General features: G+C 66.2%; 56 protein-coding genes and 2 riboswitches (1 of these 58 running past the window's edge). Of the genes, 27 read left to right on the top strand and 29 right to left on the bottom strand.

Annotated features, from left to right (window positions below; translation table 11 throughout):
- Positions 1–308, bottom strand: the 5' portion of a protein-coding gene (locus RMCB_RS04500) for an ROK family protein (protein WP_407662107.1). The gene continues 820 nt to the left of window position 1, outside the view; only the first 308 of its 1,128 coding nucleotides appear in the window; the start codon lies at positions 306–308; its stop codon lies off the left edge, out of view.
- On the opposite strand from RMCB_RS04500, the gene RMCB_RS36800 reads away from it, so the two are divergent.
- The 7 genes from RMCB_RS36800 to RMCB_RS04470 all read left to right on the top strand — a co-directional run bounded on the left by RMCB_RS36800 (position 250) and on the right by RMCB_RS04470 (position 7,408).
- Positions 250–372 (top strand): hypothetical protein, encoded by a 123-nt coding sequence (locus tag RMCB_RS36800; protein ID WP_264028870.1) that lies wholly within the window; start codon positions 250–252, stop codon positions 370–372. The two genes, RMCB_RS04500 and RMCB_RS36800, sit on opposite strands and share 59 nt — an antisense overlap.
- A 267-nt stretch (positions 373–639) precedes the next feature.
- Complete coding sequence (locus tag RMCB_RS04495) at positions 640–2,121, top strand: sugar ABC transporter ATP-binding protein (RefSeq protein WP_062827818.1); 1,482 nt, start codon at positions 640–642, stop codon at positions 2,119–2,121.
- Positions 2,118–3,185 (top strand): ABC transporter permease, encoded by a 1,068-nt coding sequence (locus tag RMCB_RS04490; protein WP_062827817.1) that lies wholly within the window; start codon positions 2,118–2,120, stop codon positions 3,183–3,185. The genes RMCB_RS04495 and RMCB_RS04490 overlap by 4 nt, the downstream gene beginning before the upstream one ends.
- 132 nt (positions 3,186–3,317) lie before the next feature.
- Positions 3,318–4,367: a substrate-binding domain-containing protein gene (locus tag RMCB_RS04485; RefSeq protein WP_165606249.1), complete on the top strand. Its 1,050-nt coding sequence runs from the start codon at positions 3,318–3,320 to the stop codon at positions 4,365–4,367.
- Positions 4,368–4,448: 81 nt separating this feature from the next.
- Positions 4,449–5,315, top strand: a complete 867-nt coding sequence (locus RMCB_RS04480; protein ID WP_029370062.1) for a sugar phosphate isomerase/epimerase family protein — start codon at positions 4,449–4,451, stop codon at positions 5,313–5,315.
- 11 nt (positions 5,316–5,326) lie between these two features.
- The gene (locus RMCB_RS04475) at positions 5,327–6,529 is read left to right on the top strand and encodes a Gfo/Idh/MocA family protein (RefSeq protein WP_063979578.1); all 1,203 of its coding nucleotides are present in this window, start codon (positions 5,327–5,329) and stop codon (positions 6,527–6,529) included.
- A gap of 60 nt (positions 6,530–6,589) precedes the next feature.
- On the top strand, positions 6,590–7,408 hold the full coding sequence (locus RMCB_RS04470) for a mycofactocin-coupled SDR family oxidoreductase (protein WP_062827815.1): 819 nt from the start codon (positions 6,590–6,592) through the stop codon (positions 7,406–7,408).
- Between the two features lie 21 nt (positions 7,409–7,429).
- Here RMCB_RS04470 and RMCB_RS04465 read toward each other — a convergent pair whose 3' ends face one another.
- Positions 7,430–9,211 (bottom strand): MFS transporter, encoded by a 1,782-nt coding sequence (locus tag RMCB_RS04465; protein ID WP_062827814.1) that lies wholly within the window; start codon positions 9,209–9,211, stop codon positions 7,430–7,432.
- Positions 9,212–9,489: 278 nt separating this feature from the next.
- Positions 9,490–9,598, top strand: a riboswitch (TPP riboswitch).
- Between RMCB_RS04465 and thiC the strand changes: the two genes are divergently transcribed.
- The 8 genes from thiC to RMCB_RS04425 all read left to right on the top strand — a co-directional run bounded on the left by thiC (position 9,592) and on the right by RMCB_RS04425 (position 17,645).
- The gene (gene thiC, locus RMCB_RS04460) at positions 9,592–11,208 is read left to right on the top strand and encodes a phosphomethylpyrimidine synthase ThiC (protein WP_062827813.1); all 1,617 of its coding nucleotides are present in this window, start codon (positions 9,592–9,594) and stop codon (positions 11,206–11,208) included. It overlaps the preceding riboswitch by 7 nt.
- Before the next feature lie 56 nt (positions 11,209–11,264).
- Positions 11,265–12,047 (top strand): bifunctional hydroxymethylpyrimidine kinase/phosphomethylpyrimidine kinase, encoded by a 783-nt coding sequence (thiD, locus tag RMCB_RS04455; protein ID WP_201028236.1) that lies wholly within the window; start codon positions 11,265–11,267, stop codon positions 12,045–12,047.
- On the top strand, positions 12,044–12,685 hold the full coding sequence (locus RMCB_RS04450) for an alpha/beta hydrolase family protein (RefSeq protein ID WP_062827811.1): 642 nt from the start codon (positions 12,044–12,046) through the stop codon (positions 12,683–12,685). The genes thiD and RMCB_RS04450 overlap by 4 nt, the downstream gene beginning before the upstream one ends.
- Complete coding sequence (locus tag RMCB_RS04445; protein ID WP_062827810.1) at positions 12,682–13,209, top strand: septum formation family protein; 528 nt, start codon at positions 12,682–12,684, stop codon at positions 13,207–13,209. The genes RMCB_RS04450 and RMCB_RS04445 overlap by 4 nt, the downstream gene beginning before the upstream one ends.
- 45 nt (positions 13,210–13,254) lie before the next feature.
- A complete protein-coding gene (locus RMCB_RS04440) occupies positions 13,255–14,637 on the top strand; it encodes a cytochrome P450 (RefSeq protein ID WP_062827809.1) in 1,383 nt (460 codons plus the stop codon).
- Between the two features lie 260 nt (positions 14,638–14,897).
- Positions 14,898–15,830 carry a DUF5996 family protein gene (locus tag RMCB_RS04435; protein WP_062827808.1) on the top strand — a complete coding sequence of 311 codons (933 nt, stop codon included), beginning with the start codon at positions 14,898–14,900 and terminating at the stop codon, positions 15,828–15,830.
- 41 nt (positions 15,831–15,871) lie between these two features.
- Positions 15,872–17,356: a flavin-containing monooxygenase gene (locus RMCB_RS04430; RefSeq protein WP_062827807.1), complete on the top strand. Its 1,485-nt coding sequence runs from the start codon at positions 15,872–15,874 to the stop codon at positions 17,354–17,356.
- A 16-nt stretch (positions 17,357–17,372) separates the two neighbouring features.
- Positions 17,373–17,645: a DoxX-related protein gene (locus tag RMCB_RS04425; RefSeq protein WP_029370073.1), complete on the top strand. Its 273-nt coding sequence runs from the start codon at positions 17,373–17,375 to the stop codon at positions 17,643–17,645.
- Here RMCB_RS04425 and RMCB_RS04420 read toward each other — a convergent pair.
- The gene (locus RMCB_RS04420) at positions 17,612–18,859 is read right to left on the bottom strand and encodes a TetR/AcrR family transcriptional regulator (RefSeq protein WP_062827806.1); all 1,248 of its coding nucleotides are present in this window, start codon (positions 18,857–18,859) and stop codon (positions 17,612–17,614) included. The genes RMCB_RS04425 and RMCB_RS04420 overlap by 34 nt on opposite strands.
- 97 nt (positions 18,860–18,956) lie before the next feature.
- On the opposite strand from RMCB_RS04420, the gene RMCB_RS04415 reads away from it, so the two are divergent.
- Both RMCB_RS04415 and RMCB_RS04410 read left to right on the top strand, forming a co-directional pair.
- Entirely contained in the window at positions 18,957–19,181 is a 225-nt protein-coding gene (locus RMCB_RS04415) for a hypothetical protein (RefSeq protein ID WP_072278408.1), read from the top strand.
- Between the two features lie 11 nt (positions 19,182–19,192).
- On the top strand, positions 19,193–19,519 hold the full coding sequence (locus tag RMCB_RS04410) for a hypothetical protein (RefSeq protein WP_029370076.1): 327 nt from the start codon (positions 19,193–19,195) through the stop codon (positions 19,517–19,519).
- A gap of 76 nt (positions 19,520–19,595) precedes the next feature.
- Here RMCB_RS04410 and RMCB_RS04405 read toward each other — a convergent pair whose 3' ends face one another.
- Genes RMCB_RS04405 through RMCB_RS04390 form a run of 4 tightly spaced genes read right to left on the bottom strand, consistent with a single transcriptional unit; the run spans position 19,596 to position 23,431 of the window.
- A complete protein-coding gene (locus RMCB_RS04405) occupies positions 19,596–20,255 on the bottom strand; it encodes a GntR family transcriptional regulator (protein WP_062827926.1) in 660 nt (219 codons plus the stop codon).
- A gap of 43 nt (positions 20,256–20,298) precedes the next feature.
- Complete coding sequence (locus RMCB_RS04400; RefSeq protein WP_062827804.1) at positions 20,299–21,276, bottom strand: transketolase family protein; 978 nt, start codon at positions 21,274–21,276, stop codon at positions 20,299–20,301.
- Positions 21,273–22,100: a transketolase gene (locus RMCB_RS04395; protein WP_062827803.1), complete on the bottom strand. Its 828-nt coding sequence runs from the start codon at positions 22,098–22,100 to the stop codon at positions 21,273–21,275. Before RMCB_RS04395 ends, RMCB_RS04400 begins: the two co-directional genes overlap by 4 nt.
- Positions 22,100–23,431, bottom strand: coding sequence for an MFS transporter (locus RMCB_RS04390; protein WP_062827802.1), 1,332 nt, complete (start codon positions 23,429–23,431; stop codon positions 22,100–22,102). Before RMCB_RS04390 ends, RMCB_RS04395 begins: the two co-directional genes overlap by 1 nt.
- Before the next feature lie 220 nt (positions 23,432–23,651).
- Here RMCB_RS04390 and RMCB_RS04385 point away from each other — a divergent pair, with 220 nt between their 5' ends.
- From RMCB_RS04385 to RMCB_RS04375, 3 genes are all read left to right on the top strand, one after another.
- The gene (locus tag RMCB_RS04385; protein WP_062827801.1) at positions 23,652–24,485 is read left to right on the top strand and encodes a sugar phosphate isomerase/epimerase family protein; all 834 of its coding nucleotides are present in this window, start codon (positions 23,652–23,654) and stop codon (positions 24,483–24,485) included.
- 11 nt (positions 24,486–24,496) lie between these two features.
- A complete protein-coding gene (locus tag RMCB_RS04380) occupies positions 24,497–25,267 on the top strand; it encodes an SDR family NAD(P)-dependent oxidoreductase (protein ID WP_062827800.1) in 771 nt (256 codons plus the stop codon).
- Between the two features lie 91 nt (positions 25,268–25,358).
- The gene (locus RMCB_RS04375; RefSeq protein WP_062827799.1) at positions 25,359–26,657 is read left to right on the top strand and encodes a uracil-xanthine permease family protein; all 1,299 of its coding nucleotides are present in this window, start codon (positions 25,359–25,361) and stop codon (positions 26,655–26,657) included.
- Here RMCB_RS04375 and RMCB_RS04370 read toward each other — a convergent pair.
- The 12 genes from RMCB_RS04370 to thiO form a co-directional block, all read right to left on the bottom strand.
- Positions 26,613–27,629 carry an NAD(P)/FAD-dependent oxidoreductase gene (locus RMCB_RS04370; RefSeq protein WP_062827798.1) on the bottom strand — a complete coding sequence of 339 codons (1,017 nt, stop codon included), beginning with the start codon at positions 27,627–27,629 and terminating at the stop codon, positions 26,613–26,615. The genes RMCB_RS04375 and RMCB_RS04370 overlap by 45 nt on opposite strands.
- Positions 27,626–28,135 carry an isoprenylcysteine carboxyl methyltransferase family protein gene (locus RMCB_RS04365; RefSeq protein ID WP_062827797.1) on the bottom strand — a complete coding sequence of 170 codons (510 nt, stop codon included), beginning with the start codon at positions 28,133–28,135 and terminating at the stop codon, positions 27,626–27,628. The genes RMCB_RS04370 and RMCB_RS04365 overlap by 4 nt, the downstream gene beginning before the upstream one ends.
- Entirely contained in the window at positions 28,135–29,223 is a 1,089-nt protein-coding gene (locus tag RMCB_RS04360; protein ID WP_062827796.1) for a type III polyketide synthase, read from the bottom strand. The genes RMCB_RS04365 and RMCB_RS04360 overlap by 1 nt, the downstream gene beginning before the upstream one ends.
- Before the next feature lie 59 nt (positions 29,224–29,282).
- The gene (locus RMCB_RS04355; protein ID WP_062827795.1) at positions 29,283–30,722 is read right to left on the bottom strand and encodes a M28 family peptidase; all 1,440 of its coding nucleotides are present in this window, start codon (positions 30,720–30,722) and stop codon (positions 29,283–29,285) included.
- Positions 30,719–32,215 carry a M28 family metallopeptidase gene (locus tag RMCB_RS04350; RefSeq protein ID WP_062827794.1) on the bottom strand — a complete coding sequence of 499 codons (1,497 nt, stop codon included), beginning with the start codon at positions 32,213–32,215 and terminating at the stop codon, positions 30,719–30,721. The genes RMCB_RS04355 and RMCB_RS04350 overlap by 4 nt, the downstream gene beginning before the upstream one ends.
- A gap of 67 nt (positions 32,216–32,282) precedes the next feature.
- The gene (locus RMCB_RS04345; protein WP_062827793.1) at positions 32,283–32,786 is read right to left on the bottom strand and encodes a DUF1990 domain-containing protein; all 504 of its coding nucleotides are present in this window, start codon (positions 32,784–32,786) and stop codon (positions 32,283–32,285) included.
- Between the two features lies 1 nt (position 32,787).
- The gene (locus RMCB_RS04340) at positions 32,788–33,546 is read right to left on the bottom strand and encodes an ABC transporter permease (RefSeq protein WP_062827792.1); all 759 of its coding nucleotides are present in this window, start codon (positions 33,544–33,546) and stop codon (positions 32,788–32,790) included.
- Positions 33,543–34,445 carry an ABC transporter ATP-binding protein gene (locus RMCB_RS04335; RefSeq protein ID WP_062827791.1) on the bottom strand — a complete coding sequence of 301 codons (903 nt, stop codon included), beginning with the start codon at positions 34,443–34,445 and terminating at the stop codon, positions 33,543–33,545. Before RMCB_RS04335 ends, RMCB_RS04340 begins: the two co-directional genes overlap by 4 nt.
- Positions 34,446–34,565: 120 nt before the next feature.
- Complete coding sequence (locus tag RMCB_RS04330) at positions 34,566–35,405, bottom strand: type IV toxin-antitoxin system AbiEi family antitoxin (protein WP_062827790.1); 840 nt, start codon at positions 35,403–35,405, stop codon at positions 34,566–34,568.
- Between the two features lie 144 nt (positions 35,406–35,549).
- Positions 35,550–36,308, bottom strand: coding sequence for a thiazole synthase (gene thiG / locus RMCB_RS04325; RefSeq protein WP_029370462.1), 759 nt, complete (start codon positions 36,306–36,308; stop codon positions 35,550–35,552).
- A complete protein-coding gene (thiS, locus tag RMCB_RS04320; protein WP_081661473.1) occupies positions 36,301–36,501 on the bottom strand; it encodes a sulfur carrier protein ThiS in 201 nt (66 codons plus the stop codon). Before thiS ends, thiG begins: the two co-directional genes overlap by 8 nt.
- Positions 36,498–37,502 carry a glycine oxidase ThiO gene (gene thiO / locus RMCB_RS04315; protein ID WP_029370460.1) on the bottom strand — a complete coding sequence of 335 codons (1,005 nt, stop codon included), beginning with the start codon at positions 37,500–37,502 and terminating at the stop codon, positions 36,498–36,500. Before thiO ends, thiS begins: the two co-directional genes overlap by 4 nt.
- Positions 37,495–37,608: riboswitch (TPP riboswitch) on the bottom strand. Its footprint overlaps the gene before it by 8 nt.
- 35 nt (positions 37,609–37,643) lie before the next feature.
- Between thiO and thiE the strand changes: the two genes are divergently transcribed.
- Entirely contained in the window at positions 37,644–38,315 is a 672-nt protein-coding gene (gene thiE, locus RMCB_RS04310; protein ID WP_062827789.1) for a thiamine phosphate synthase, read from the top strand.
- On the opposite strand, the gene RMCB_RS04305 is transcribed toward thiE, so the two are convergent.
- Complete coding sequence (locus RMCB_RS04305) at positions 38,299–38,805, bottom strand: NUDIX hydrolase (RefSeq protein ID WP_062827788.1); 507 nt, start codon at positions 38,803–38,805, stop codon at positions 38,299–38,301. The genes thiE and RMCB_RS04305 overlap by 17 nt on opposite strands.
- 127 nt (positions 38,806–38,932) lie before the next feature.
- Between RMCB_RS04305 and glnX the strand changes: the two genes are divergently transcribed.
- From glnX to RMCB_RS04290, 3 genes are read left to right on the top strand one after another with little or no spacing between them, the layout of a single operon-like run.
- Positions 38,933–40,252, top strand: coding sequence for a protein kinase G-activating protein GlnX (gene glnX / locus RMCB_RS04300; protein WP_029370457.1), 1,320 nt, complete (start codon positions 38,933–38,935; stop codon positions 40,250–40,252).
- A 5-nt stretch (positions 40,253–40,257) separates the two neighbouring features.
- Entirely contained in the window at positions 40,258–41,217 is a 960-nt protein-coding gene (locus RMCB_RS04295) for a glutamate ABC transporter substrate-binding protein (RefSeq protein ID WP_062827787.1), read from the top strand.
- Positions 41,217–43,487, top strand: coding sequence for a serine/threonine-protein kinase PknG (locus RMCB_RS04290; RefSeq protein ID WP_029370455.1), 2,271 nt, complete (start codon positions 41,217–41,219; stop codon positions 43,485–43,487). The genes RMCB_RS04295 and RMCB_RS04290 overlap by 1 nt, the downstream gene beginning before the upstream one ends.
- Before the next feature lie 80 nt (positions 43,488–43,567).
- Here RMCB_RS04290 and RMCB_RS04285 read toward each other — a convergent pair whose 3' ends face one another.
- Genes RMCB_RS04285 through RMCB_RS04270 form a run of 4 tightly spaced genes read right to left on the bottom strand, consistent with a single transcriptional unit; the run spans position 43,568 to position 49,719 of the window.
- Positions 43,568–44,764, bottom strand: coding sequence for an acetate kinase (locus RMCB_RS04285; RefSeq protein ID WP_062827786.1), 1,197 nt, complete (start codon positions 44,762–44,764; stop codon positions 43,568–43,570).
- On the bottom strand, positions 44,761–46,863 hold the full coding sequence (pta, locus tag RMCB_RS04280) for a phosphate acetyltransferase (RefSeq protein ID WP_062827785.1): 2,103 nt from the start codon (positions 46,861–46,863) through the stop codon (positions 44,761–44,763). Before pta ends, RMCB_RS04285 begins: the two co-directional genes overlap by 4 nt.
- Before the next feature lie 19 nt (positions 46,864–46,882).
- Entirely contained in the window at positions 46,883–48,142 is a 1,260-nt protein-coding gene (locus tag RMCB_RS04275) for an aspartate aminotransferase family protein (protein ID WP_062827784.1), read from the bottom strand.
- A 23-nt stretch (positions 48,143–48,165) separates the two neighbouring features.
- The gene (locus tag RMCB_RS04270; RefSeq protein ID WP_062827783.1) at positions 48,166–49,719 is read right to left on the bottom strand and encodes an APC family permease; all 1,554 of its coding nucleotides are present in this window, start codon (positions 49,717–49,719) and stop codon (positions 48,166–48,168) included.
- Positions 49,720–49,940: 221 nt separating this feature from the next.
- On the opposite strand from RMCB_RS04270, the gene RMCB_RS04265 reads away from it, so the two are divergent.
- Positions 49,941–50,702: a GntR family transcriptional regulator gene (locus RMCB_RS04265; RefSeq protein ID WP_062827782.1), complete on the top strand. Its 762-nt coding sequence runs from the start codon at positions 49,941–49,943 to the stop codon at positions 50,700–50,702.
- Between the two features lie 200 nt (positions 50,703–50,902).
- Here the strand turns inward: RMCB_RS04265 and fgd are convergent, their stop codons facing one another.
- Complete coding sequence (fgd, locus tag RMCB_RS04260) at positions 50,903–51,913, bottom strand: glucose-6-phosphate dehydrogenase (coenzyme-F420) (protein ID WP_062827781.1); 1,011 nt, start codon at positions 51,911–51,913, stop codon at positions 50,903–50,905.
- Positions 51,914–51,947: 34 nt separating this feature from the next.
- Here fgd and RMCB_RS04255 point away from each other — a divergent pair, with 34 nt between their 5' ends.
- Positions 51,948–52,688, top strand: a complete 741-nt coding sequence (locus RMCB_RS04255) for an MBL fold metallo-hydrolase (protein ID WP_062827780.1) — start codon at positions 51,948–51,950, stop codon at positions 52,686–52,688.
- Positions 52,689–52,698: 10 nt separating this feature from the next.
- On the opposite strand, the gene RMCB_RS04250 is transcribed toward RMCB_RS04255, so the two are convergent.
- From RMCB_RS04250 to RMCB_RS04235, 4 genes are all read right to left on the bottom strand, one after another.
- Complete coding sequence (locus RMCB_RS04250; RefSeq protein ID WP_029370445.1) at positions 52,699–52,998, bottom strand: hypothetical protein; 300 nt, start codon at positions 52,996–52,998, stop codon at positions 52,699–52,701.
- Positions 52,999–53,009: 11 nt separating this feature from the next.
- Positions 53,010–54,107: an LLM class flavin-dependent oxidoreductase gene (locus tag RMCB_RS04245; RefSeq protein WP_062827779.1), complete on the bottom strand. Its 1,098-nt coding sequence runs from the start codon at positions 54,105–54,107 to the stop codon at positions 53,010–53,012.
- Positions 54,104–54,592 carry a GNAT family N-acetyltransferase gene (locus RMCB_RS04240; RefSeq protein WP_062827778.1) on the bottom strand — a complete coding sequence of 163 codons (489 nt, stop codon included), beginning with the start codon at positions 54,590–54,592 and terminating at the stop codon, positions 54,104–54,106. Before RMCB_RS04240 ends, RMCB_RS04245 begins: the two co-directional genes overlap by 4 nt.
- Before the next feature lie 165 nt (positions 54,593–54,757).
- Positions 54,758–55,594, bottom strand: coding sequence for a PRC and DUF2382 domain-containing protein (locus tag RMCB_RS04235; protein ID WP_062827777.1), 837 nt, complete (start codon positions 55,592–55,594; stop codon positions 54,758–54,760).
- A gap of 339 nt (positions 55,595–55,933) precedes the next feature.
- Between RMCB_RS04235 and RMCB_RS04230 the strand changes: the two genes are divergently transcribed.
- Positions 55,934–56,785 carry an SDR family oxidoreductase gene (locus RMCB_RS04230; protein WP_062827776.1) on the top strand — a complete coding sequence of 284 codons (852 nt, stop codon included), beginning with the start codon at positions 55,934–55,936 and terminating at the stop codon, positions 56,783–56,785.
- The last annotated feature ends 133 nt before the right edge of the window (positions 56,786–56,918 follow it).

The raw sequence follows: 56,918 nt of genomic DNA, 5'->3' as shown, positions 1-56,918 counted from the left end.
TCCATCAGCGCGACGAATTCCGCGGCAATCCGCGAGAGGAGTTCCTGTGGACCGACGCTCACAGGCATCGGGACGAGACAGCGGTCGACCTCGTTCTTGTCCAAAGTTGCTATGGCAAGCCATGTTTCGTCGACACCCACCACCGCGATGAGCACGACGCCGCGGCGTGCGCTGACGCGGAAGGTCTGGGCGGGCCGTCCCCGGGTGTGACTGCCTCCCATACCGGCATCATCGACCAAGCCTGCTTCCATGAGCACCTCAAGGTGGGTGTCGATGGTCGAACGGGCCAGGCCCGTCGACTTGACGATGTCGCGTCGGCTTGCCACACCGCAATCGGCGATCATGCGCGCGATCGTGCTCCGGGCAGCATGAGCGTCCGGCGCGAGCGTGCGGTCCGCCTTGAGAAGCTGCACTTCGGTCCAAAGAGAGCCCATAACGCCACACGATACGGGGTTTTGATGCCCGAATTATGTCGAGATCTTCATATAACTGGCATCTTTTACCGCCTATTGAGCCGTATCTAGACTCAGATCCGCGCGTTTGGGACGTAGAACACACCGGATCGCGCATCTAGACGGACTCAGCACGCATCTGTTCGACGCAAGGAACCGATGCCCCCAATCAGCGGGAGGTGAAACGATGGCACCCCGAATTCAGGTCCGGGCAGCTTCCAAAGAGTTCCTCGGCATACCAGCCCTGGAAGACGTCAGCTTTCACCTCGACGAGGGTGAAATCCTGGCGTTGGTCGGTGAAAACGGAGCCGGCAAGTCCACACTCATTCGTATTCTGTCCGGCGCACACCAGCCGAGCTCGGGCACTATCGAGATCGATGGACGTGTCGTCACCATCGACTCGCCCAAGACGGCCGAGCGCCTGGGTATTGCGACCGTCTACCAGGAGCTGAGCCTCTTTCCACAGCTCAGCGTCGCTGAGAATCTTCTGTTCTCGAGCTTCCCAGACCGTGCCAGGGTGCGCTGGCGCCACGTGCGGGAGGAGGCGGCGAAATTCCTCGCCGAGCTGGGCCTGGGCGTTCCCGTCGAGGCCACCGTGGCGAGCTTGAGTATCGCCGAGAAGCAGATGCTGGAAATCGCAAAAGCGCTCCATCGCAACGCCCGGATACTCATTCTCGATGAACCGACCGCAGTCCTGGGTGGATCCGATGTCGATCACCTGCTCGAACTGGTCCGCGGCCTGGCACGCAAGGGGGTGAGCGTCATCTTCGTGTCACACCGGCTCGATGAGGTCTTCGGCCTTGCGGACCGCTACCTCGTTCTGAAAGACGGACGCGTTTCAGGGGAAGGCCCACTCGCGCAGACCAGTCATGACCAGCTCGTCTCTCTGATGGTGGGGCGCGAATTCCGCCACAAGACCGGCGAAAACCGGTCGGAGCCGGGCGATGTGGTCCTCGACGTCGACTCGATATCACGACAGGGCGTGCTGTCGGACATCTCGTTCTGCGTACATGCCGGCGAGGTCGTCGGCATCGCAGGCCTACGCGGAGCGGGACGCACCGAACTCGCCCGGGCAATCTACGGCGCAGATCCGCTGGACGCCGGCACTGTGCGAATGAACGGAAAGCCTCTCACCCTGAATCCCCGGGCCGCGATCGAAGCAGGCATCGGCTTGGTCCCCGAGGAACGAAAATCACAGGGACTGTTCACTTCTCTTTCAACAGCCGCGAACATTCCGGTCGCCTGGTTCGCCAAGGCCGGCACCAAATTCAGCACTTCCGGTCGAGAACGCGCGCTGGCTCTCAACTATAAGCGACGCCTGCACATCAAAGTTTCCGATGTCGGGGCGCCGGTTGCGACCCTGTCTGGTGGAAACCAGCAAAAGGTCGTTCTCGCGAAGTGGCTCCAAGCAGGCGTGCAGCTGCTGATTCTCGACGAGCCCACCCGTGGCATCGACATCGGTGCCAAACAAGAGATCTACGAGATGATCTCGGACCTGTGCCGGTCGGGATTAGCAGTACTGGTCATCTCCTCGGAACTGCCAGAAGTCATCGCATTGAGCCATCGGGTGCTGGTCATGCATCGCGGTGCGATCGCCGCCGAGCTGAGCAACGCCGAGGCTACAGAGGAACGAATCATGCATTTCGCAGTTGGAGGTATGAAGCCATGATCGAAACAGATTCCAAGGGTGCAGGTTTCAGTGATGCGCTCGTGCGGTCGATTCGCTCCAACTGGATCGTCATCGCTCTTGCCGTGGTGTTCATCGTGGTACTTGTCGTCACGTTGCCGGCCTTCTTCCAGTCGAACAACCTGCTGAACGTCGGACGACAGTCGGCGATCGTGGGCGTCATCGCGATCGGGATGACCTTCGTCATTCTCACCGGGGGCATCGACTTGTCCGTCGGCTCCATCCTGGCCTTATCCGGTGTCACCATGGCCATGCTGGTCAACGCGGGGTGGATGATCGGATCCGCTGTCGCGGCCGCGCTGACTGCGGGACTCGTCGTGGGTGTGGTCAACGGCATCGGAGTCGCAGTGCTCAAGATCCAGCCGTTCATCATGACCCTGGCGACCATGGTCGCCATCACCGGGCTCTCCCTTCGTGTCACCGATGGCGGTCCTCAACAATTCAACAACAGTGACTTCACCTTTCAGTTGATGGGTAGCGGCGGCGTATTCGGCATCCCCGGGCCACTGATCATCTTTGTGGCAGTGGCGATCACCGGGATCTTCGTTCTTCGAAACCTGACCTTTGGCCGATTCCTGTACGCCATCGGCGGGAGCATCGAGGCGGCCTGCCTCTCCGGAGTGCGTACCACTAGGACGTTGGTGGTCGCCTACTCGATCAGCGGGCTGACTGCGGCTCTCGCAGGGGTGATGACGGCGTCGAGGATCGGTACGGGCGACCCTACCGCCGGAAGCCTGGCGAATCTCGACGCGATCACTGCTGTTGTCATCGGCGGCACCAGCCTGATGGGCGGAGTCGGTGGCGCCGGTGGCACCGTATTCGGCGCAGTGCTGCTCGCGGTTCTCTCCAATGTGATGAACCTGGTGGGCATTTCCCCGTTCGACCAGCAAATCGTCAAAGGCGCGGTGATCGTCGCCGCTGTGTTACTCGCGGTGAAAGCGACCAGGCGCAAACTCAACCCGCGCGCGGTCTCCGGCAACCGTTTTCTCGGCACGCCAACGAGGGATACGGCCGAAACCGTTGGCGCGGTGACGAATTCACCGTAGTCATAGCCCGCGGCTCGCCGCCTCTCCCTCCACATCCGTCGTCGAGTGGGAACAAGCACTCGGCTGCATGCCGGCCTGTCGAACCAGGTCGCGCGTGAACCTCTTCGTCGCAACCAAGAAAAAGGTGCAATGATGCGCGTGCACAGATATCCCACTGCAATCACCGCCGCTGTGACGTCATTGAGCGTGCTGATGGCGGTCGTCGGCTGTGCCAGGGCCCCCGAGCAGTCGACCACCGGAGCAATTCCGGACGAACTGGTCCCGAGCAAGTACTGCAACGAGAAGTGTCACGCTCAGCTCACACTGAAGGCCGCTCCGGACAGCATCAGGTGCAGCGTCGGCGTTTCGTGGAGCAGCGCTTCATTTCCCTACGGAGCAAAGTCCACAACGCAGATCCCGAAGTTCGCCGGAAAGTTCCTGCCCGGAATGTCACTGACAGTCTCAGACGGCCAAGGCGACGCAGCAACGCAGTCCGGCCAGATCGACAATATGGTCGCGCAGGGCATTGATGTGCTGATCGTGTCACCGCAGGATGCTTCCGCACTGGCCGGTGCTGTCAGTCGCGCAAAGGCTGCCGGCGTCAAAGTGGTTGCAGCAGACCGTAATGTCAAAACCGATGTCGATACCTATATCGGCTCCGACAATGCGGAAGCCGGAAGAGTTGCGGGCGCTGCCGTTGTGGCCGCACACCCAGATGGCGCACGCGTCGTGGAGCTCGCCGGAAGTCTGGGGGCGTCGCCCACAATCGACAGAGGCGACGGATTCCGCAAGGCGATCGAGGGCAGCCCTGTGCACATCATCGCGTCACAGAGCGCCGACTACGACCGCGCCCACGGACTCAAGGTCATGGAGGATCTGCTCCAACGCTTCGGGGCAGGCCAGATCGACGCTGTCTACGCACACAACGATCAGATGGCGTTCGGCGCCATCCAGGCAATCACCGAAGCGGGACGGCAGAACGAGATCGCGGTGTACGGCGTGGACGGCGAGTCCGGTGCCCTGGACAGGATCAAGCAGGGCACATACGCGGCCACCGTCGGTTACCCCCTCGTTGTCAACGAGTCGGTGATCGCTGCCGCCAAACTCTGCGCAGGGGAACAGATCGACAAGCGGATCGTCTTGGACTCGACGCTCATCGACACCAAGAACGTCGATGACTATCGCGCCAATCCCCCGCAGTAGCGACGAACATACTGTCGCGCAACTTATTTCAGTTCTCACACCGACAAATCGGCCCTGCTGGGGCCGGGAAGTAGGAATACCATGAAAATCTCGTACAACACCTGGGCGTACTCGAGCTTCTTCGTGTGGGTCCCCGCCTACACGCTTGATGACACGATCAAACGGCTGGCCCGACTCGGCTATGACGGCATCGAGATCGGTGCTGCCGCACCCCACGCCTATCCCCCACATTTGTCGAAGGCACGCCGCGCACAGGTGCGTGACCTATTGGAGGAAAATGGAATTCAGTTGTCGAGCATGTTGCCTGCGCCCTCGGGCGGCCCGGGAAACAATCCAGCTTCGCCGTACATCGAGGAGCGGCGCGCCACCGTCGAGCACTACAAGGAGCTCGCGGAACTCACTGCCGAATGGGGTGGCAAAACCCTCATCTACCTGCCGGGTTGGATCATCTTCGGGACATCACGACGCCAAGCATGGGCGTGGAGTCGGGAAGTGCTCACCGAGGTTGCTGATTCCATCGCACACACCGGCGTGACCCTCGTCATCGAGCCCACATCGCATGACACCAACCTGTGCGTCTCAGCCGACGACGCCATCGAACTGATGCAGGACGTCGACCGGCCCAACGTGAAGCTCATGTTCGATACGTTCCACGTGCTGTACAGCCGAGAGGTGATCAGTGACTACGCGTACAAGATGGGCGCAGATCTCAAACACATCCATATCGCGGACAGTGATCGGTTGCCTCCGGGCTCGGGTGTGGGTGACTTCGAATCGTTGATCGACGCGCTCATCGAAACCGGATTCGACGGGTACCTCACGATGGAGACCGGGTTCCATCGTCGCGGCATTGAGCCGGACGAGGATGCACGCACGTCGATCGAATACCTGCGGCCCCTCGTCGAGCGCAAGCTTCGCGAGCACGCAGCAGCAGGCTCGCGGCTCTGAGGGGGTGACCAATGGGACGCACAGAGCCCCTTCGGATCGGAATTGTCGGCCTCGAATTCGGCGCCGAGTTCATTCCGATCTACCAGCGCCATCCGCAGGCAGAGATGTACGCCATATGCCAACGGACACAACACAAGCTAGATGAAATCGGCCATCGCTACGGCGTTGCCGTGCGCTACAACGATTATGCCGACATGCTGGCAGACCCGTTGATCGACGTCGTCCACATCAATACCCCGCTGCAACTCCACGCGGATCAAGTCGTCGCCGCGCTCGAGGCCGGCAAGCATGTCGGGTGCACCATCCCCATGGCGATCTCGGTCGAGGATTGCAAACGGATCGTCGACGCCCAGGCCCGCACCGGGCTGACCTACATGATGATGGAGACGACGCTATACAGCCGGGAATTCCTCTTCGTGCAGGCCCTTTACGAAACCGGCGCATTCGGACGTCTGCAGTTCCTGCGCTCGTCACACCACCAGGACATGACCGGGTGGCCGAGCTACTGGAATGGCATGCCGCCGATGTACAACGCGACGCACGCCATCGCTCCCACACTGGGATTGGCCGGCTACCAAGCCGAGTACGTCCAATGCCTGGGTTCGGGCTCGGTGTTCGAGAGCATGCGAAGCAATTACGACTCGCCGTTCGCCATCGAATCGACGCACCTGAAGTTCCTCGGAGCCGACGTCGGGGCGGAGGTGACGCGGCACCTGTGGGCGGTCGCACGCGAATACCGCGAGAGTTTCGACGTTTACGGTGCTATCCGGTCCTTTGAGTGGACACAGACCGAGGGCGCGGCACACGTCATGTACCTAGGTGAGGAGCCGGCCTCGGTCACGATTCCCGACTTCGCCGAACGGCTCCCTCCCGAAGTGCAGCAGTTCACTACGGCCGGTGTGTACACCGACGAGGGCGACACCGAGCACCGCTCGTTCGTGCAGGGTGGCGGGCACGGCGGGTCTCACCCCCATCTGGCCCATCGGCTGATCCAGGCTGTCCTCGGCGAAGAGCCGGCCTTCCCCGATGCGGTTTACGCGGCCAATATCACCTGTGCGGGAATACTTTCGCACGAATCGGCTCGCCGGGGCGGCGAGAAGCTGTATCTGCCTGAATGGGCTCTGAGCGACAGAAAGCCGTTGGTCTTCCCACTCGATGACACCAAGCAGCCGCAATGGGTGGGATCATCACGAGTTGTTCCGGAGCTGATCTGATCTTGTCCGGCAGCCCGACACATCACTGAACATTCGAGCGGTTAATCGGAGGAAATACCTATGGGACAGTTCGACGGAAAGGTCGCATTCATCACCGGTGCCGGGCGCGGACAGGGGCGTAGCCACGCCGTCCGGCTGGCTGCGGAGGGGGCAGATCTGGCCCTGCTCGATCTCGGGAACGCCGGTACGGTGACCAACCCGCCGTATCGGTGTGCAACGAGCGACGACCTCAAAGAGACAGTGCGCCTGTGCGAAGCGCAGGGCGCGCGGGTCAAAGCCTACGAAGTCGACGTACGGGACTACGCAGGAATGGCCGAGGCGGCCGATGACGCGGCTACGGGACTTGGTGGCATCGACTTCGTGGTAGCCAATGCGGGGATCACCGATGGCTTCTACCCGACGTGGGAGATTCCGCTCGAGAACTGGCAGACGATGATCGACATCAACCTCACCGGGGTTTTCCACACGGTGAAGGCGACGGTGCCGCACGTCCGCAAACGTGGTCGGGGAGGTTCCCTCGTGTTGGTCAGCTCAAATGTGGCAACGCACAAGGCATGCGGGTATCTGAGCCACTACGTAGCCGCGAAGATCGGCGTCCGGTCGCTCGCGATGGCCCTGGCCAAAGAACTGGGACCTGATGGAATTCGTTGCAACAGTTTGCATCCTGCGGCCATCAAGACGGAGATGACACAGCACATGGTGGACTTCTCCGACAAGACCATGGAAGAGCTTCTCCAGCAGTTCCGCGACAGCCAGTTGTTGGCCGTGGATCTCGAGCCTCGCGACTCGACCGCCGCTGTCGTGTGGTTGCTTTCCGAGGAAGCCCGCTACGTCACCGGTCTGGAGTTCAACGTCGACGCCGGCGACAGCCGCAAGTAGCCGATAGAGCCGGCTCCCGCGTCAGGCCGCGTTGTCGGCTCCCGTCTCCGTCGCATAGCGGCCGGCACTGAACATCGACGCGATCGCACCGAGCACCATCATCACCGCCGCCGCGGTGAACACCACCACCAAGCCGGAATGGAACGGCTCGGTGATCAGGTGCGGGAAGAACTGCTGCCCGGTCAGCACGTCGGCATTGACCCCCGGTTGCTGCAGGGCATGCGACGGGCCCAACAACTCCGCGATCGGGTTGTAGCCGAGGAATGCCGCGAACAGGCTGCCGACCGGTGGCAGCTGGGCGACATCTTGGGCCACTGCCGCGGAGACACCCTGCTGCTCAAGGCCGCTCGACATCGCGGTGGGCAGAGATCCCGCGAGCCCGACGATCATCAGCGAGAAGAAGATGCCGATCGACAGTGACGAGCCGGCGTTGAAGAACGTGGCACGCACACCCGAGGCCGCGCCGCGCTCGGCGGCAGGCACCGCCGACATGATGGCGGCGGTGTTGGGTGCGGTGAAGATGCCGCCGCCCAGGCCGTTGAAGAACACCAGCGTGGCGAACAGCCAGTAGTTGAAGTCGACGGGAATCAACACGAGCGCGACGAACGTGACCGCCATCAGCAGCATGCCGCCGACCGTGAACGGCCGCGCGCCGTAGCGGTCGGACAGTGTCCCGGCCAGCGGACCGGACACGAGGAAACCGATGGTCATCGGCAGCATGTAGATGCCTGCCCACAGCGGGGTGGACTCGAAGCTGTAGCCGTGCAAAGGCAGCCAGATGCCCTGCAGCCAGATGATCAGCATGAACTGCAGGCCGCCGCGGCCCACCGAGCTCATCAGGCCGGCGAGGTTGCCCATGCCGAATGCGGTGCTGCGAAACAACCGGATGTTCATCATCGGATGCTCGACGCGCAGTTCGATGACACAGAACGCGACCAGCATCAGCACACCCGCGATGATCGCGCCCAGCACCCACGGATTCAGCCATCCGGTGGTGGAGCCGCCGTAGGGCTGGATGCCGTAGGTGATGCCGGTGAGCAGCACGGTCAGCCCGATGCCGAAGGTCAGCGTGCCCGCCCAGTCGAGCCGGCCCGGGCTGCGGGCGCCGAGTTCGCGCAGCGAGCGGTAGCTCCAGATGGTGCCGAGGATGCCGACGGGGACGCCGACCCAGAAGATGGCCCGCCAGTCCCATTCGGACAGCACACCGCCGATGAGCAGACCGAGGAAGGAGCCTGCGACGGCGGCCACCATGTTGACGCCGAGGGCCATGCCGCGCTGGTTGGCCGGGAATGCGTCGGTGAGGATCGCCGAGGACGACGCCATCAGCATCGCGCCGCCGACGCCCTGCACCACGCGCCAGCCGATCAGCCACACCGCGCCGCCGCCGAGATGGAACGGATCCACCGAGAGCGCGATGGCCGCGACGGTGAACACCACGAAGCCCAGGTTGTAGATGCGGACCCGGCCGTACATGTCGCCGAGCCGACCGAACAGCACCACGAGCACGGCCGTCACCACGAGGTAGCCCATGAGCATCCACAGCAGGTAGCTGACGTTCGCCGGGGCCAGCGGGTTGAGCCCGATCCCGCGGAAGATCGCGGGCAGGGAAATCAGCACGATCGACGCGTTGATGGTCGCCATCAAGGTTCCCAGCGTCGTGTTGGACAGCGCGATCCACTTGTAGAACGGATGGTCGTGATCCATCCGGACCCGCCGGCGCGCCGTCTCCAGGGCCGCCGAATCGGCGCCGGCCGGCGGGGTAGCGCTGCCTGATTGGTTTGCAGTCGTCGTCTCAGTCGTCATCAATCTTCTTCGTCGTCGTCATCGTCAGGTTCGGGACTACCCAGAACGTATATATTAGCTATGCAAATCAACGGACGGCAATTCCCGCTGGCGAGCGAGGCCCGGCCACCCCGTCGCCGATTTTGACGTGAGGGTCGCGGCGCCACCCGATCGGCAACCCTGGCGTCGAATTCGGCGACATCGCAAACCGGGGTCACAACGCGTCGCTGCCAATCTCCTGAGAACCGGTCCGCTGTTCCCCACCGCGGGCATCTGCGCTAGGTTGGTACCCGCACGATTCCAATCCACACGGGAGTGCACACCGAGTGCGCTGAGAGGACGGGTAGGCCCGTCGACCGTTGAACCTGACCGGGTAATGCCGGCGTAGGGAGATGAGCGTAATGACGCTGTCCGACGTTTCTGTTGACCTCTCCTCTGTGACCACGGGTCCCATCACGGGGAGCACCAAGGTCTACCGCGAGATCGACGGTGTGCGGGTGCCGTTCCGCCGGGTCAACCTCACCAACGGTGAGCATCTCGACCTGTATGACACCTCGGGACCGTACACCGACGACGATGCGGTGATCGACCTGACCGCGGGACTTCCGCCGCGGCCCAACGTGATCCGCGACCGCGGCACCCAGCTGCAGCGGGCCCGGGCCGGCGAGATCACCGCGGAGATGGCCTTTATCGCTGCCCGCGAAGGGGTTTCACCCGAGCTGGTTCGCGACGAGGTGGCCCGCGGCCGCGCGGTGATACCCGCCAACCACAATCACCCGGAGAGCGAGCCGATGATCATCGGCAAGGCCTTTGGTGTGAAAGTCAATGCCAATATCGGCAATTCGGCCGTCACATCGTCCATCGGCGAAGAGGTCGACAAGATGGTGTGGGCCACCCGCTGGGGTGCGGACACCATCATGGATCTGTCCACCGGCCGCAATATCCACGAGACCCGCGAGTGGATCCTGCGCAACTCACCGGTGCCGGTCGGCACCGTGCCGATCTACCAGGCACTGGAGAAGACCAACGGCGATCCCACCAAGCTGACGTGGGAGCTGTACCGCGACACCGTGATCGAGCAGGCCGAGCAGGGCGTCGACTACATGACGGTGCACGCCGGGGTACTGCTGCGCTACATCCCGCTGACCGTCAATCGCGTCACCGGCATCGTGTCCCGCGGCGGCTCGATCATGGCGGCATGGTGCCTGGCGCATCACACAGAGTCGTTCCTGTACACCAACTTCGAAGAACTCTGCGAGATCCTGGCCCGCTACGACGTGACCTTCTCACTGGGAGACGGACTGCGGCCCGGCTCGATCGCCGACGCCAACGACGAGGCACAGTTCGCCGAGCTGCGCACGCTGGGTGAACTGACGAAGATCGCCAAATCCCATGGGGTGCAGGTGATGATCGAGGGCCCCGGCCACGTACCGATGCACAAGATCGTGGAGAACGTCAAGCTCGAGGAAGAGCTCTGCGACGAGGCACCGTTCTACACGCTGGGCCCCTTGGCCACCGACATCGCACCGGCGTACGACCACATCACCTCGGCGATCGGCGCCGCGATCATCGCGCAGGCCGGCACGGCGATGCTGTGCTACGTCACTCCCAAGGAACACCTCGGCCTGCCCGACCGCAAGGACGTCAAGGACGGCGTGATCGCGTACAAGATCGCCGCGCACGCCGCCGATCTCGCGAAGGGGCACCCACGGGCACAGGAACGGGACAACGCACTGTCCAAGGCCCGCTTCGAGTTCCGCTGGCACGACCAGTTCGCGCTGTCACTCGACCCGGACACCGCACGCGAATTCCACGACGAGACCCTGCCCGCCGAGCCGGCCAAGACCGCCCACTTCTGCTCGATGTGCGGCCCGAAGTTCTGTTCGATGCGCATCACGCAGGACATCCGCGACGCCTATCCGAACGGAGTGCCCGACGAGATCGCGCAGGGCATGGCGGCGAAATCGCAGGAGTTCGCCGACCACGGAAATCGCGTTTATCTACCCTTAGCCCCGTGACGAACCACGAGAGCTTCCTGCCGCTGACCCCACCGGGTGAGGCCCCGCATCGGGTGATGACGATCGCCGGATCAGACTCCGGCGGTGGTGCGGGCATTCAGGCCGACCTGCGCACCTTCGCCATGCTGGGTCTACACGGGCTGGTCGCCATCACCGCGGTGACGGTCCAGAACTCGGTGGGCGTCAAGGGGTTTCACGAAATCCCGCTGGACGTGGTGGCAGGCCAGATCGAGGCCGTGGCGACCGACATCGGACTGCAGGCCGCCAAGACCGGCATGCTGGCGTCATCGGACATCATCGAGACCGTCGCCGAAACGTGGGACCAGCTCAGCCTCGGCGTGCCGCTGGTGGTGGACCCGGTGTGCGCCTCCATGCACGGCGATCCATTGCTACACCCGAGCGCTCTGGATGCCCTGCGTACCCGGTTGTTCCCGCTGGCGACGCTGGTCACCCCCAACCTCGATGAGGTCCGGCTGCTGACGGGCATAGACGTGGTGGACACTGAAAGCCAGAAGGATGCGGCCCGGGCCCTGCATGCCCTGGGACCGCGGTGGGCGCTGGTCAAGGGCGGGCACCTGCGGGCCAGCACACACAGCCCCGATCTGTTGTTCGACGGCACGCAGTTCCACGAGTTCGACGCCGAACGCGTCGACACCGGTCACGATCACGGCGCAGGCGACACGCTGGCCGCCGCGACGGCCAGTGCTCTCGCGCATGGTTATTCGGTGCCCGACGCCGTCGCCTTCGGCAAGCGATGGGTCACCGAATGCCTGCGTGCGGCGTACCCGCTCGGCCACGGCCACGGCCCGGTGTCGGCGCTCTTTAGATTGAACGCATGAACCTGGACGCGAGCCTGGCTCCGATCGACGGCATCGCGCACGAACCCGACGGCACCCCGCACGGTGTCGTGGTGCTCACCCACGGGGCCGGCGGCAACCGCAATTCCCCGATGCTGGTCAAGATCTGCGACGAATGGGCTTCGCGAGGCTGGCTCGCGATCCGCTACAACCTGCCGTACCGGCGTCGCAGGCCCAAGGGGCCGCCGTCCGGGTCGGCGGCCGCCGACCGCGCCGGTATCGCCGAGGCGGTGGCACTGGCCCGCACACTCACCGCGGGTCCGGTGATCGCCGGCGGGCATTCCTATGGCGGCAGGCAGACGTCGATGGCGGTGGCCGGCGACGAGTCCGAGGCGCCCGTCGTCGTGGACGTCCTCACGCTCTTCTCCTACCCGCTGCACCCACCGGGCAAGCCGGAACGCGCCCGCACCGAGCATCTGCCGCGGATCACCGCGCCGACGGTGTTCACCCACGGCAGCGCCGACCCGTTCGGCACGCTCGACGAGTTGGCCGCCGCGGTCGCGCTCGTCGGCGGCCCGACCGAGTTGGTCGCGATCACCGGCGCGCGGCACGATCTGGGTTCCAAGACATCGGACGTGCCTGCCCTCGCGGTCGACGCAGCGCTACGGTTGCTGGCGTGACAAATCCGCCCGGGCACTACCCGCCGCCACCGCCACAGCCGTATTCCGCGGAGTCCGGCCGGTTCGCGGCCCAACCCAAGAAGAAATCCTCGGCGCTCAAGTGGATCTTGATCCTCGTGGCGGTTGTCGTGGTGGTCGCCGTCGCCGCGGCGGCCGCGGTCTATTACCTGGTGAACCGAGACTCGACGCAGGCCACGCAGGTCAAGGTCGGCGACTGCCTCGGCGACGTACCCGACAGCAGCAGGGTGCTCTACGTCCACACCGTGGCCTGCGATCAGCCGCACAAGGGCGAGGTGTTCTCGGTGCTGACCATGCCCGACGGCAACTTCCCCGGTGACGCCGCGGTGATGAAGTACACCGAGCAATGCAAGCCGGCGCTCACCAACTATGCCCCGAACGCCGTCAGCGACGCGGCCATCAAGCTGTTCGTGCTGTACCCGACCTCCGACTCCTGGCAACGGGGAGACCGTACCGTCACATGCATCGCGACCAGCGATAATCCCCGCACCGGGAAATTGGGGTAACGCCTTACTCTAATCGGGCGGACGGGCAGCGCCGACACTCGACGCATGGTCGAGATCGAGAGTCCTGCGGTCACCACGCCCGCTGCGCTGCCGCTGGCACCCCTCAACCCGCTGCCCTACCGGCAACAGATCAAGGCGCTGCGGCTCTTCATCGAAGGACATCAGCGGCTACGCGACGCCGGCGGCCCGGTCAGCCGCATCGTGCTGGGACCCCGGTGGCTCATCCCGCCGGTCCTGCTGATCACCTCGCCGCAGGGGGCGCGCGACGTCCTGGGCCGCCCCGATGCGGTCGCTGATCGCGGCGGCGCCGTCAACATGATCGACCTGCGCAGGCTGATGGGAGGCAACCTGCTCAACCTGCCGCATGACCGCTGGCTGCCCCGGCGCCGCACCCTGCAGCCGATGTTCACCAAGAAGCATGTCCCGCGGTACGCCGGGCATATGGCCGACGCGGCGCAGGCGGTCGCCGACAGCTGGGAGGACGGCGCCACGATCGACCTGGACGCCGCATGCCGCACGCTGACGCTGCGGGCCCTGGGCCGTTCGGTGTTCGGACTGGACCTCGACGAGCGAGCCGAAGACGTGGGCCCTGCGTTACGCGCGTCGCTGTCGTGGATATCCGACCGCGCGACCCACCCGGTCAAGCTCCCGCAGTGGGTGCCCACTCCGGCACAGCGCCGGGCCAAGGCGGGCAATGCGCGACTTCATCAGCTCGCCGACGAGATCCTGACCGCCGTACGGGCCGACCCCGATCGCGACGCACCTTTGGTGCGCGCCCTCATCGAGGCCAGCGACCCGGACACCGGACAGCGACTCACCGACGACGAAATCTGTCATGAATTGGTGCTTTTCATGCTCGCCGGCCATGACACCACCTCGACCACGCTGTGCTACTCACTGTGGGCGCTGGGCCGTCATCCCGACATCCAGGCCCGCGTGCACACCGAGGTGGACGCACTGGGTGACCGCCCCCTGACTCCCGATGACGTGCCCCGCCTGGAGTACACCGTGCGGGTGCTGCACGAGTCGCTGCGGCTGTGCCCGCCCGGTTCGGGCACACCGCGCATGCTCAACGAGGAGATCACGGTCGACGGCTACCGCGCCGAGGCCGGGACCATGGCGCTGGTCAACTTCTATGCCATGCACCGCGACCCCGAACTCTGGGACGATCCGCTGGAGTTCGACCCGGACCGGTTCACCCCGGAGCGCTCGGTGGGCCGAAGTCGTTGGCAATACCTACCTTTCGGTGGCGGCCCGCGCTCATGCGTGGGAGATCACTTCGCGATGCTGGAAGCCACCCTGGCGCTGGGCACCCTGGTGCGCGAGGTCGCCGTGACCTCATTGCACGACGACTTCCCGGTGGAAACACCCTTTACCGTCGTTGCCGCCGAGCCGATTCCGGCGCGGGTGACGCGGCGCAAACCGTGATCCGGTCACCGTCAGAAGCTCGCCGTGGCAGTGAGTTTGGTGATCGAACTGCGGATCTCTGCGACGCGGTCGGCGCATAGGCCCCACGGTTCCTTCACCCTGACCCGGTGATCGAGGTTCCGCAGCAGGCCCCGCATCGTGGCGACCAATGCGGCGAATCGCCCCAGGTGACAACGTCTTTGGCGGGTGTTCTGCCCCGGCATTGACCACACGGCCCGGCAGCGGTGAGATGTTTGCGTAAGCACCGAGAAAGGACTCGCATGAGCGTCGACAACGGCTGGCCCGCCCTACGGGTCGCGGACTGGGGGCCAACCCGCGACACCCTGCACATGTGGACGCAGATCGTCGGCAAGATCCGCCTCACCCATTCGCCGCTGCTCAACCACTGGTGGCAGGTTACCCTGTATGTCAGTCCACGAGGCCTGACCACCGGATCGATTCCGTACGAAAACCGCTTGTTCGACCTGGAATTCGACTTCGTCGACCATGTGCTGGCGATCCGGACGAGCGACGGCGGTTCCGTAGGCGTCGCCCTTGCGGCCAAGCCCGTCGCCGAGTTCTATGCCGAGACCCTCTCCGCGCTACGGCAACTCGGTATCGAAGCAGAGATTTCCGCGCGCCCCAATGAAGTCGATCCCGCCATTCCGTTCGCCGAGGACCATCAGCACGCGTCTTACGACCCGCAGGCCGCACACCTGTTCTGGCGCCAACTGATTCAGGCCCACCGGGTGATCAACGAATTCCGCTCCCACTTCATCGGCAAGGTGAGCCCAGTGCACTTCTTCTGGGGTTCGTTCGACATGGCGTGCACGAGGTTCTCCGGCCGACCGGCGCCCGAACACCCGGGCGGGGCACCCAACTGCGGCGACTGGGTCATGGTGGAGGGCTACTCGCACGAGTTGAGCAGTTGCGGATTCTGGCCCGGTGGCGGCGAAGAGGGCGCCTTCTACGCCTACGCGTACCCGGAACCCGCGGAATTCGCCGAGTACCCGGTCGGCCCTGAGCCCGCGTTCTACAGCGGGGAGTTCCGCCAGTTCCTGCTGCCCTACGAGGCGGTGCGGGCCTCTGCTGATCCTGATCGCGCGCTCATGGAGTTCCTGCAGTCCACCTATGCCGCGGCCGCCGATCTGGCCGGCTGGGATCGCGCGCAGTTGGAGGCCGATCCGCACCGGTGGCACGCTCCAGGCGGGTAACCCCTCGACAAAGTACCCGGTACCTGCGGTACTGTTTCGCCATGAATCCGGGGGCACACGACGCCGTGATCGTCGGGGCGGGGTTCGCCGGGATCGGCGCGGCCATCCAGCTCAAGCGGATGGGTATCGACGACTTCGTGATCGTCGACCGCGAAGCCGACCTCGGCGGCACCTGGCATGTCAACCACTACCCCGGCTTGGCCGTCGACGTCCCCACCACCACGTACTCGTACTTCTTCGAGCCCAACCCACACTGGTCGCGGCTGTTCTCGACGGGCACCGAGATCAAGCGCTACGCCGACACGGTCGCCGACAAGTACGACGTACGGCGGCACATCCGGTTCAACACGACCGTGCAGGGCGCCCGCTGGGACGAGGAGACCGCGCACTGGCACGTGACGGTCGCCGACGGTGAGACACTGCGGGCCCGCTACCTCTTGACCGCCACCGGCTTTCTCTCCCAACCACACACACCCGACATCGCCGGCATCGACAGCTTCGCGGGCAGGATCATCCACACCACCGACTGGGACGACGGGTACGACCTGTCCGGTCGCAGCGTGGCGATCATCGGCACCGGCGCCACCGCGGTGCAGCTCATCCCCGAGCTGGCCCGCCGGGTGACCGCGTTAACGGTCTACCAACGCACCCCGATCTGGGTGGTGCCGAAGATCGACGTGCGGTTCCCGCCCCCGATCAGGGCCCTGTTCGCCCGAATCCCGTTGACGCAGCGCGCCATCCGGACCGTCACCGACGGCATCTACGCATTCATGGTCGACACCGCGGTGCTCAAACACCGGTACTTCCGTCGGCTCAACATCGCCGCGGCGGATCTGGCCAAACTGCACCGGTTCGCCTCGATCCGCGATCCGCAGCTGCGTCGCAAACTGACCCCGGACTACGACTTCGGCTGTAAACGGCCGACATTCTCCAACAGCTACTACCGCACCTTCACCAAACCGCACGTGCAACTGCAGGCCGACGGCATCGACCACATCGAGCCCGACGGCATCGTCAATGCCGACGGCAGCAAGACCGTCATCGACACCCTCGTGCTGGCCACCGGATTCGACCTCTGGGAGGCCAATTTCCCGGCCATCGAGGTGATCGGCCGGGACGGTCGCAACCTCGGAAAATGGTGGCGCGACACCAGGTTCCAGGCTTACCAGGGCGTCTCGATGCCGTACTTCCCGAACTACCTGAGCCTGGCCAGTCCGTACGCGTTCCTCGGGTTGAACTTCTTCAACACCATGGAATACCAGATGCGGTTGATGGACCGGCTGTTCGGTGAGCTGAACCGCCGCGGCGCCACCACATTCGAGGTGACCGAGGAAGCCAACGCACGGTATCTGGACTTGATGACCGAGCTGCTCGGCGACTCGTTGTTCACCCTCGGCGACTGCGCTTCGGCACGGTCGTACTATTTCAATCCGAGCGGCGAAGCCACCCTGCTGCGGCCCATGACAACGCGTCGGGCCGTTGCGGACGCTTCCCGATTCCCGTTGAGCGACTATGCGTTTTCCTGATCAGAGAGGATCATCCATGACCGAACAGAACAACGACTCGACGCTGGCCAAGCTCGCCGGCCTCGGCCTGGCCGGAACCGGTGTGGCCCATTTCGTGAAGCCGCAGTTGTTCGAATCGATCACGAAGTCCGCGTTCCCCAAGGACACGCACAAGCACATCTACACCAACGGGGGCATCGAGACCGCACTCGGGTTGGGGCTGATCCTGCGCAAGACCCGCAAGCTGGCTCTCGCCGGAACCGTCGGATACGTCGCTTATCTGGCCGGCAACGCCGCCCGCAACCGGTAGCGCCCGAACAGGGTGAGATCGACCATGGCCGTCACCACGGCCCGGGCCTGCTCCGAATTCTGGTACCCCATGAGCCGGCCCAGGTCGATCACCAACGCCATCGCAGCATGAACCGCGAACCGAGCCTGACCGGCAGTCCACTGGGGCCGCACGGGTATCACCAGGTTCACCCAGCATTCCACTGCGGACCTCTGCAGGTCGCGCAGGATTTTCTGGTCGGCGGCAGTCATGTTGAGACGTTCGGTGTAGTAGACGTAGTCGAGTTCCGGGCGGGCGAACGAACGTGCCACATACCCGTCGATCAGCGCCGCGAGTGCCTGTTCGGGATCGGGGACCGTGCGCAGCACCTCGGCCATGTCTTCGGACAGTCGATCGGCCACCCGCCGGAATCCGGCTGCGAGGATGTTCGTCTTGCCCGAGAAGTACCGATAGATGCCCGATGCCGGCATGCCGACCGCACTCGCGATGTCCTCCATGGTGGTGTCGCGGTAGCCGTTCTGGTTGAACAACCGCAGCGATTCACTCAGCAACGCTTCGTATTTGGTGGCGTCGGCGACGGGCCGCCCCTGCGCCACCGGATCGGCGGCCGTGGGAAGCTCGGGCAGATCCGCGGCGAGCACGGTGTCGATGATCTCGGCGAGCACCGCACGGATCTGGCCGGCAGGCAGCTTGGCCCGATGGTCGACGATGCTGCCGAGCACGCTGAGCACGGCGGTCGACAGCGTCCAGCGCTCGTGCGATCCGAGCTCGGGTCTCAGCACCCGCAGCGGCCGCTGGATGCGCAGGTGCACGGTCCGCATCTGGCTGTTCAACGCAGCCTGATCATCGCCGCGCAGGAACCGGGCCTCCCACCGGTACAGGCCACCGGACTCCCGGTTGGCCAGCGCGGTGTCGGTCAGCGCGGCGACCAGGCGACGCAGTTCCCGACGCGGGTCGGCTTCGGTCTGGTCGGCGGGCGCGGTGCAGTCGACCAGTTGCTGGCCGAGATTGAGCACGGCGTCGCGGAACAGTTCGTACTTGCTCGAATAGTGCCGGTACAACGCAGCCGCCGAGATCCCGACGCGCGATGCGATGGCCTCCATGCTGACACCGTGATAGCCGAGGGCACTGAACTCCTCCGCAGAGACGCGGGCGATCTGGGCTTTCCGGTCTTTCGGACGGCGCCGCACGACAGGTGCACTCCCGTCGCCGCGGGTGGGCGGGGTGCGCGCCATGCCGACACCATAAACGGACCCGTGAATGTGGTCAAAGGGACCGGACCCGACAGAATCGGCATTAACATATGCAGGGTTGATGCCGGATGGGGGTCCCGTGCTGGTCAGGTTGCGACGATTGCTGGCGCACCGCGTCGCGGTCGGCGAACTGATCGTGATCTCGCTGATCATCGGCACCCCGTACGGGCTGATCGGGGTGATCTGGTCGAGCACCCACACCGAACATCTCCGAGAGATGTCCAGCCTGGACGCCGTGGTGTCGGCGCTCGGGTCGATCGTTTCGTGGCCGGTGCTGCTGTTCGCCGACGTTTGTATGACCTGAAGGGGGCATAGATGAGTTATCGAGCCGTGTATCTCGGGATCGCCGGTCTGGTGATCCTCGGCATCGGCCTGTACCTGATGAGCATGCCGGTGTACCTCGACGACTTCGACCAGTACGGCATGCAGATTCCGTGCGGATCGTCGTATTCGGCGCATCTGGTGCAGGCCAGCGCCGCCGGGGATCAGTACGTCGACAAGTGCGGTTCGGCGCTGATGACCCGCAGGCTGTGGACCATCCCGGTGGTGGCGATCGGTGCCCTGGCGGTCATCGCGGTGCTGGTGCGCGCAGCGATGTCGCCGGCGCACGAATCACTTGTTCCGACACGCGACACCCACTGAACCCTCCGCGACGAATGGTCGGTTGCCGCACGCCTTTTCACGAATGACGTGACACAACTGGCCAGCGGCGCGGTAACTAGTCGACCAGGACCGCCGCGGCCGTGCACATATGGTCGCGGACGGCAGCCGCAGCAGCGGCCGGGTCGCCCGATTCGATGGCGTCGACGATGTCGAGATGTCGTTTGGCGTCCATGTTCTTCATGGCCCGCTCCACGCCGGCGTACATGATCGACATCCGGATGCTGCCTTCCAACGACGACCACGAATGCAGGAGTGTTTCGTTGCCGCTCAGGTGACACAGGGTCCGGTGGAACTTGAGGTCGGCCTCGATGCGGTCCTCGAGGTTGGCCGCGGCCCAACGCTCCATATCGGCGACGGCGCTTCGCAGGGCCGCCACTGCCGAAGCCCGGTCGGCCCGCGACGCCAGGTCACTGGCGGCCAGTGACTCCAACGCACCGCGGACGTCGAAAATGTCCTTGATCTCCTTGGCGTCGAGATGCCGGACCGACAGTCGACCGCGCGCCCCCGCCGAGATCAGCCCCTCCTGCTGCAGTTGGCGCATGGCCTCGCGCAGCGTGCCGCGGCTGATCTGCAGGGCATCCGACAAGTCGGTCTCCACGAGATGGGTACCGGGCTGGAGCTGGCCGGAGGTGATGGCCCGGCGCAGCGCCGACAGCGCCTGTTCACGCAGGCTGGTCTTCTCAAGTCGCAGCAGCGACGGGGCCTCGACCGACATGACCTGCTCCCTGAGTGTCAACATTTGTTTGTCAACAATGATCCTACAGTCGCTCGAGTACCGACGCGACGATGCGCCGCGTCGACAGGCCGTAGCGGTCGTGCAGGGTCGGCAGCGCCCCCGCGGCCAGGAATTCGTCCGGCAGTCCAACGGGCGTGACCTGGCGGCTGATTCCACGCTGCACCATCGCCGAGGCCACCGTCTCGAACAAGCCGCCGACCACGGTGTGGTTCTCCAGCGTCAGCGCCAGGCGGTCCGAATCAACTTCGCGCAGCACGGTTTCGGCGTCGAACGGCTTGAGCGTCGGCGTGTGCACCACGGCGACGTCGACGTTGTGGGCCGTCAGCTCTTCGGCTGCCAGCAAGGCCCGCATCGTCATCAGGCCACTCGAGACGAATACGACGTCGTTGCCGGGCCGCACCACCTTCGCCTTGCCGAGTTCGAAGGTGTATCCGTACTCATCGAGGACGGTGGGTACATTTCCTCGGAGCAGACGCAGATACGTGGGCCCGGCATGTTCGGCCAACTGGGGAACGGCCTGCTCGATGTCCACCGAATCGCACGGGTCGACGATGGTCAGCCCGGGCATCCCCCGAAAGATCGCGACGTCCTCGGTGGCCTGGTGCGACGGCCCGTAACCCGTTGTGAGCCCTGGCAATCCGCCGACGATGTTGACGTTCAGGCCCGGCTCTGCGATGTCGAGGCAGATGAAGTCGTACGCCCGCCGCGCGGCGAACACCGAATACGTTGAGGCAAAAGGGATCAGGCCCGTCTCGGCCATACCGGCGGCAGCGCCGAACAACAGCTGCTCGGCCATGCCCATCTGGAAGAACCGCTCGGGAAAGGCCTGGGCGAAGATGTGCATATCCGTGTACTTGCCCAGATCGGCGGTGAGCCCGACGATGCGATCGTCGGCCTGCGCGGCTTTCACCAGGGCGTGCCCGAACGGTGCGGGTGTGGTCTTCTGCCCCGGATCGGCGAACGACGCGATCATCGCCGAAGTGCGAAGTTTGGTGCTCATGCGCAAGCCCCTTCTGTCAGTTGGTCGCGGCAGATCTGCCACTCGTCGGCGTCGATACGCATGAAGTGCGCCTTCTCACGCGTTTCCAGCAGCGGCACACCTTTGCCAACCTTGGTGTCGCACAGGATGACTGATGGCTGCTCCGGGCTTGACCGGTCGATTTCGTCGAAAGCGCGCAACAATTCGTCGATGTCGTTGCCGTCGACGCGCTGGACGTGCCAGCCGCACGCCGCCCATTTGTCGGACACGGGTTCGGTGCGCAGCACGCCCTCGGTCGGGCCGTCGGCCTGCAGCGCATTGATGTCGACCATCGCCACGAGATTGCCGAGCCGGTGATGGGACGCTCCCATCGCGGCCTCCCATGTGGAGCCCTCGTCGAGCTCGCCGTCAGAGAGGAAGTTGATCACCCGCGCGCCGTTGCCCTGGTGCCGCAGGCCGAGCGCCATGCCGACGGCCACCGCGAGGCCGTGGCCGAGGGATCCCCCGGAGATCTCCATACCTGGTGTGTAGCTGGCCATTCCGGACATCGGAAGCCGGGATTCATCGGATCCGTAGGTGTCGAGTTCGGCGACGTCGACAATGCCCGCTTCGGCCAGTGCCGCGTACAGCCCGATCGCGTAGTGCCCGGTGGACAGCAGGAACCGGTCCCGGCCGTCCCAATGCGGATCGTCGGCGCGGAAGTGCAGCTGGTCGGCGTACACCGCGGCGAGCATGTCGGCGGCACCGAGCGCCTGCCCGACATAGCCCTGCCCTTGGGCCTCACCCATGTTCAGTACGTGGTGACGCATCCGGTAGGCAGCGTCACGCACCTTCGCCGCGCGCATCAGGCAGCCAGCGCCTGGTCGGAGGCGGCCTTGTCGGCAGCCTGGCGTTCGGCGGAGCCCCAGGTTTCGCGGGTCACCAACGCGGCCCACAGGCCGACCGCGGCGTACGCGGAGAACAACAGAGCAGGTCCCATCCATCCCATCCATTCGAACAGCAGTGTTGTGATGAAGGGCGTGAAGCCCGACACCATAGCCGAGATCTGGTATGCCAGTGAGGCTCCCGATGCGCGGGTGTTGGCGGTGAACAGCTCCGGGAACCAGGCCCCCTGGGAGCCGGCGAGCGCGTTCTGGCAGACGCCGTAGGCGATCACGACGGTCGCGATGATGAGGAAGAACAGTCCGGTGTTCACCAGCACGAACATCAACACGCCGAAGGGTATACCGAAGGCGCACACCCAGACGTAGACCGGCCTGCGCCCGACCTTGTCGGTCAGCCGCGCCCATCCCGCGGTCGCGAAGATGCCGATCGCAGCCGCAATACACAGGGCGACAAGGGTTTCGGTGGCGGTGGCCAGCTTCGCGGTCTTGAGGTAGGAGATCATGTAAGTGATCGACACGGCATAGCCCGCGGTCTCTGCGACGCGAAGGCCGATGCCGCGCAGGATGTTTCGCCAGTCGTTCTTGAGCACCTCGACAATGGGCGCCTTGACGATCTTGCCCTCGTCCTTGACGTCTTCGAACACCGGCGACTCGGGCACCTTGGCGCGGATGATCAGCCCGACGACGACCAGCACGATGCTGGCCAGGAACGGCACCCGCCATGCCCAGTCACCGCCGAGGTGCACGCTGACCAGGAACACCAGGTTGGCCAGCAGCAGCCCCACCGGGAAGCCGGCTTGCACGATGCCGGTGTAGCGGCCCTTTTCCTTCCAGGGCGCGTGCTCGTAGCTCATGAGGATGGCACCGCCCCACTCGGCGCCGAACGCCAGGCCCTGGATGATCCGCACGGTCACCAACAGCACGGGCGCAAGCACGCCGACCGCGGCATAGGTGGGCAGCAGCCCGATCGCGAAGGTGGCCAGGCCCATGATGAGCAGTGACGCCACGAGCACGGGTTTACGCCCGACCTTGTCGCCGAGGTGACCGCCGATGATGCCACCCAGTGGGCGGGCCGCGAAGCCGACGCCGAGGGTGGCGAACGATGCCAGGGTGCCTGCGACCGGGCTTGAGTGCGGGAAGAACGCGTGGCCGAAGTACAGCGCGGCGGCGGTTCCGAACCCGATGAAGTCGTAGGTCTCGATCACGGCGCCGACGGCGGAGCCGACCGCTACCCGCTTGGCGTCCTTGGTGCCAAGTACGGGGCCCCGCATTTTCAGAGCGTCATCGCTCATGGGCGTCATCCTTTCAAATCCCGCTCAAATCCAGGTCTACCTGCGAGTTGCCTGAAGTGTTGACTGTCAACAACGCGATAGACGCCACCCAGTGTGAGCCCGCACACATGGCACTGTCAACAGTCAACACCATTTATTGCCGCCCGTTGACTGTTAACAGTCGACGAATGTAGTGTGGGCCCCGCCACAGCCGTGAAGGCCCGGGAGGAAGCGCCGCCAGATGCCAGCTCATTCGTTTCACAGCCGACTGGGCTGTTCGACCATCAGCTTTCGCCACCAGCGGTTGCCGGAGGCCCTGGACACCATCGCCGGCCTGGGCTTCACCGAGATCGACCTCGGTGCGCTGCCCGGGGTGTGCGATCACGTGCCGTTCGTCCTCGACGCGAACGCCGTGAGCGAGGTCGCGGCCACCGTTGCGGCGTCGGGCATCCGCGTCCGGTCCATCAACGGCGACATCGGTGATCTCAATGTCGCACTGGATGCCCAGGGCCGGGACGCCCGGGACCGCCACCTGGCGATGCTCGTCGAGTTGACGGCCGCCACCGGCGCCGACGCCCTGGTACTGCCCTGCGGTGCGCTCGACCACGAGCCGATCAACTCGCTCGAGGAGGACCTGACGACGGTCGCCGGTGAACTGGCCGCCGCCTCGAAGGTCGCCGCCGGCCGCGGCGTCGCGTTGTGGACCGAGTCGCTGCACTTCTTCCGGTTGTGCTTCGACATCGAACGGGCCCAACGGCTTGCCGACCGGCTCGACGAAAACATCGGAATAGTCATGGATTTCAGTCACATCGTGGCGTCGGGTGGGGATCCGGTCGACTTCGTGGCACGGTTCGGGCCCCGCATCCGGCACGTGCACATCCGTGACGCCGTGCCCGGCAACATCAATCTCTCGGTGGGCAACGGCCAGGTCGATTTCGCGACAGGCCTCAAGAGCCTCGCTGCCACCGGCTATGCGGGGCACTTCGCGCTGGAGCTGGAAACCCGCGACATCACCCACGACGAACGTCCCGCTGCTGCCGCCGCAGCCGGGAACCTCATTTCCGCCCTGATCTGAAAGGACTCTCAATGTCTGTCACCCGCACCGCCGTCGTCACCGGAGCCACCTCCGAGAAGGGCATCGGCGTGGCCGTCGCCGAGCGCTACGCCAAGGAGGGCTGGGCCGTCGTGATCCTCGACCTGGACGGCGAAAAATCCGCGAAGGTCGCGGCCGAGATCGGCAACCAATTCGGGGTACCGGCATTCGGCCATGCCGTCGACGTCACCTCCGAGGACTCGGTCACCGCCGCGTACGACGCGGTCGCTGCCGAGGTCGCCGCGGGCAACCTGCCCACCGTCGGCGCGCTGGCCAACATCGCAGGCATCACCTCGCCGGTGCCGTTCCTGGAGACCACGCTGGACCTGTGGAACAAGGTCATGGCCGTCAACGCCACCGGAACCTACTTGGTGACAAAGGCTTTCCTGCCCGACATGATCGACGCCGGCTGGGGCCGTATCGTCAACATGAGCTCGGTGTCCGCACAGCGCGGCGGCGGTGTCTTCGGCAAGGTGCCCTATTCCTCGGCGAAGGCCGCGATCCTGGGCTTCACGAAGTCGCTGGCCCGCGAGATCGCCGACACCGGCGTCACGGTCAACGCCGTGACCCCGGGCGCGGTCGACACCAATATCCGCGTCGGCTCCACCGATGAGCAGGAAGCCAAGCTCGCCGCCGACATCCCGGTCGGGCGCACCGCCACCACCGACGAGGTCGCCGCCGTCATCACGTTCCTGTCCAGCCAGGACGCCAGTTACCTCACCGGTACCACCGTGGACATCAACGGTGGCAGCCACATGCACTGACGCCACCCTCATCGCGTCGAGCGGCCAGGTTTTACAAGGATGTTCGCGACAAACGTGGCACAACTGGCCACTCGACGCCTATAGATAGTGCGTGACCCTGCTGAGTTGGAAACGCGTCGAGGCCCGTGCAGACGACGACTTCGTCGTCGCACCCGGTGAGCGGCTGGACTGGCCCCGGACCGTCGGCATCGGCGCCCAGCACGTGGTGGCCATGTTCGGCGCCACCTTCCTGGTACCGGTGCTCACCGGGTTTCCGCCATCCACCACGCTGCTGTTCTCTGGGGTCGGAACCCTACTGTTCCTGATCATCACGGGCAACCGGCTCCCCAGCTATCTGGGTTCGAGCTTCTCGGTGATCGCCCCGGTCACGGCGGCGGTCGCCTCGCACGGCACGGGCAGCGCGCTCGGCGGCCTGATTGCGCTCGGGCTGCTGCTCATCGTCGTCGGCGCCGTGGTCCACCTGATCGGGACCCATTGGATCGACCTGACGCTCCCGCCGGTCGTGACCGGGGCCATCGTCGCACTCATCGGCTTCAACCTGGCTCCGGCCGCCAAGAACAACTTCGAGAAGGGCCCGGTGGTCGGCCTGGTCACCCTGGTGGTGCTGGTCGCGACGCTGGCGTTCTTCCGCGGCATCATCGGGCGGCTGGCCATCTTCGGGGCGGTGCTGATCGGTTATCTGCTGGCGCTCATCCTCGGCGAGGTCGACACGTCCGGGATCGCCGCGGCGCCCTGGCTGGGGCTGCCCCACTTCCAGACACCGACGTTCACCATCGCGGTGCTGCCGCTGTTCCTGCCCGCGGTGATCGCGTTGATCGCCGAGAACATCGGGCACGTCAAGTCGGTCGGGCAGATGACCGCGACGGACATGGACCCCCTCGTCGGCCGCGCGCTGGCGGCCGACGGGCTGGCCACCGTGCTGGCCGGGGCCGGTGGCGGATCGGCGACCACCACCTACGCCGAGAACATCGGGGTGATGGCCGCCACCCGGGTCTATTCGACGGCGGCGTACTGGGTGGCGGCCGGTGTGGCGATCGCATTGTCGTTGTGCCCCAAGGTCGGTGCCGCGATCTCGGCCATCCCGCCCGGAGTGCTGGGCGGTGCGACCGTAGTGCTCTACGGCCTGGTCGGGGTGCTCGGCGTGCGGATCTGGCTCACCAACCACGTCGACTTCGCCAAACCGATCAACCAGATGACCGCGGCGATCCCGCTGATCATCGGGATCGCCGATTTCACCTGGACGGCAGGCTCATTGACGTTCACCGGGATTGCCCTCGGCTCCATCGCCGCGCTGGTGGTCTACCACGGGATGCGCGTGCTGCAGATCGCGGGCGGGCAGCGAAACTCACCGCCCCAGCGCGTCGACCACCGCGGAGAACACGACGGGTAGCGCCGCGGCCGCCGGCGTGATGCTCGCCCGTACCGGCCGAAAACCGCTGCCGTACAACAACGCAGAGGTGAGAAAGCGGTAGCGCCGGGTCAGTGCCCGCCACTGCCCGTCGTAGTCGCCCGGCCGGTCCGCCAGCACGCAGCCGACCAGCAACTCGGCCGCACCGAACGCCAACCCCATTCCCTCGCCGGTCAGTGCGTCGATGTAGCCGGCCGCATCCCCGACCAGCAGCACACGGCCCGCGCTGCGGTGACGTACCTTCTGCCGCAACGGTCCCGCGGCCCGGTCACCGCCATGCGGGCACCCGCGGATCCGGTCGGCCAACGCCGGGAACTTTCCGACGTGGTCCTCGAACCGTCCGCGAGCCGACGTCAGGATCGCCACGCCGACACAGTCGGGGGCGACGGGCGTCACGTACGCCTCGGCGTTGTCCGCCCAGTACACCTCGACACAGTCCGACCATGGCGCGATCCGGACATGGCGCCGGATGCCCCAGCGTCGCCGCGGCCCACTGTCCTGCGACAACCCGAGCGATCGGCGGATCGGCGAGTGCAGCCCGTCGGCCGCGGCCAGGTACCTCGCCCGGAAACCCGCCGCCGACACCGACGTCGAATCCTGGTGCACGGCACCGACTTCGCCCTGCACCACCTTCACCCCGGCCGCGGCTGCCGCGTCGGACAACGCGGCGTGCAGTACCGTGCGCCGCACGCCGCGTCCTGCGCCACCGGAGAACCGGGCCTCGGCGACCCGGCGGCCATCCAGATAACGGATGCCGCGGAACTCCTGTCCCTGTGCGTCGACCCCCAGCGCCTGCAGGTGACGCACCGAATGCGGCATCAAGCCCTCACCGCAGGCCTTGTCGATCGGGCCGCACCGACGTTCCACCACCACCGTCTCGAGACCGGCGCGCGCTGCGTGCACCGCGGTGGCCAGACCGGCCGGCCCACCACCAGCAACCAACAGATCGATCACGTCAAACCTTGCAACGCTTCGTTTTCGACCCGGATCCGGGTCCGCAACAACGCCGCGTTGGCGACGGTGAAGATCAACGCGGTGAGCCACGCGCCGCCGACCAGGGGCAGGGCCACGCCCTCGGTCACCACCGCGACGTAATTCGGGTGCGGCACCACCCGGTAGGGGCCACCGGTCACCCGCGCAGCGCCCGGTATCACCACCACCCGGGTGTTCCACTGGCGCCCCAGCGTCGTGATGCACCACCACCGAAGGCCCTGCGCGGCCAGCACGAGCGCCAGCATCGGCCGGCCCAACCGCGGACGGTAGGGCCTGCGTCGCGCCTCCAGCAGCGCACCGGCGAGCAGCCCGGTGTGCAGCGCCACCATCACCGGGTAGTGTCCGGCACCGAACTCCTTGCCGCCGTTGGCTTTGCTCCACGCCAGATTGCGCCGGGAAACCACGAGTTCGACCAGCCGCTCGGCGGCGACCGCGGCGATGAGGACGGTTACACCTTTGCGCCCCATCAGCGCCAACGCAGCAGGACGAGTTCGGAGCAGAATCCCGGGCCCATGGCCATCAAGACCCCGGGAGTCCCGGTCGCGGGCCGCTTGCAGATGGTGTCCCGCAGTACGTGCAGCACCGACGAGGAGGACAGGTTGCCCACCTCGGCCAGCGATTGCCAGGTCAGATCCAATGCGTCGGAAGGCAGTCCGAGAGTGTCGATGATGGCCTCGATCACCTTGGGGCCGCCCGGGTGGCTCACCCACGACTCGACGTCGCCGACGGTGAGGCCGTGTGCGGCAAGGAAACCTGTGACGTCGTCGCCCAGATACCGGCCGACGAAGCCTGGTACCTCGGCGCTCAGCACGATCTCGAACCCGTCACTGCCGATGTCCCAGCCCATGGCGTGCAGCGAATCCGGGTACAGGTGGCTGCAGGAGTCCAGGACATCCGGCCCGCTCGGGTCGAGCTTCTTTGCCCGTTGGGCACCGACGGCCACCACGGCCGCGGCCCCGTCGCCGAACAGCGCGCCTGCCACCAGCGTCGGCATGGACGGATGGTGTTTGCGCGTCAGCGAACACAGCTCCACCGACACCAGCACCGCCACCTTGTCGGGAGCGCCGCGCAGGTAGTCGTTGAGCCGGGCGATGCCTGCCGCTCCGGCCACGCACCCCAGCCCGAAGATCGGCATTCGCCGCACATCGGGTCGCAGCCCCAACCTGCCGGCGATGCGCGCATCCAGCGAAGGAACCACCGCGCCGGTGACCGTCGTGGTGATGATCAGATCGACGTCCTGGGGGCGCAGGCCTGCCTCTTCGAGCGCACCCGACAACGCCTGGCACCCCAGCTCGGTGGCGTGTTCGATGAACAGGTTGTTGGTCTCACCGAAATCGCTGAGCGTCGCGTACTCTTCCAGCGGCCTGACCAGGTAGCGGCTGTTGACCTTTGCGCTCTTGTGCAGCGCGCGCACCACGTCGGCGACCTTGTCATATCCCGGCAGTGCGAGCAGGGCCTCGGTGACCTCGTCCTGGGTATATCGATTGGGCGGGAGTACACCGTGAACACCGGCGATTGTGCTGTGACTGACAATGTGGCCGAAGTCAATTCCCATAACCTGTACTACGGAGTAGCCCGCAGTCAGGTTCACCGGAATTCGGCGATTTTTCTGGTTCAGCCTGGGCGGCGGTTTCGTTTGTCGTGCGACGGAACCCCGTTGACGCCGTCGATCGACATCGCGTAGCTACCGACAGCAAACGCCACCGCCGATCCCATGATGGACACCGCATGGGCATCGACATTGTCGACGGTGTCGCGCGGCGTGTGGTAGTTCGGGTCGAACGGCTGGCCGGCTTTACCGCCCCAGAGCCGCGCCTGCACTTCCGTTTTGCGTTGTGACGCTCCCGTCGTGGTGCCGCCGATGGGCACGCCCGCGGCCAGGAACGCGGCGTAGTCGGTGGTATCGCTCAGCGGCATGTCGGCGGGCCGTACTCCGGCGAGGTTGAGGTAGCCGGCCAGGGTGCGTTCGATGCCCGCCGAGCCCTCGGGAACCGGCTTGATTGCCGTGGTCGCGGCGGACTGGTCACCGTCGTAGGTGAAGTACCCGGCGTTGGTCGAACCCAGCATCTCGAAGTTCAGGTACAAGGCCACATCGGTGAGCTGCCCCGCGTCGAGTCCCCGCACGTACTGCGTCGAGCCGTCCAGCCCGGTCTCTTGGCCACCCCAGAACGCGAACCGCACCGCGTTGTGCACCGCCGGCGAACTACCCAGCTGCAGCGCGGTTTCCAGTAGCGCGGCCACGCCGGTGCCGTTGTCGTTGATACCAGGGCCGCCGCGAATGCTGTCCAGGTGAGCCCCGGCCATCACGACATCGGAGGTGGACCCGGTCTTGGTCTGCGCCACCAGATTTCGCGACTTGATCAGCTCGGACTTGCCGTCCAGGGTGAGTTTGACCGCGGCCGACGTGCGCAGCAGCGCGGTGTCGACGGACTTGTCGATGATGCCGACCGGAACCTTCAACTGCCGGTAGTAGCCCGGGGTGAACAGCCCTGTGGGACTGGGTTTCACGGTGCTGACCACCAACAGCCCGACCGCGCCCTGCGCCACGGCGGTGTCCTGTTTGACCACCACCGAGCAGCCGGTGTCGTCGACGACCGCGATGGCTCCGGTCATCTTCTTGGAGCCGTAATCGGCTGCCGTGCAACCCGCGAGCTTGGCGGGGTGCAGGGTCGGCGCGTTCAGGCCGCCGGGCTGAGTCTGGACCAGCAGCGAGCCTTGTACGACCGGGTACCGACTACCGTCGACCACCAGCGCCTGATCACCGCCCTGCATCGGGCCGAGCCGGTCGAACTCCGGGGTCTGTACATCGAAACCCTTGTCCTTCAACAGCTTCGAGACGTAGTCCAGGCTGGCGTCGTACCCGGGAGTACCCTCCGCACGGTTGCCGCCGTTGGCTTCGGCGATCTCCTGGAGCTTGCGCAGGTGCGTGTACATGGCGTCGACGGTGATCCGGCCCGCCAGGTCATGCGGCAGATCGGCCGGCGGCGGCGACTGCGATGAACACCCGGCTACGGCGACGGCCACCACCGCCGCGACGGCCCATCCGGCCTTCACGAGGGTGTGACCTCGTGCCGGGTGCGGTCGGATCTGATGGGAATCCCGTTGCGGCCGCTCTGATCCTGCGCGTACAGCCCCGTGACGTAGGCGACACCCTCACCGTGGATCTGGAGCGCGGTCGGGTCGACGTGGTCGATGGTGTCGGTGGCCTGGTGGTAGTTCGGGTCGAACGGCTGATCGACCTTGCCCTGCCACAGCTTCGCCTCCTCCTCCGACATCTTGTCCTCGGCACCGGAGAACAGCCCGCCTGCCGGGATACCCGCCTGGGTGAATCCGTCGTAATCGGACCGGCCGTCGAAGCTGGTGTCGCGCGGCGTCTTTCCGGCGTTCTGCAGATAGGTGGCCAACGTCCGTTCGATACCCGCGGAGCCCTCCGGCACCCGGGCCGGACCGCTGGGATCCGGTGGTGCGGACTGGTCGCCGTCGTAGGTGAAGTACCCGGGATTGGGCGAGCCCAGCATGTCGAAGTTGAGGTACATCGCGATGTCCTTGAGTGCTTCGAGGTCCAGCGACTCCACATAGTTGCGCGAGCCGAGCAGTCCCTCCTCCTCGGCGCCCCAGAACCCGAAGCGCACCGCGTTCTTGACATCGGGCGAAACACCCAGCTGCAGTGCGGTTTCCAGCACCGCGGCCACCCCGGAGCCGTTGTCGTTGATACCCGGGCCTTCGGGCACGCTGTCCAGATGCGCACCCAGCATGACCACGTCGGAGGTGGAACCGGTTTTGGTCTGGGCGATCACGTTGCGGGTGTGCTCGGTGCGGACTCCGGCGTTGAGCTTGATGGTGGTGGGCCCCGGGGCCGCCCGCAGCCGGGCGCCGTCGGCCTTCGTCACGCTGACCACCGGGATCTTGACGTCGGTGCGCTCGCCGAGCGTGCCACCCATCTGGTCCCCGTCCTGGTTGTTGGCCACGATCAGCGCAACGGCGCCGCGTTCGACGGCCGCGGTCTCTTTGGCGCTGAACGCGCAGTGCCCGCGGTCGACCAGCACGACCGCACCTGCGACCGGCAGGCCGTCGTAGTCCTTGGCCTCGCACCCTGGGGAATCCCCGGTGCGGGCAGCCACCAGCGGCCCGGACACCCCTTCGGCGCCGGTGCCGATGGTGTACAGCAGCGGTTTGGCGGTCACCGGCTGACCGCCCACGGTGACCTGCGGATCTTCGGAGAACGGTATGCGTACCTGGAACTTGGGCGTTTGTACATCGAAACCCTTGTCGCGCAAGGTTTTCACCACATAGTCGACACTGGCGTCATAGCCCGGTGTGCCGAGCGCACGGGTGTTTCCGTTGGCGTTGGCGATGTCCTGCAGTTTCTTGAGGTGGCCCATCATCGCGTCCACCGACACCTGGTGACGCAACTGCTCGGCGAATTCCCGGGCCGCGGGCGGGGCCGCCGGCGTATCGACGTTGAGTTCGGTCTTGCTGTCACAGCCGGCCAAAGCCACGGTCAGCGCCACCGCGCCAAGGACCGCCCCCGTCAAATTGCGTCGCATTGCTCCCACCGTAGTGGGTACGTCTGCGGGCAGGCGGCGTTAATCGGTCGCGTGCCGCCGGGCCCCGTCAGGCGTCGTTCTTCAGGGCCGTCAGATAGCGGTTCGTGACGAGTCTCTGCGCAACGGCCGCGGGAATCGCGCCGAGCCGGCTCCACCACGTGGCGGGCCGGGAGAACGCGACCACATCCACATAGACGCGGCCTTCGTCGTACCGGACGGCGAACAACTCTTCCCCGGACTCGGGATGCCCGCGCAACGTCCCATAGGCGAACCCGCGCCGGTCGGGTTCGTCGACGGTGTAGACGACCCGGCCGTAAGCCGGCACCGGTCCCAACCGGATCGTCAGAAGCGCTCCTTCCTCGGCGACTTCCGACGAGGTCTGGATCCGCAACCCCGCCCCGCGTTGCACACCCCAGTGCATCAACCGGTCAGCAGCATCCTCGAAGCAGCTCCGGCCCTCACCGAGAGCGGCGGTCCGCCGGATGTGGCGATAGCCGCTCGGCAATACCCCGGCCGTCGCTCCGACTTCGGAGTAGTTCAGCGGCTTGCGGCCCAGCGCAGCCCAATCCATGTCAGGCATCCCTTCGGTTCAGCACTGCGACCGCCGCGACGAACACCACCACGACCAGCGCGACGAAGTAGACCAGCGAACCCGTCTCGCCCCACGGGATGTTGAAGGTCGGGAACAACCATTCCACGTCGAGGAAGCGGAACATGTTGGCGAACGGCAGCCACGGGCCCAGCTGCACACCTGTGGAGGGCAGGTTGGCCAATAGTGGCTCCGCGACCAGGGGCCACAACAGCAGCACCGCGACGGCGCCCGCCGCGAAGCGGATCAGCGCGCCGACCGCCACGCCGAGCACGGCGGCCAACGCGGCGTAGAGCGCGTAGCCTCCTGCCACCGACCAGGTCGGCCCGCTGACCAGCGACAGTTGCGCGCCGACCACCGGTTCGGCGAACAGCCGAGCCACCATCACCGACAGCAGCACCATCACCACCGCGCAGATCGACGAAAAGGCCGCCGCCACAATGGCCTTCGCAATCAACACCCAGGTGCGGTTGGGTGTGGCCAGAAACGTCGTGCGGATCAGCCCGGTGCGGTACTCGCCGGTCACCGTCATCGACGCCAGGATCATGAGCACCGGAACCCCGAACACCGCCACTCCCAGCGCGGCCTTACCCGGAGGCAGCGGCGCGAAACCGTAGGCGGTCCAGCCCTGCAGCGCTGCAACGCCCAGGCTCAGCGCGGCCACCCCCAACACCGACCACAGCGGCGAGCGGGTGGTCGACAGTTTGATGCGTTCGGCGTCGAGCACCGCCAGCGCGCTCACGGCTGGCCCGCCCGGTAGTCGACGGCGTCGTCGGTGAGTTTCAAATACGCCTCCTCCAGCGATGCCGACCGCGTGCTCAGTTCGTGCAACACGATCGAATTGCGGGCTGCCAGTTCCCCGATCACCTCGATGGCCGCGCCGCGTACCGTCAGCGCGTCGCCGTCCACGTCGGCCTGCAGCCCGGCGTCACCCAGCACCTCGGCCAGGATGGTCAGCTGCGGACTGCGCACCCGAACGGCATTGCCCGACCCGCTGACGAACTCCGCGACGGTGGTCGACGCGATCAGCTTGCCCTGGCCGATCACCACCAGACGGTCTGCCGTGTTCGACATTTCAGCCAGCAGATGGCTGGACACGAACACCGTGCGGCCCTCGGCGGCGAGGCTACGCATCAGCGTGCGCACCCAGTGGATGCCCTCGGGATCGAGACCGTTGACGGGCTCGTCGAACAGCAACACCGGCGGGTCTCCCAGCAGCGCCGCGGCGATGCCCAGGCGCTGACTCATGCCCAACGACAGCGCACCCGCGGGACGATCATCCACTGATTCCAAGCCGACGGCGTCGAGCACCTCGTCGACGCGGGACACCGGGATCCGGTTGGCCGCCGCGATCCACCGGAGGTGATTGCGCGCGCTGCGGTTGGGGTGGGCCTGACGCGCGTCGAGCAACGCACCGACGGTTCGCAGCGGGTCACGCAGGTCGCGGTAGGCCTTGCCGTCGATGGTGGCCGTACCGGCATCCGGGCGGTCGAGACCGAGAATCAGCCGCATCGTCGTGGTCTTGCCTGCGCCGTTGGGCCCGAGAAAACCGGTGACCACGCCCGGTTCGACGGTGAACGTCAGGTCGTCGACGGCGCGTTGGGTTCCGTAGAGCTTGGTCAGCCCGGCGATTTCGATCATCGCCGTCCAGTATTCCCACCTTTGCGAGCTGCGGCCACGGCCGGCACCGGCCGCTCACACCCATGACGTTTCGCGAAAGTGAATCGTCTGCGAAAAAACAGCCGAAAATTCGCAGAGGATTCACGATCGCGGCACGCCGGCCGCAGCGATGCGCTTGATGACGTCGGCTTCGCCATCCATGGACGTGACCCGGATGTGGGTCCATCCCATCCGGGTCACCGTCTCCGCCTTATGGATGTCCCGGCCGAAGCGGCGTCGATCGGTTCGGTGCTGATCGCCTTCGTAATCGGCAGCGACCAGGGAGTCGTCCCACGCCATGTCGAAAACGCCGACCAATACCCCATATTCGTCATAAACCGGTACCTGCGTCCGCGGTCGCGGAAATCCGGCCCGGACCGCGAGCAGCCGCAGCCAGGTTTCGCGCGGCGACTCCGCACCGGCGTCGACCAATTCCAATATCGCTCGTGCCCTTTTGATTCCCCGACGTCCGCGGTAGCGCTCGACGAGCAACTCGACATCGGCCATCTTGAGGTGTGTTGCGTTGGCGAGAGCATCGATCAGCGCCACCGCCTCATCGACCGGGTAGCGACACGCCAGGTCGAGCGCGGTGCGCACCGGCGTGGTCACCCGTATGCCAGACAGGACGGTGACCTCGTCGTCTTCGACACGGTCAATTCGAGTGCGTATTCCCTTGGGCGGACGACGGTTGTCATGGATCAACTCGGCGGGATGCCGCGCGTCTATCCACTTGGAGCCGAGCAGGACGGCGGCCGACCGTCCCGCGACGACGCCGCGACGGTCCGACCACAGCCACGCGGCTTGGGCCCTTGCCTTGGCGGTGATGACGGTGTCGCGGGTCACATAGATCCCGGGATAGATCGCGACACATCTGCTGCGTAGCTGGTAGGCCGTCAACCGGCCCGATGCGATGGCTTCCGTCCCCACGAATGGCTCCCCCATGCGCGAAGTGTGCCGAAAGCCACCGACAGATCCGCCCACGTGAATCGTCTGCGAAAAATCGGCCGAAAATTCGCAGAGGATTCACGATCGCGGGAGCGGGCGGGCGGGAGCGGGCCGCGGGCGGGCGGCCGAAGCCCAACCCCGCTACAGCGAAGGACTCGACGCCTGCGCCCAGAAGCGCTTGGGGATGCGGCCCGCCTGCCTGGCGAGGTAGCCGGCGGTGACGGCCGCCGACATGGCCGCGGCCATGGTCGGTGGATCGGATGCCCTGGTCACGGCGGTCGCCAACAAGACTGCGTCGCAACCCAATTCCATCGCGAGGGCAGCGTCGGACGCGGTGCCGATACCGGCGTCCAAGATCACCGGGACTCCGGCCTGCGCGACGATCATCTCGATGCTGTGCGGGTTCGAGATGCCCAGCCCGGTGCCGATCGGCGAGCCCAGGGGCATCACCGCGGCGCACCCGGTGTCCTCCAACCGCCGTGCGAGCACCGGATCGTCGTTGGTGTACGGCAGGACGATGAATCCGTCGTCGACCAATTGTTCTGCGGCCTTGACCAATTCGATGGCATCGGGCAGCAGCGTGCGCTCGTCGGCGATGACCTCGAGCTTGACAAGGTCGGTGCCAAGCGCCTCGCGGGCGAGTTGGGCGGTCAGCACCGCCTCAGCTGCGCCGCGACAGCCCGCGGTGTTCGGCAGGGCCTCGATACCCAGCCGGTTGAGCAGATCCAGCACGCCCGTGCCGCCCGACGCGTCGACCCGCCGCATCGCGACCGTGGTGAGCTCAGTACCCGAGGCGACCAACGCTTCTTCCAGCACAGCGAGATTGGGTGCCCCGCCGGTGCCCATGATGAGGCGCGAACCGAACTCCCGGCCGCCGATCTTCAGTACCGAATCAGCCACCTTGCACCGCCGTCACAACCTCGACGCGGGCTCCGTCGGCCAGGGTGCGATCCCACTCCGAGCGGGGTATCACCGACCAGTCCAACGCCACTGCGATGCCCTTGTCCGGAAATCCCCGGGTTTCCAGCAAACCGGCGACGGTGGTCTGTTCGGCCACCTCGACGGTTTCGTCGTTGACAGTGATGGTGATCATTTCGCTCCCACACTCACCTCGAGCTCGGCCGCGATCCGCTCAGCGGTCCACGGCGCCAACAAAAATCCATTGCGGCCGTGCCCGGCCGCCACGAGCGTGCGGTCGTCGAGCCGTTCGACGATCGGCACTCCGTCGGGTGTCATCGGCCGCAGCCCGGCCGCGGTCTCCGCCAGCTCGTACTCGCCGAGGGCGGGCATCACCGCACACGCGTCGTCGAGCAGGTCCCTTACCCCGGTGACCACCGGCGCGGTGTCGCGACCGTGCTCGTACTGCGTGGCGCCGACGACGACACCGTCGGCACGCGGCACCAGGTACACCGGGCGGCCGTGCACGCGGGCCCGGATCACCCGGGTCGGCACCGGCATACAGCCCTTGCGCCACCGCAGCCGCAGCACCTCACCCTTGACCGGCCGCACCGGCAGGCCCGGCCACAGCCGTGGAGCGTCGATGCCGTTGGCGATGACGCGCTGCTCGGCATCGACCTCGTCGAGCGAATCCACCGCGGGCGCCCACTGCACACCCAGCTGCCTGCAGTGCGCGGCCAGGCCCTCGACGACCGCGCGGTTGTCCACCGCGAGTTCGGTCGTCGCCAGGAAGCCGTGTCGGATGCCCTGGGCCAGCAACGGTTCCACGTCGCGCGCGGCGGTCGTCGGCTCGACGGGATGCCCCTGCGCGGCCAGCCAGTCGGCGACGGTCCGCAGATCGGCGACATCGGCCCGGTCCACGGCGACCACGAGCGATTCCCGTGCGGTGACCACCTCGGGCGGCAGCCCGTCGAGAAAGTCCGAATGCCACAGCCGCAGCGATTCCAGGCCGATCTGCAGCAGTCGCTCCTCGCCGGGCCAGCCCTCGCTGTGTGGGGCCAGCATCCCGCCGGCAACCCAGGAGGCGCCGCGCTCGACGCTGGCGTGCAGCGTCACCGACCAGCCGGCCAGTGCCGCCCGACGGGCGACGGACAGGCCGATGACGCCGCCGCCGATGACGGACAGTGGTGGGGCCATTTCATCTCCTCCCTTCGCCGGCATGACCCGGATCAGGTGTGACGGTAAGGGCTGGTACGTACGCCCACTCTCAGCCCCCGTTCCCGGGACTCCCGTGTTGCCTGTTCACCATACTCGGAGCGGAGGCACTACCGTCGCGGTGTGCAACAACCTGCCGACCGCCTTGCCCAGTCCGCGCTGTACCTGTGCACCGACGCCCGCCGGGAGCGCGGTGACCTGGCCGAATTCGCCGACGCCGCACTGGCAGGCGGGGTTGATCTGATCCAGTTGCGCGACAAGGGCTCGGCGGGCGAACGCCAGTTCGGGCCACTGGAGGCCCGCCAGGAGCTCGACGCCCTCGAGGTGCTCGCCGACGCCGCCCGCAGGCACGGCGCCCTGCTCGCGGTCAACGATCGCGCCGACATCGCGCTCGCGGCCGGGGCCGACGTGCTGCACCTGGGCCAGGACGATCTGCCGCTGCCGATCGCGCGCGGCATCATCGGGGCGCGTCCGGTGATCGGCCGGTCGACCCATGACGCCGAGCAGGTGGCAGCGGCCATCGAAGAGCCCGTCGACTACTTCTGCGTCGGCCCCTGCTGGCCCACGCCCACCAAGCCGGGGCGCCCGGCACCCGGACTCGAGCTGGTGCGGGCGACGGCGGCGCTCAACCCGGACAAGCCGTGGTTCGCGATCGGCGGTATCGACGCGCCGCGGTTGCCCGAGGTGCTGGCCGCGGGCGCTCGCCGCGTCGTGGTGGTCCGCGCCATCACCGCGGCCGAGGACCCACGGGCCGCCGCCGAGGAACTGAAGTCGGCACTTACTGCGAGTCGATGACCAACAGCGGGATGGTGGCCGTGACCTCACGCAGCCGCTGCCAGCTGGCCGCGAAACCGGGGTGCAGCGGCAGCTCGGCCACCTGATCCTCGGCCACCCATCGCAGCTCGGAGCTCTCGCGGTTGGGGATGGTGTCCAACGGTTCGGGCGCGTCGGCGATCACGGTGGTGTAGGTCCACCGGGTGCCACCCGACCCGACCACCTCGGCCGTCACGACCGTGGTCCGCACGGTCAGCTGGGTCCCGGACAGCCCGGCCTCCTCGTTCGCTTCGCGGACGGCGGCCTGCTCGGCGGTCTCGTGGCTGTCGCGGGCTCCGCCCGGCAGCGCCCACGTGCCGCCCTGATGACTCCACGGGGCCCTGTGCTGCAACAACACCGCCGCAGACCCGTCGGGCCAAGGCGCTCGCAGCAGTAACCCGGCCGCGCCGTGCCGGCCCCAGAACCGGGCGCCGCTGTCGGACACCACCCATCCGTCACCGTCGCCACGCACTCGTACAGGATAGGGAACATGCCCGGTTTCGGGGGTTCCTGATTCCGGGCGAGCCATCCCACGAACTCTTAGACTTCTTTTATAGAGTTGGGACAGCCGTACGACAGCCGGAAAGGTCCGCGCGCAGGTGACTGTGGAGTTGGCACATCCGTCGACCGAGCCGCTCGCGTCCCGGTCGCCGACGACTCCTGCCCATCCGCGCTGGTGGTTTCTGTGGACGACGCCCGGGCGCATCCTGACCATCGGCCTCGTGCTGTCGACTCTCGTCATCATCAGCGCCTTCGCGACCTCCACCACCATCAACCACCGGCAGCAGGCGCTGACCACCGTGCTCGACCACACCGAACCGCTGTCTTTCGCGGCCGGGCAGCTGTACACCACGCTGTCGGTGGCCGACGCCGCGGCGGCCACCGCGTTCATCTCGGGTGCCGAGCCGCGCGACGTCCGGCAGCGCTACGAACAGGCGATCACCGACGCGTCGGTCGCGGTGACCCGGGCCTCGAGCGGCCTCACCGACGAACCGCTGGTCCAGCTGCTGGGCCGGATCAACGCCCGGCTCGCCGTGTACACCGGACTGGTGGAAACCGCGCGTACCAACAACCGGGCAGGCAACCCGGTGGGGTCGTCGTATCTGTCGGAGGCCTCGTCGCTGATGCAGACGCTGATCCTGCCGGACGCGCAGCGGCTCTACGAGCAGACCTCGGCCCGGGTCGACGCCGAAACCACGGCTTCCACCCGGATCCCGGCGCCGGTGGTCCTCGCGGTGTTGGCGACGCTGATGTTCGGGGCGTTCGCCAACCGGTGGCTGGCGCGGCGGACCCGGCGCCGGGTCAACATCGGGTTCGTCGCGGGCGGGCTGGCCGTTCTGATCATGCTGATCTGGGTGATGACGGCGCTGGTGATCTCCACGTCGGACAGTCGCAGCGCCAAGGTCACGGCGGCCGACTCACTCAAGACCGTGACGAACCTGGCCATCACCGCCCAGCAGGCCCGGGCCGACGAGACCTTGGCGCTGATCCGCCGCGGCGACGAGAACTTGCGCAAGCAGTCCTACTACCAACGCATCGACATGATGCAGGAGCAACTGGCGGCCTACCTGGCTCGTGACAATGGTATGGACAAGACCGATCTGGCCGATGCCGATCAGCTGCTGACCCGGTGGCGCGCCGCCGACGACCGGATCAACGCCTACATCGCGGTCGGCAATTACCAGGCCGCCACCCAGGTGGCGCTGGGTACCAGCGAGGAAGATTCCACGCCGGCCTTCGACAAGCTCGACGACGCGCTGTCGAAAGGTATCCAACAAAGCCGCAACCAGTTGCGTAACGACATCGTCAACGCCCGCCGCGTGCTGTCCGGCGCGACCGTCGGTGCCGCGGTGCTGAGCGTGGCGGCCGCGGTGGCGGTGGCGTTGGGGTTGTGGCCGCGACTCAGTGAGTACCGGTAAGCACGATGAGAAAACTCCTGGTCCTGCTCGCGACGGTGTTGGCGGTGGCCGGCTGCGCCCAGACCGCCCCCGCCCTGACCGTCCCCGCGCTCACCCTCTCCCCACCCACGCCTGCAGGCATGCAGGAACTGACGCCGCAGCCGGTGCAGGTGCCGTCGGCCGAAGCCGACGACTGCGACCGCACGGCGAGCCTGCGCCCGTTCAGCAACAAGGCCGAGGCCGACGCCGCGGTGGCCGAGATCCGCAACCGGGGCAGGCTCATCGTCGGGCTGGACATCGGCAGCAACCTCTTCTCGTTCCGCGACCCGATCACCGGTGAGATCACCGGATTCGACGTCGACATCGCAGGCGAGGTGTCCCGCGACATCTTCGGCACCCCGGCGCAGGTCGAATACCGGATTCTGTCCTCGGCCGACCGGATCACCGCACTGCAGAACAAGAAGGTCGACATCGTCGTCAAGACCATGACCATCACCTGCGAACGTCGCAAGCAGGTGAACTTCTCCACCGTCTATCTGATGGCCAATCAGCGCATCCTGGCTCCGCGCGACTCGACCATCTCGCAGGCCTCCGACTTGTCCGGCAAACGGGTGTGCGTGGTCGACGGCACCACGTCGCTCAAACGCATCCAGGAGATCAGCCCGGCGCCCATCATCGTCTCGGTGGTGACGTGGGCCGACTGCCTGGTGGCGCTGCAACAGCGGCAGGCCGACGCGGTCAGCACCGACGACTCGATCCTGGCCGGCCTGGTGGCGCAAGACCCTTATCTGCACATCGTCGGCCCGAGCATGAACCAGGAGCCGTACGGCATCGGGGTGAACCTCGACAACACCGGGCTGGTGCGGTTCGTCAACGGCACGCTGGAACGTATTCGGCGGGACGGCACGTGGAACACGTTGTACCGCAAGTGGTTGACGGTACTCGGCCCGGCGCCATCCCCTCCCGTCGCGAGGTACATCGACTGATGACACAGCCACCCGAAATCCCAGAGGAACCCGACGAGGATCCCGGAACCCAGCCGGCCAGCTTCGAAGACCTCGACATGGACTCGCGGTCGACGGCTCGCCCGATGGCCACGCAGGCGGTGTTCCGGCCCGAGTTCGACGACGACGAAGAGCAGAACCCCTCTTCCGTTTTCGGCGACACCGAGGCACACGACCACGGCACGATGATGACGCGCGTGCTCTCGCCGGTCCGACGCCTGGGTGGCGGCCTGGTGGAGATACCGCGGGTGCCCGAGCGAGATCCCTTGACCGCCTTGATGACCAACCCAGTGGTGGCCGAATCGAAGCGGTTCTGCTGGAACTGCGGCAAACCGGTCGGCCGCTCGTCGCCGGATGGGCAGGCCCTGTCGGAGGGCTGGTGCCCGAACTGCGGTAGCTCGTACTCGTTCCTGCCGCAGCTGTCCCCCGGCGAGATCGTCGCGGACCAGTACGAGATCAAGGGTTGCATCGCCCATGGCGGGCTGGGCTGGGTGTATCTGGCGTTCGACCACAACGTCAACGAGCGGCCGGTCGTGCTCAAAGGCCTGGTGCATTCCGGCGACGCGGAAGCACAGGCCATCGCGATGGCCGAACGTCAGTTCCTGGCCGAGGTGACCCATCCGGGGATCGTCAAGATCTACAACTTCGTCGAACACGATGACAAGCACGGCAATCCGGTCGGCTACATCGTCATGGAGTACGTCGGCGGAACATCGCTCAAACAGGCCAGGGGCAACAAACTGCCGGTCGCCGAAGCGATCGGCTACATGATGGAGATCCTGCCCGCGCTGGGCTATCTGCACTCGATCGGGCTGGCCTACAACGACCTCAAGCCCGAGAACATCATGATCACCGAGGAGCAGCTCAAGCTGATCGACCTCGGCGCGGTGTCACGGCTCAACTCGTACGGATACCTGTACGGCACACCGGGTTACCAGGCACCCGAGATCGTGCGCACCGGACCGACCGTGGCGACCGACATCTATACCGTGGGCCGGACCCTGGCCGCGCTGACGCTGAACCTGCGCACCCGCAAGGGGCGCTACGTCGACGGGCTGCCGTCCGACGATCCGGTGCTCACCAAGTACGACTCGTTCGGGCGACTGCTCCGCCGGGCCATCGACCCCGATCCCCGCCGGCGCTTCGCCACCGCCGAGGAGATGTCGTCGCAGCTGCTCGGTGTGCTGCGCGAGGTGGTGGCCGCCGACAGCGGGATGCCGCGGCCCGGCCTGTCGACGGTGTTCAGCCCATCGCGGTCGACGTTCGGCGTGGATCTGCTTGTCGCACATACCGACGTCTACGTCGACGGCCAGGTGCACTCGGAAAAGCTGACGGCCCAGGAGATCGTCCGCGCCCTGCCGGTGCCGTTGGTGGACCGCACCGACGTCGGGGCGCCGATGCTGGTCGCCAGCGTGCTGAGCCAGCCGGTGCACACACTCGATCAGCTGCGCGCCGCGCGGCACGGAGCACTCGACGCCGAGGGCGTCGACCTGTCCGAATCGGTCGAGCTGCCGCTCATGGAGGCCCGCGCGTTGCTCGACCTGGGTGACGTGGCGAAAGCCAACCGCAAGCTCGACGATCTCTCGACCCGGGTGGGCTGGAACTGGCGGCTGATCTGGTTCCGCGCGGTCGCCGAGATGCTGTCCGCCGACTATGACTCGGCCACAAAGCATTTCACCGAGGTACTGGACACGCTGCCGGGTGAGTTGGCACCGAAGCTGGCCCTGGCCGCGACGGCAGAGCTGGCAGGCACGGCCGACGAACTGACGTTCTACAAGACCGTCTGGGGTACCGACAACGGCGTCATCTCCGCGGGCTTCGGCTTGGCGAGAGCTCAGTCGGTCAGCGGGGACCGCGACGGCGCGGTGCGCACGCTCGACGAAGTCCCCGCCACCTCACGGCATTTCACCGCGGCGCGGCTCACCAGCGCGGTCACGTTGCTGTCCGGGCGGTCGACGAGTGAGATCACCGAGCAGAACATCCGCGACGCCGCGCGACGCGTGGAGGCGTTGCCCGACACCGAGCCACGCGTGCTGCAGATCCGGGCCCTGGTGTTGGGTACCGCGATGGACTGGCTGGCAGACAACACCGCGAGCAGCAACCACATCCTGGGCTTCCCATTCACCGAGCACGGTCTCAAGCTGGGCGTCGAAGCCTCACTGCGGGCGCTGGCCCGCGTGGCCCCCACCCAGTCGCATCGATATGCCCTGGTGGACCTCGCCAACAGTGTGCGGCCCATGAGCACGTTCTGAGCGCACGCACAGGCCTTCCCCAGCTCGGTTTCCTCTGACACCGTCCGGAGCCGTTACTGATGTGGCTACCGACCGCGGCGCTAGCCGGTTCGGACCACCTGAACGCAGGCGCGGGCGATGGCCAGTTCCTCGTTGGTCGGAATCACCAGCACCGTAACCCGCGAAGACTCGGCGGAGATGCGTCGCGCCTGCCGAGACGGGCTCTCGTTGAGCTCAGAGTCGAGCTCGATACCCAGTGCGGCCAGCCCGCTCAGCGCGTCGCGACGCACCGCAGCGTCGTTCTCGCCCACTCCCGCGGTGAAGCTGATGATGTCGGTGGACCCGAGTACCGCAAGGTAGGCGCCGACATATTTGCGCAACCGATGGATATAGACGTCATACGCCAATTGAGCTGGTGTATCACCATTTTCGATCAGTTGGTGTAGCTTGCGGAAGTCGTTCTCGCCGCCGAGGCCCAGCAACCCGGACCGTCGGTTGAGCATGGCGTCGATGTCCTCGATGGTCATGTCCGCCGTGCGGCACAGGTAGCCGACGATACCGGGGTCGATGTCGCCACTGCGGGTGCCCATCACGAGGCCCTCGAGCGGGGTGAGCCCCATCGAGGTGTCGACCGCGCGGCCCCCGGCAATCGCCGACGCCGAGGCACCGTTACCGAGATGCAGCACAATCTGATTCACCGAATCGTAGGGCCGCCCAATGAAATCGGCGGCCTGCCGGCTCACGTACTCGTGCGAGGTGCCGTGGAAGCCGTAGCGCCGGATGTGCCACTTCTCCGCAACCTCGTGGTTGATGGCGTAGGTGGCCGCGGCGGCAGGCAGATCGTGGAAGAACGCGGTGTCGAACACCGCGATGTGCGGGACGTCGGGCAGGATGCGCCGGGACACGTCGATACCGACCATCGCGGGCGGATTGTGCAGTGGGGCAAGCGGAGCCAGCTCTTCGAGCTTGGACATCATCGCATCGTCGATGACAGCGGGCCGGTAGAACGTCTTGCCGCCATGCACCACGCGGTGCCCGACCGCGACGAGGTCGAGATCGTCGAGGTGCAGGCCCGCTTCCGCGGACAGTTCGAATGCCAGTCGCAGCGCCGCATCGTGATCGGCGACCCGGCCCTCCCGGCGCAGCGTGCGCTCGCCAACCTTCAATGTCGCGGTCGACGAATCCTCGCCGATGCGCTCCACGATGCCGCTCGCCAGCTGCTGCCCCGAATCAGGCTGGATCAGCTGGTATTTCACCGACGACGAGCCGGAGTTGATCACCAGCACTGTGTCGGTCACTCGACTGCTCCTCGCGTGCGCGTCATGCCACCCTGCGCCTGGATCGCGGTGATCGCGACCGTGTTGACGATGTCCTCGACCAACGCACCACGCGACAGATCGTTGACGGGCTTGTTGAGACCCTGCAGTACCGGGCCGATCGCGATGGCACCCGCGGACCGCTGCACGGCCTTGTAGGTGTTGTTGCCGGTGTTGAGGTCCGGGAAGATCAGCACCGTGGCCCGGCCTGCCACCGGGGAATCCGGCATTTTGGTGATCGCGACCGATGGCTCCACGGCGGCGTCGTACTGGATGGGCCCCTCGACCAGCAGATCCGGTTCGCGTTCGCGCACCAATTCCGTTGCCGCTCTGACCTTGTCGACATCGGCGCCGGTTCCCGAGGTGCCCGTTGAGTAGGACAGCATGGCCACCCGCGGCTCGATGCCGAACTGTGCCGCGGTGCGCGCCGAAGAGATGGCGATGTCGGCCAGCTGCTCTGAAGTGGGGTCCGGCACGATCGCGCAGTCGCCGTAGGCCAACACCTTGTCTGCCAGGCACATCAGGAAGATGCTGGACACCGTCGAGATGCCTGGCGCAGTGCGGATGATCTCGAACGCCGGCCGTACGGTGTGCGCGGTGGTGTGGGCCGCGCCGGACACCATGCCGTCCACCATGTTGTTGTGCACCAGCATGGTGCCGAAATAGGAGACGTCATGGATTGTCTCGCGGGCCTGCTCGACCGTGATGCCCTTCTTGCGGCGCAGTTCGGCGTACTGTTCGGCGAACTGGTCGCACAGTTCGCTGGTGCGGGGATCGAGCACGACGGCGGCATCGATGTTCACCCCGAGTTCGGCTGCCCGGGAACGGATCTGGCTTTCCTCGCCGAGAATCGTCAGATCCGCGACACTGCGCCGCAGCAGCCGGCCCGCGGCCTTGAGGATGCGGTCGTCGGTGCCCTCGGGCAGCACGATGCGCTTGCGGTCGGAGCGGGCCCGGTCGAGCAGCTGATAGGTGAACATCTGCGGCGTGGTCACGGCCGGGATCGGGATGCTCAGTTGCGCCAGCAGATCATTGACGTCGACGTGCTTGTCCATCAGGGCCAGCGCGGTGTCGATCTTGCGCTGGCTCTTCGCGGTCACCCGACCGCGGGCACTGGCGACACGGCTCGCGGTCTCGAACGTGCCGTACTTGGTCGCTACGATCGGCAACCGCAGCCCCAGCCCCTCGACCAGGGCCGCGATCGAGGGATGCAGATCGAGGCCGCCGTTGAGCACGATGCACGACAGCGACGGGAAGCCTTCCGCGGCATGGGCACTCACAACGGCGAGCACCACGTCGGACCGGTCCCCCGGCGTCACCACCGCGACGCCCTCGGTCAGTCGCTCCAACACGTGCTCGGCAGTCATACCGGCCACGAGCACGCCCATCGCCTCGCGGGACAACAGCGCCGGGTCCCCGGCGATCATCGTGCCGTCGACGGCCACCTGCAGTTCGGCCACCGACGGCGCGACCAGCAGCGGCTCCTCGGGCAGTACGTAAGCCGGCGTCCCCAGCGGTTTGAGGGCCTCGGCCACGGCCGTCAGCTGGGCGGGATCGCAGCGGTTGGCGACCACAGCAGCGGCGTGCGCATGCTGGTGATTCAGCTCGGCCAGGCACACCTCGACGACGTGGGCCACCTCTTCGGGCGTGCGGTCGGCGGCTTTGACGGCGAGCACCACGGGAGCGCCCAGGTTCACCGCGATGCGCGCGTTCATGCTCAGCTCGCTGGGGGTTGCCACATCGGTGTAGTCGCTGCCGACGATCAGGACCGCGTCGCACCGGTCGGCGACGCGGTGGAAGCGGTCGACGATCTCGGCGACCGCCGCGTCGGGGTCCTCGTGCACCTGCTGGTAGCCGACGCCGACGCAGTCCTCGTACGGCAGACCGGCCGTGGCACCTGCCAACAGCAGTTCGAGGATGTAGTCCCGGTCCTCGCCCAGGCGCGTGATGGGCCGGAACACCCCGACGCGGGGCACGGTGGCCGCAAGCCGGTGCAAGATCCCCAGCGCAATGGTCGACTTACCGGTATCCCCCTCGGGCGAGGCTACGTAGATCGCGGTCGCGATGTTCCCATCCGGCACCGCTCCAGCATTCCCTAGATCAGGACAGTTCCGCCAGCGCGCCCTCGAACTCCGTGCAGAACCAGTCCACGTCAGCCATCGTGAACACCAGCGGCGGGCGCACCTTGAGCACGTTGCCGTCGCTGCCGCACACCGAGATGAGCACATGGCGGTCCCGCATGGCATTGACCAGATCGTGGGCCCCGGTGCGGTCGGGCGCTCGTGAGGGAGTCACCACCTCGACACCCACGTAGAGCCCGCAGCCGCGCACCTCACCGATGCGCGGATGGTCAGCGCCGATCCGGGCGATCTCGTCGCGCAGCGCGGTGCCGACGCGGGCCGCGTTGTCGATCAGATTCTCGTCCTCGATCACATCGAGCACAGCCGCCGCGGCGGCCATGGACACCGGGTTGCCGCCGAACGTGTTGAAGTACGGCACGCCCCGGGCAAAGGTCTCCAACACGTGGCTGCGCGCCGCCATCGCCGCGACCGGCAGGCCGTTGGCCATCGGTTTGCCCATGGTCACCAGATCAGGCACCACACCGTGGCGGGCGAAGCCCCACATGGCCTCACCGGTGCGGCCGAACCCGGGCTGCACCTCGTCGGCGATGAACACCCCGCCGGCCGCGCGGACCGCCTCCACCGCCGGCGCCAGCACCGTGGGATCGGGGAAGATGCCGTCGGAGGCGAAGATGGTGTCGACGATCAGGCAGCTCACGCCATGGCCCGAGTCATGCAGGTCCTTGATGGCCGCTGCGACGTCGAGGGTCTGAGCCGATACCGTCCGCACATGCGGCCCGACGACGGTCGCACCGCCCAGCGACGGTGAAATCGCCGTCACCGCTTCGGTATTGCCGTGATAAGCATCGCTGGTCACGATGACTCCCCGGGCCCCGGTGTGCATCTGGGCCACCCGCAGGGCCAGATCGTTCGCCTCGGAGCCGGTGCATGCGTACATCACCTGGTCCACGTCGTCCGGCATGGTGGCCAGCAGGCGGCGCGAGTAGTCGACGATGCCCTCGTGCACATAGCGGGTGTGGGTGTTCAGCGTCTGCATCTGGCGGGTCACCGCGTCGACGACGCGTGGGTGGCAATGCCCGACGCTGACGACGTTGTTGTAGGCATCCAGATATCGGGCCCCGTCGGCGTCGAACAGGTGACTACCCTGACCACGAACCAGATGTACCGGCCGTTCGTAGAACAGCCGGTACGCCGGTCCGAGCATCCGGATACGGTCCGCAATCAAGGATTCCGTCTCCGGATCGGTCGCCAGACCGCCGGAGTAGCTGTTGGAATCCATGATGTTGGAGAAGCCCTGCGCGTTCAGCGTTCGTGCGCCTCCTCCAGCACCGTCCGACCGAGATCGGAATATCGTTGTGGGTCCTGGAATTTCAAGAACAGGGCCAGCACCACACCGCCGATACCAACGATGCCTACAACATACGGGATCGCGGCGAATATCCAGTCAGACGCGGCCGTCCCCGCGGCGAACGACGCGTTCTTGGCCAGCAGGTAGATGACGTAGAGCATGCCGACCCCGCCCAGCAATGGGGCCAGCAACGTGGTGAACCAGTTCGCGGTCTCCGGATGTTGCTTCTGCACGTGGAAGTAGGCGATGACCGAGAACGCCGCCAGCGCCTGCACGATCATGATCGCCGTCGTCCCCAGCAACGCCATCAGGCCGTACAACCCGGTGTAGGGATCACGCCCCGTCACGTCGAAGAACACCACCACGGCGGTCGCGAAACCGGTCTGGACGAATCCGGCGATGTGCGGGGACCCGTGTGCGGGATGCGTCGCACCGATGGTCTTGCGCATGCCCGGGATGACGTTCTCCCGCCCGAGCGCGTAGAGGTAGCGGGCCGCGCAGTTGTGGAACGCCATGCCACACGCGAACGAGCCGGTCATCAACAGGATCTTGAACAGGTCGACCGCCCACTGACCGAGATGCTGCTGCACCGGGTTGAAGAAGATGTTGCCCGCGGTGGCCGAATCCTGTGCCAGCGCAACGGCATTGTCCGGCCCGGTGCCCACAATCGCCAGCCACGACACCAGCACGTAGAACACACCGATGCCGACCACCGAGCTGATCACCGCGATGGGGATGATCTTCTTGGGGTTTCGCGACTCTTCGCCGTACATCGCGCTGCTCTCGAAACCCACCCATGACCAGAACGCGAAGAACAACCCGACGCCCGCGGAACCCGCGACCGCGATCATGTTGCCGTCGGCGCCGACCACCGATCCGGACAGGCTGTGAAAACCGTTGAGCGGGTTGAGCGATCCCAATGACCACCCCTGCGGCCCGCCGCCGGTGAACACCACCGACAGTGCCATCAAGGCCAACATCACGATCTCGGTGATCAGGAACACCCCGAGCACCTTGGCCGCCAGGTTGATGTCGAAGTAGGTGAGCACGGCGTTGACCGCCAGCATCACCACCGCGAAGACGATCCACGGCACGTCGATACCGAAGAAGGATCTGAACAGGTCGTTGCCGAAGAACGAGAAGATACCGATGAGCGAAGCCTCGAACACCATGTACGCCAACGCTGTCAAGAATCCGGCACCCAAGCCGACGATGCGACCCAAGCCGTGGGAGATGTACCCGTAGAACGCGCCGGTAGCGGTGATGTGCTTGCTCATCGCGGCGTAGCCGATGGCGAACAGGGTCAGCACGATGGTCGCGACGAAGTAGCCCGCGGGCGCGTACGCACCGTTGCCGAAACCGACCGAGATCGGCACGTTGCCGACCATGGCAGTGATGGGGGCGGCGGTGGCCACCGCCATGAAAAGCACGCCGACCAGTCCCACGGCATTGGGTTTGAGGCGCTGGATATCAGCACCAACCGGTGCCGGATCGATGATCTCGCTCATTATGGGGTCCCGCCATTTGGTCTGTTTTGCTTGGTATCGCCGACAGCGCTGTGGTGCGACGCAGCACATTGTTATCGCGGCCCGATGGCCAGGTCAACTCGAAATTCGTTGTGCCCCAACTATTGTTTCGGCCATGTTTCGAACCTGGGAATCGTGAAACGGGAACGTTAACCCGCGCTTTTTGGTCTGCTGCGCCGAGCCGTTTGGTACACACTCGGGGCATGTCTGCGACATCCGGCGGTCCCGTAGCCGAGGACGTCCGTCGGCGCATCCTGTCCATGCTGGCCGTCGGCACGCTGCGGCCCGGCTCCCGACTGGGCACCGAACGCGAGATGGCGGAGAACTTTGCGGTGTCCCGGTCAACTCTGCGCAGCGCGTTGCTGCCGTTGAGCCAGGCGGGCGTATTGGAGCGACGCACCGGCCGCGCCGGCGGCACCTTCGTGCGTGCCGACGTGGTGCAGCGCAATGCCGGTGAACTCGTCGGCCTCCCGGCCCGGTTACGCAGCGGCGGCCACACCAGCGCCACGCGGGTACTGGGCACCGACTGCAGAGCGGCCACGCCCGTCGAAAGCCGTGCGCTTGAAATCTCGGACGGCACAGAGATATTCACGATCAGGCGGCTGCGTTTCGCTGACGGTGTGCCGCTGTCGGTGGACTTCGCGTGCTTTGTCGCCGCTCACATGGAGGATCTGCTGGAACAGCCCCTGGGCGGATCACTCTACGAACTGCTGCGGGTGCGCTACGGGCTGACTCCGGCCACCACCACGGAAACCATCGAGGTGGTGACCGCCAGCCCGCGTGAAGCCGAATGGCTCGACATCGCTCACCGCAAGCCGCTGTTGGCGATCACCCGGGTTACCCGGGACGACAGCGGCCGGCCGTTCGAGTACGCCTACGACCTGTTCCGGGCCGACCGCGTGCGGCTCACCGCAACGAGCCACGGCACGGTCGGCGCGGTGCGGCGCTCGGTGAACACCGCCTGAGCCTGGCACCTCGCCCTGCACCCGCACCCGGGCACCTCCCCCTGCACCGCGAGCGTGCGGGTCTGCTGGTCGACACGCCGGCATCTAGGGGCATCCCGCGCACGCTCGTGCGGTGCGAGGGTGCGCTAGATGCCGGCCAACAGCGGCGTGGCGGGCGACAGACACGCACGCTCGCGGTGCTTGCCCAGGGGCTCAGGCGCTCAGGCGAGCTTGCGCAGCCGGGGTTCCAGATCGGTCTTGAACAGCTCGAGGAAACGGCGCTGATCCGGCCGCGGGTCATGGAACACCAGGTGATTGAGACCCCAGTCGACATAGTCCTTGACCTTCGCGACGGCCTCGTCGGGATCTGAGGCCACGATCCAGCGCTTGGCGACCTGCTCGATGGGCAAGGCGTCGGCAGCCTTCTCCATCTCGATGGGATCGTCGATGGAGTGCTTCTGCTCGGCAGTCAGCGACAGCGGCGCCCAGAACCGGGTGTTCTCCAGCGCGAGCGTGGGGTCGGGATCGTAGGAGATCTTGATCTCGATCATCCGGTCGATGTCGTCGGCGTTGCGCCCGGCGGCCTGGGCGCCTTCCTTGACCGCGGGGATCAGCTTGTCCTTGTAGAGCTCTTCACCCTTGCCCGAGGTGCAGATGAACCCGTCACCGGCACGGCCGGCGTACTTGGCCACCAGAGGGCCGCCGGCAGCGATGTAGACCGGGACACCGCCCTTGGGAACGTCGTAGATCGACGCACCCTTGAGCCGGTAGTACTCACCGTCGAAGTCGACGCGGTCGCCCAGCCACAGCTCACGCATGAGCTTGACCGATTCGCGCAGTCGCGCGAAGCGCTCCTTGAACTCCGGCCATTCCCCGGCGTAGCCGGTGGCGATCTCGTTGAGCGCCTCACCGGTGCCCACGCCCAGGAAGATGCGGTCCGGGTACAGACACGCCATCGTCGCGAACGCCTGCGCGATCACCGCGGGGTTGTAGCGGAACGTCGGGGTCAGCACCGAGGTGCCCAGCACCAGCCGTTCGGTACGTTCGCCCACCGCCGTCATCCAGGCCAGTGAGAACGGCGCATGCCCGCCCTCATGGCGCCACGGCTGGAAATGATCACTGACCGTCGCACTGTCCATCCCCGACGCCTCGGCCAGCACCGCGAGCTCGACCAGTTCCCGGGGCGCGAATTGCTCCGCAGAAGCCTTATAACCAAGTTTGAGTTCAGCCACGCTTTGTTTCTACTCCAGTTCATAGACTCACGGCATGGCAGCAGCCCTGAGCGCGATCACCGAACACGTGCACATCGCCCAAACGGACCTGGTCAACTGGGCGCTGGTGACCGATGCCGACGGCGTGATGCTGATCGATGCCGGATATCCGGGCCAGCGCGACGCCGTGCTGGATTCGGTGCGGCAGCTGGGCTTCGGAGTCGACGACATCCGGGCGATCCTGCTGACGCACGCTCACGTCGACCACTTCGGGTCGGCCATCTGGTTCGCGAAAACCCATGGGACACCGGTGTTCTGCCACGCCGACGAGGTCGGCCACACCAAACGCGAATACCTCGAGCAGGCCTCCCCGGCAGACGTCGTCAAACATGTCTGGCAGCCGCGCTGGCTCAAATGGACCGCGGCCCTCATCGCCAACGGCGGGCTGGACCACTCGGGCATACCCACCGCGGCGGCGTTGACGCCCGATGTCGCGTCCGGGCTGCCCGGCGCACCGGTGGCGGTCCCCACGCCGGGGCACACGGGCGGCCACTGCTCGTACATCGTCGACGGGGTCCTGGTCGGCGGAGATGCCCTGGTGACCGGGCACCCGCTGATACCGCGCCCGGGGCCGCAGTTGCTGCCCGCCCTGTTCAACCACGACGAGGCAGGCTGTCTGCGCAGCCTGGAAACGCTGGGGCGACTCGACACCGATGTGCTGGTGCCGGGACACGGCCCGGTATGGCGCGGCCCCATCGCCGAGGCGGTCCGGGAGGCGATCGCCCGGCACGGCTAGGCGACGCCCGTCAGTGGATCACCTTGTAGCCCAGCAGGAAAAGCCCGGTGAGGCACAATCCGCAGGCCAGCACGATGGCGGGCATCAGGATGATCTGGTCGAGTTCGTCGGGGTCCAGTTCCTCGTCGTCGTACACCGGACCGAACAGCACCCGAGCCGTCCTGGTCTGCCGAAACCTGTGCATGCGGCGGCGCATACCCGACGAGTCGGTGCGCCGGCCGATGAAGATCCGCAGCCCTATGCCAAGCGCGAACAGCGCCGCTGCCCCCGCGAGCAGCAGCGTCCCCACCAGTACCTGCGAACTCGGCACAACTCCCGAGCTTATAGCCCCCAGCGCTCGGCGATCAGCCGATGCGACCGCAACCGGTCCTCGTGCCGATGGGTCACCGACGTGATCACCAGCTCGTCGGCACCGCTCAGCCGCTGCAGCGCCGCCAACCTGTGAGCCACCTGATCGGGATCGCCGACGAATTGTGTTGCGGTGCGATCGCGCACCAGCTCCTGCTGCTCGGCGGTGAGCGGAGCGGCATCATCGGGATCCGGGTAGGGCGCCGCGCCACCGCCGGCGCGGATCGAATGGACCCAGTGCCCATAGGTCTTCGCGAGGTGGCGGGCGGTGGCCTCGTCTTCGGCGACCACGACGTCGGCCGACACCACGACGTACGGCTCGGCGAGCCGGTCCGACGGCGTGAATCCGTTGCGGTACACCTCGATCGCCTCCAGCGCGGTCGCCGGGGTGATGTGGTAGCTGGCGACGAACGGCAGGCCTCTGGCCGCCGCCACCCGGGCGCTCTGGCCCTTGCTGCTGCCGAAGACCCACGGCGTCAACCCCGTGCCTGCACCCGGAACCGCCGTCCCGACCGGGTGTCTGCCGTCTATCAGCGCCAGGATGTCGTCGACCTGGTCGGCGAAATCCGGGGCAACCGCCCCGGGCTGCTGCAGCACAGCCGCCTGCGCCTGCAGTCGCGGATTACGAAGCAGCGCAACGATATCGAACGGAGGCGGGATCACGACGCCATCGGTCTCGTGCCACTCGCGAGGGGTTCTCGGCGCGCCGGACACGGCGTTGGCGGCCTCGGCGCGCTTCTGCCCCGACCGGCCAACCCCGAGGTCGATCCGGCCCGGGTGAAACGCTGCCAGCGTCCCGAAACTCTCCGCCACGGCGACCGCGGTGGTGTGGCCGAGTTGCACCGCCGCGGTGCCGACGCGGATCTTCTCGGTGGCGGCCGCGATCTGTCCGACCAATACGGCGGGTGACGAGCTGGCCACCGCCACGAAATGATGCTCGGCCACCCAGTAGCGCTTGTAACCCCACTGTTCGGCGTGGCGGGCCAGGTCGACGGTGTTGCGTAGCGCGGTGGCGGCGTCGCTGCCCGCGCTGATCGGTGCGAGATCCAAGATGGACAGCGGAATGGTCATCGCAGTGCCTTCTCGAAGGCGATCGGGAAGACCGTGTCGTCCCCTTCGGCGGGTAAGGGCTCGGCCAGTCTGATGTACCCGGCCGACGTGTACAGCGCCTCCGCTTCGGGCTGACGATGCCCCGTCGTCAGATACACGCGGCGGTAGCCGCGCCGGGCGATCTCGGCTTCCAGTTCGGCCAGCAGTACTTTCGCGTAGCCGCGCTTGCGGTGGTCACTGGCGGTCCAGATGCGTTTGAGCTCCGCGGTGTCGTCGTCGTACCGCTGGAACGCGCCACCGGTGACGGGTTGGCCGTCGAGCAGACCGACGAACAGACCGCCGTGGGGTGGCGCGAAGTCGGCGGCGGGATGCGCGCGCAGCCACTCCATCACGCGTTCGGCGGTGCCGCCATACCGGCCGGAGTACTCGAGCGCCAGTTCTGCCAGCAGCGGCTCGGCCAGCGGATCGTCTTGGCCGACCGCCACGAACTGCACCAGCCCCGACATGACCTCCGTTTGTATACCCACGGGACGTTCAACGCAGCCCGATCCACGCTATGCCCCGCAAAAGTCATCGTGATTTGAAGTCCGCCCAGCTCACAGCCGAACCGCTGCCCAGCAGTGCGTCCCGCGGCCGGCACGGCCACCCGCGGGACGCAGTGCGGCAGCGGTTTACCTGTTGGGCCGGTTCAGGCCTTCGGTTTTGATCTGCTCCTTGCGGACCTGCTCGGTGATCCGCTTGTCCTCGGTGACCTCGTCGACGCGCATGCGCACACGCTCGACGGGCACGGAATGCTTGTCGACCACAACGCGGTCCTCGTGCAGGGTGACCTGTTGCTCGGCCTCGCCGATGTCGGAATCGCGAACTGTCGATGCGTCGGTGATAGGCTCGCGCTCGACGCGCACCTCCTCGTGCGTCACCGGCACGTCGACCGTCTTTTGTTCGGTGAAAACATATTTCACCAACCGAACGGTGCCTGCCTCGGCCTTTTCCGTGCCGACGTCGAGCCGCTCTTCAGAGCGGATCATCGCGCCGCCGGTGCCGTTGGCCTCAGGAGTGTCTGTGGCGGACGGCCGCATGTCGGCACGCCGGCCGTGATCGCGCAGATGCGGATCCTGGAGTCCCGCTGGGGCAGTTGCGGCAGGAGCGGCCGGGGCCGGGCCGGCGAGCTCGTGCTTACCGCTGGACTGCGGTGGTTGCCCGCCCTGCAGGTGGTAATGGCGTGCCAGTTCGGACTCCTGTTGCGGGTCGATGTGGTCCCCGACGCTGAAGTGCGGGGCGTCCTTCACCCGCTCCTTGTCGACTGCGACCGTTACCGAGTCTCCGTCCTGCTTGGCTCCTGCCATCGGCACGAGCGACTCCGATGTTCCGAGGAAGCCGGTGTTCACCGCCACCCACTTCGGCTGCTGCGTGCGGGCATCGATGAACAATTCCTTGATCTTGCCGATCTTGTTTCCGGCCGGGTCGTAAGCCGTTGCTCCGACGTAACGGTCTAACACGTTCGACATGTCGTTCCTCCCTGTTAGGTCGTGCTGAATATGATCCGCAAGCCGTTAACTGCGCTCACACGATGCTGATAGCCACACAGCAGGGTTTCCCAAACCTCGGCACTTCTGAATATTGCTGTGTAAATTCACAACATTTGCCAGGGTTTACGAAGGCGTATGGAAATTGCTCCCTGGCCACGACGCTGATCCCGGAGAAGACAGCCCGGAAGACGCGGCCGCATGTTCGCCGCATTGCCGTTGACGTCATCAACAGCAGTCACGATGGCTGCGGGATGCGTCGCCGTCACCAGCGCAGGACGGTCTTCCCTCCAAAACTTGACACGTGTAAAGTTTGCCGCCATGGACAACATCAGGGGCAAGACCATCGCGATCACCGGAGCCGCCCGCGGTATTGGGTATGCGACCGCGAAGGCCCTGCTGGCCCACGGCGCCCGCGTCGTGATCGGCGACCGGGACGTCGCTCTGCAGGAATCGGCGGTCGTCGAGCTGACCAAACTGGGCCCGGTATCGGGCTACCCCCTCGACGTCACCGACCGGGAATCCTTCGCGACCTTCCTCGACAAGGCCCGCACCGACGGCGGCGGCCACATCGATGTGCTCATCAACAATGCGGGTGTCATGCCGATCGGCCCATTCCTGGAGCAGACCGAGCAGTCGATCCGGTCGTCCATCGAGGTCAACGTGTACGGCGTGCTCACTGGCTGCCAGCTCGCGCTGCCGGAGATGGTCAAGCGCCGCAGCGGCCACGTCATCAACATCGCCTCGCTGTCGGGGCTGATTCCGCTGCCCGGCCAGGTGGTGTACGTCGGCGCCAAGTACGCCGTCGTCGGGCTGTCCACGGCACTGGCCGACGAGATGGCCCCGCACGGCGTCAACGTGTCGGTGGTGATGCCGCCGTTCACCAACACCGACCTCATCTCCGGCACAAAATCCAGCGGGCCCATCAAACCGGTCGAGCCCGAAGATATCGCCGCGGCGATCATCAAGACACTCAACAAGCCCAAGACGCACGTTTCGGTGCCGCCGCCGCTGCGTTTCACCGCCCAGGCCGCCCAGCTGCTGCCGCCGCGCGGCCGCCGCTGGCTCAACAAGGCACTGGGCCTCGACACCGTGTTCCTGGAGTACGACGCCGCCAAACGCAAGAGCTACGAGGATCGCGCGCAGGCCGCCCAGGGTGTCATCGAGAGCTGAAGTTCCTCCGCCGAACAGACAGTGAGGTACCCGCACGGCGGGTGGTTTCTAGGGGTCGTCGCAATGCTGCTGGTTATTGGGTTTGTAGTAGATCACGTAGTCGTTCGGCTGGGGTGTTCCAGTCGAGGGTTTT

The sequence above is a fragment of the Mycolicibacterium brisbanense genome (genome assembly GCF_001570425.1).
Lineage (GTDB): Bacteria > Actinomycetota > Actinomycetes > Mycobacteriales > Mycobacteriaceae > Mycobacterium > Mycobacterium brisbanense.
Note: the sequence above shows the minus strand (reverse complement) of the source record. Positions and strands in the feature narration are given on the sequence as shown.

Excerpts from the sequence above, each read along its gene's own strand:
- RMCB_RS36800 (WP_264028870.1), top strand. The coding sequence starts at position 250 with ATGAGCACCTCAAGGTGGGTGTCGATGGTCGAACGGGCCAGGCCCGTC.
- RMCB_RS04495 (WP_062827818.1), top strand. The coding sequence starts at position 640 with ATGGCACCCCGAATTCAGGTCCGGGCAGCTTCCAAAGAGTTCCTCGGC.
- RMCB_RS04490 (WP_062827817.1), top strand. The coding sequence starts at position 2,118 with ATGATCGAAACAGATTCCAAGGGTGCAGGTTTCAGTGATGCGCTCGTG.
- RMCB_RS04485 (WP_165606249.1), top strand. The coding sequence starts at position 3,318 with ATGCGCGTGCACAGATATCCCACTGCAATCACCGCCGCTGTGACGTCA.
- RMCB_RS04480 (WP_029370062.1), top strand. The coding sequence starts at position 4,449 with ATGAAAATCTCGTACAACACCTGGGCGTACTCGAGCTTCTTCGTGTGG.
- RMCB_RS04475 (WP_063979578.1), top strand. The coding sequence starts at position 5,327 with ATGGGACGCACAGAGCCCCTTCGGATCGGAATTGTCGGCCTCGAATTC.
- RMCB_RS04470 (WP_062827815.1), top strand. The coding sequence starts at position 6,590 with ATGGGACAGTTCGACGGAAAGGTCGCATTCATCACCGGTGCCGGGCGC.
- RMCB_RS04465 (WP_062827814.1), bottom strand. The coding sequence starts at position 9,211 with ATGACGACTGAGACGACGACTGCAAACCAATCAGGCAGCGCTACCCCG.
- thiC (WP_062827813.1), top strand. The coding sequence starts at position 9,592 with ATGACGCTGTCCGACGTTTCTGTTGACCTCTCCTCTGTGACCACGGGT.
- thiD (WP_201028236.1), top strand. The coding sequence starts at position 11,265 with ATGACGATCGCCGGATCAGACTCCGGCGGTGGTGCGGGCATTCAGGCC.
- RMCB_RS04450 (WP_062827811.1), top strand. The coding sequence starts at position 12,044 with ATGAACCTGGACGCGAGCCTGGCTCCGATCGACGGCATCGCGCACGAA.
- RMCB_RS04440 (WP_062827809.1), top strand. The coding sequence starts at position 13,255 with ATGGTCGAGATCGAGAGTCCTGCGGTCACCACGCCCGCTGCGCTGCCG.
- RMCB_RS04435 (WP_062827808.1), top strand. The coding sequence starts at position 14,898 with ATGAGCGTCGACAACGGCTGGCCCGCCCTACGGGTCGCGGACTGGGGG.
- RMCB_RS04430 (WP_062827807.1), top strand. The coding sequence starts at position 15,872 with ATGAATCCGGGGGCACACGACGCCGTGATCGTCGGGGCGGGGTTCGCC.
- RMCB_RS04425 (WP_029370073.1), top strand. The coding sequence starts at position 17,373 with ATGACCGAACAGAACAACGACTCGACGCTGGCCAAGCTCGCCGGCCTC.
- RMCB_RS04420 (WP_062827806.1), bottom strand. The coding sequence starts at position 18,859 with ATGGCGCGCACCCCGCCCACCCGCGGCGACGGGAGTGCACCTGTCGTG.
- RMCB_RS04410 (WP_029370076.1), top strand. The coding sequence starts at position 19,193 with ATGAGTTATCGAGCCGTGTATCTCGGGATCGCCGGTCTGGTGATCCTC.
- RMCB_RS04405 (WP_062827926.1), bottom strand. The coding sequence starts at position 20,255 with ATGTCGGTCGAGGCCCCGTCGCTGCTGCGACTTGAGAAGACCAGCCTG.
- RMCB_RS04400 (WP_062827804.1), bottom strand. The coding sequence starts at position 21,276 with ATGAGCACCAAACTTCGCACTTCGGCGATGATCGCGTCGTTCGCCGAT.
- RMCB_RS04395 (WP_062827803.1), bottom strand. The coding sequence starts at position 22,100 with ATGCGCGCGGCGAAGGTGCGTGACGCTGCCTACCGGATGCGTCACCAC.
- RMCB_RS04390 (WP_062827802.1), bottom strand. The coding sequence starts at position 23,431 with ATGAGCGATGACGCTCTGAAAATGCGGGGCCCCGTACTTGGCACCAAG.
- RMCB_RS04385 (WP_062827801.1), top strand. The coding sequence starts at position 23,652 with ATGCCAGCTCATTCGTTTCACAGCCGACTGGGCTGTTCGACCATCAGC.
- RMCB_RS04380 (WP_062827800.1), top strand. The coding sequence starts at position 24,497 with ATGTCTGTCACCCGCACCGCCGTCGTCACCGGAGCCACCTCCGAGAAG.
- RMCB_RS04365 (WP_062827797.1), bottom strand. The coding sequence starts at position 28,135 with ATGGGGCGCAAAGGTGTAACCGTCCTCATCGCCGCGGTCGCCGCCGAG.
- RMCB_RS04360 (WP_062827796.1), bottom strand. The coding sequence starts at position 29,223 with ATGGGAATTGACTTCGGCCACATTGTCAGTCACAGCACAATCGCCGGT.
- RMCB_RS04350 (WP_062827794.1), bottom strand. The coding sequence starts at position 32,215 with ATGCGACGCAATTTGACGGGGGCGGTCCTTGGCGCGGTGGCGCTGACC.
- RMCB_RS04345 (WP_062827793.1), bottom strand. The coding sequence starts at position 32,786 with ATGGATTGGGCTGCGCTGGGCCGCAAGCCGCTGAACTACTCCGAAGTC.
- RMCB_RS04335 (WP_062827791.1), bottom strand. The coding sequence starts at position 34,445 with ATGATCGAAATCGCCGGGCTGACCAAGCTCTACGGAACCCAACGCGCC.
- RMCB_RS04330 (WP_062827790.1), bottom strand. The coding sequence starts at position 35,405 with ATGGGGGAGCCATTCGTGGGGACGGAAGCCATCGCATCGGGCCGGTTG.
- thiS (WP_081661473.1), bottom strand. The coding sequence starts at position 36,501 with ATGATCACCATCACTGTCAACGACGAAACCGTCGAGGTGGCCGAACAG.
- thiO (WP_029370460.1), bottom strand. The coding sequence starts at position 37,502 with ATGGCCCCACCACTGTCCGTCATCGGCGGCGGCGTCATCGGCCTGTCC.
- RMCB_RS04295 (WP_062827787.1), top strand. The coding sequence starts at position 40,258 with ATGAGAAAACTCCTGGTCCTGCTCGCGACGGTGTTGGCGGTGGCCGGC.
- RMCB_RS04290 (WP_029370455.1), top strand. The coding sequence starts at position 41,217 with ATGACACAGCCACCCGAAATCCCAGAGGAACCCGACGAGGATCCCGGA.
- RMCB_RS04275 (WP_062827784.1), bottom strand. The coding sequence starts at position 48,142 with ATGGATTCCAACAGCTACTCCGGCGGTCTGGCGACCGATCCGGAGACG.
- RMCB_RS04270 (WP_062827783.1), bottom strand. The coding sequence starts at position 49,719 with ATGAGCGAGATCATCGATCCGGCACCGGTTGGTGCTGATATCCAGCGC.
- RMCB_RS04265 (WP_062827782.1), top strand. The coding sequence starts at position 49,941 with ATGTCTGCGACATCCGGCGGTCCCGTAGCCGAGGACGTCCGTCGGCGC.
- RMCB_RS04255 (WP_062827780.1), top strand. The coding sequence starts at position 51,948 with ATGGCAGCAGCCCTGAGCGCGATCACCGAACACGTGCACATCGCCCAA.
- RMCB_RS04245 (WP_062827779.1), bottom strand. The coding sequence starts at position 54,107 with ATGACCATTCCGCTGTCCATCTTGGATCTCGCACCGATCAGCGCGGGC.
- RMCB_RS04240 (WP_062827778.1), bottom strand. The coding sequence starts at position 54,592 with ATGTCGGGGCTGGTGCAGTTCGTGGCGGTCGGCCAAGACGATCCGCTG.
- RMCB_RS04235 (WP_062827777.1), bottom strand. The coding sequence starts at position 55,594 with ATGTCGAACGTGTTAGACCGTTACGTCGGAGCAACGGCTTACGACCCG.
- RMCB_RS04230 (WP_062827776.1), top strand. The coding sequence starts at position 55,934 with ATGGACAACATCAGGGGCAAGACCATCGCGATCACCGGAGCCGCCCGC.